Source organism: Sulfodiicoccus acidiphilus (assembly GCF_003967175.1).
GTDB classification, from domain to species: domain Archaea; phylum Thermoproteota; class Thermoprotei_A; order Sulfolobales; family Sulfolobaceae; genus Sulfodiicoccus; species Sulfodiicoccus acidiphilus.
Window position 1 is genome coordinate 457,879 of the sequence record NZ_AP018553.1, and the last position, 57,671, is coordinate 515,549.

Sequence of the window (57,671 nt, forward strand, 5' to 3'; positions counted from 1 at the left end):
CCGCCCTCACTGGAGGGAATCTCGAGGTCCGTCTCTCGGAGAGAAACTGATCCCTCTTAACCTTTGGAGGAGGTTCCGTCGAACCGTCCTGTGATGCCTCTATAGGAAGTTCCAGGGCTAGCCCTCCAGTGGCGCTAACTCTAGTCCAGAGAGTACGGCCATACACTGTCTGTGGAGGGTTAGGTTGCTCTCGTCTTCGGCTATGAAGGACTTTTCGCGAGTGATGTACCCCTCGCTGAAGGGAACTTTCGCCCCTCGACACCCCGTTAAGATAAAAGTCACATAAAATACTACAACCTCCCTTTAGCTATCTACCTAATGGGCCTCTCAAATGTTAGACGGTAACAAGGTCTACATGTTATTCTCATGACTCAGTTTCACGTGTCCCACGAGGATCCTTGAAGTGGAGAGTTACCGGAACTGATATCAGTCGTTGAGAGTGTGTCTTTTATCAAGACTCTCCAAATTCCCCTCCTAGTCAACGGCAGGATAAGGTGAATTTGGAGAAACGGCCCTAGTAAAGGGAAGCTCTCCTGCTAAAGGTGTAGGAGGTCTTCTCGCTGAAGACCTTCTATCTACCTTCCTTCCCGCCATAGAGGGTTCCCTTTCAAGGGATCGTCTTTCTTTCCTCGTTTGGGTTTACGTCTATTGGTGAGTGGTAGTGTGGCTCAGGAAATCACCTCCATTCGAATAGAGCGGGACGTTAGTCGTTGAGCTCTAGTCCCGGCAGAGAGGGAGAAGCTAGTTACTCCCCCCTCAGTCCCATTAACCCCTCAGTAGAGCTGGGGAGAGGGGTTCGGGCTTCATTGAATTTTCATGAAATTGTATCCAATTCTCAGCCCTTGGGCTTCACCGGAGTCGCGGGGCATTGCCCCGTTCATCCCTCTCCGTCCCTTTAGCGGGGTAACCCCAACCCACACCCGTTCATGGATGTGGGGAAACCCGCACATCTCGTGTAACATCTTGCTACCTTTCGGGAAAATTCATCCACATGTGGTAGCAAGCTTTCAAAATACTTTGGGCATAAGGTATATAAATTTCACGATTTATTGGTAACTGTTAGCGACGGCGTAGTCGGCGTCGCTGATAGATGTAAATCTAGTACAAGATAACCATCCGTCCTCACTCTCGACTCCCATCTTTCCTCTGTAACCCTCAAAGACCGATCTCGCCACTACATTAGCTCTCCAACTCGCCGTAGAGAGCCCTGACCCTTTTAGCGACGGCCTCCCACTTCCACTCCAACGCCTTCTTAGCGTTGTTCTCACCCATCTCAGCTACCAGCCTCTCGTTGTGAAGGAGTTTGCTAGCGGCTTCGGCAAGTTCAGTCGGGTCCGAGACCACGAAACCGTTCTCAGGGCCTACTAAGTAAGGCAGGGCGGCCTTGTTGCTAACTATGACTGGTTTTCCTCTGGCCATGGCCTCTTTTATCGCAAGGCCGTCTGCCTCCACCTCCGAGGTTAGGACAACCGCTAACGACGAATCTATTAGGGTGTACTTTGTTCTCTGATCCACGTCTATAACGAACTTCACCCTCTCCGCAAGACCTAGCTCACTGGCCCTCCTCTTCAAGGACTGCAGGTACTCCCGATCTTGCACCTGCCCCGCCACTACGAGCTCGACCTCTGGTAAGTGCTGGAGCGCCTCGATCGCCACGTCCTGTCTCTTGGCTCTGTATATTCTCGCCAAGAAGAGAAGGTACGGCCTAGAAGTGGATGTTCTCTCCCTGGGGAAGGTGAAGGCCTCGTCCTCTACGCCGTTGGGGATCACTCTTATCTTGTAGGAAGGGACACCTCGTCTCACCATTTCTTCCTTTTCCCAATCGCTCACAGCTATCACAACCTTAACGCCCCTCATCATGAGTCGAGCGGCCAGTGTAGCTCCCCTTCCGCGATCTATTGTCAGTGAATGGTGAGGTGTAAAGACCACCTTCCTCAGCCCGAGAGTAAGGACGAACGTAGTGTAGAGGTTCCAAGTACTTCTCAACTTCCCGAGGTTGTGAAGGTGAACTATTGGGTCGGAGGTCCGCCAGATCCTGTTCCTCCTTATCACCTTTATTCCCTCGATCTCGTCAACTCGAGGGAGGCTCCTCCTACTCTCGTAGGTGTCTCTCGTAGTGTGAACTGTGACTTGATCCCCCATCCTCACCAGCCATTTAGAGAGGTTGTAGACGTGAACCTCAGTTCCCCCCTCACGGGTATAAAGAGGGGAGTGACCATGCTCACTCTCATTGTATTCAGAGTAAGTGGTTGCCAGTTAAAGGGTTCAGCCGTTCGGCTAAACGAGGCTCCTCCTGAAGTCGAGGAATGCCTTTAACAGCCTCCATGCAGCTGGCAGTTCACCTTTCCCTAGCACACTCCCGAACTTGGAGAGCTCCTCCCTATTGGAGGAGTACACCTTGGCCACGTGAGTCCCGAGGACGGTGTAAGCGTATGTGGGTTTGAGTTCAACGGCGAGCCTATAGAACATCGGCTCGATGAATTTAGACTCCACCAGGTAGGAGTCGGAGTCGTTCTCCCTAACTACGTCCAGACCTTCCTCGGCTCGAGGACTCACCTTCCTATCGTACGAAGCGTGCACTGTTACTACTCCATCGTACACTACTAGAACTGAGAGTGGACCGTTGGAGGAGAGTTTCTTGAGAGTCTCCAAGTACTGTGCCTCCCCGTCAACTTCCACTGTGAGTGAGTAGACGTGAGAAGGCCTTCGGTAAAGCTTGAGTCTAGCTCTGGATATGGCACCGATCAGGCCCTTGGATCCAGCAAGTCCTCTCCACTTCACCAGCCCAATCCCCGTCACTCCTCTCACCCATATCAAGGACTGAGAAGGCCTACCGTACTTGGTGGAGAGCGGACCGGGTTCGTTAGAGGCCAACAGTCCCCCAAGGAGCCGTCATAAACTGAGGGAAAGAGCAAATCCTCCTGCGCCGCCACTTCTCTAATGTCGGGGACCAGGACCCCCGCCTCGGCCTCCACCTCGTCCCCCCTCACCTCGAAGGACTTCATAGCCCTTGTGGTTATGGCCACTTCCGCCTCCTTCAACTTGGAGTGGGCCCCTGTTCCGTAAACAGCAATCTTCCTACCGTAGCTAGACCTGAAGACTCGAACCAGCTCTTCTTCGTCGGTGGGGGACAGCACCTTCACGTTTTGGAACATTGTGCTGAAGAACTTATAAGGGAGGGGGCTCTGCGGCTCGACGACGAAGGAGTATCTAAGGTATGCACTTCACTTTCTCGATCGGGGGATCTCGACGAGCGACGACCTCCCATAGCACCACACTCTTTGTCCAGCCGTCCTTTTAAAGGAAAGCGCTGGAGACATCTTATGCTCTGGCTGGTCTTCACAACTGGGAAGTGCAACCTCACCTGCAATTACTGCGGCGGTTCCTTCGAGAAGGAGGTGGTTCCGTGGGAGGTCAAATACAACGTAGAGGCCCTAAGGTCGATCATAGAGAGGGACGAGAACGCCACCGTGGTGTTCTATGGGGGAGAGCCGCTTTCCAACCCCTCCTTCATAATGAGGACCATGGATGGTGTGAGAGCTAAGAGGTGGGGAGTGCAAACTAACGGCACGCTGGTTAGACTCCTGCCGGAGAGGTATTGGAGGAGAATGAACGTCGCCCTCCTCTCCATAGACGGTAGGAGGGAGTTGACGGACAAACACAGAGGAAAGAACGTCTACGACGTCGTGGTCAGGAATTTCAGATACCTAAAGTCCTTGGGCGTTCCCACCGTGGCTAGGATGACTGTGACTCAGGACACGGAAATATTCGAGGACGTGAAACACCTACTGGACCTCGGGTTCGACAAAGTTCACTGGCAGTTAAACGTAGTGTGGACAGATAGGTGGGATGTAAAGGAATGGGCCGAACGCTCCTACCTGCCTGGGGTGAGGGCCTTGGTGGACCTCTTCGTAGAGAGGCTGAGGGAAGGGAAAGTGCTCGGGATAGTTCCCATCTTGGGTGTGGTGAGTGCGCACTTCAATGGAGGGTACGTGGGATCACCGTGTGGAGCTGGGTACCGTTCGTTCTCCATCACCACCGACGGTAGGGTTCTCTCCTGTCCCATAGCTGTGAGGGAAAAGTGGGCAGAGCTGGGTACCGTAGGAGGGTTCAAGGTCCTTGAGGACCCCCTTCCTGCTGTCTGCAAGGAGTGTGAGTATAGGAGGTACTGTGGGGGTAGATGCCTTTACGCCTCTCAGGAGCGGTACTGGGGGGAGGAGGGCTTCAAGGTAGTAGACGAGGTGACCAAGGAGTATCTCAGGATCGTGCTCTCCAGAATGTGGGAGATCGAGGAGCTGATCAGGCGTGGGATAGTGTCGAGGGAGCAACTGAAGTACGACCCGACTGAGGACTCGACTGAAGTGATTCCCTAGCCCTCCTCAGTTCAGCGTAGCCAAGCAACTTCGATTGGACTTTCTTAGGTGCCATCAGGTGCCTAGTTTTTGGGTGGGACTTGAGCCACTCGATCACCTTTCTCGTCCCTACCCTCCTGAAGAAGTATCCCATGGAACCATCCACTTCCTCCGGCCCCCTGTACTTCACGTAGAACTCTATCAATGCGTCGCACACTTTCCACACCTCCCCCGCGGGGACTTGGTAGAGGTAGACCTCCCCCGTTTCGTAGTCGATGAGGGGCTCACCCTGGTGCCTTCCGTCCGTCGTTCCACCTAGCTTGAGCATGTAGAGCTCGTACCCAGAGCCTACCCAGCCAATGGCCCGGGTGGCTGGCCTGGAACATTGGGCCACACAACCCGACACTCCGATCGACTCTGCCAAGTCCCCCCACTTCTCCTCTAGGACGTCGATGAGTTTAGGCTCGAAGCGCTCGGAGTCTGTGAAGGACAGCTTGCAAGTTGGGAATCCCACACATGCTATGGAGTTAACCCTGAGCCTACTATACGGCCTCCCGCATCTGTATCCGTAGCCGAAGGTCCTCAGGTCCCCTCGAACTCAGCCATCCTATCCTTGGGTATGTTGCAGATTAGTAGGTGTTGTTGGGAAGTTATTAGCGCCTCAATGCCATCCTCCTCGTACTTGTCCATGATGTACCTTATCATGGTCTTGATCCTACCGTTTGGACCGTCTATAACCCTGCCGTTCTCTACGAATATACCGAAGCAAAACCTCCCGTTGCTCTCCTGCTTGGCCCAGCCCAGGTGGTTGACTCTCTCGCCCAACTCGATCTCTACGGGGCTAGTTAGCTCATGACCCATAACCTCGCCAACCCTCTGCCTCAACCATCGAATCCCCATTAAGTAGACCAAGTACTTGAGCCTAGCCCAGTGTCTGTTCTTCCTGTCCCCCCATTCGGACTGCACAGTCACCACAGCATCCAATACAGAGAAGAGCTCATCTCTAGAGCCTGCGTAAGCTAAGGGAACCGCCATGGCTGAGAACGTGGGAAATGCGTTGCTCTCTCCTTGCGATCCTCCCACGTAAACGTTGAAGCCCTTCACTTTCCCATCCTCAGTGACAGGCACCACTCCCACATCGTTGGTGAGCACTTCTACACAGTCGTCGCCTACCAATCTCTCCCCATCGTTTAGAAGGGCGCTCACTCCTATCTTGAACTTCCTAGGTAAGAGGTTGTCGGGGTAGGAGAAGCTCCCCTCAGGGGGCCTCTCCTCCAATCGAGAAGTCTGGGGGAGCTCGAATATCTGAACGAAGGCTGTGGTAGGTAGCTTGAAGTAGTTAGCTATGTCCCTGGCTAGGGAGTTAGCGTCGAACACCTTGGAATACCTAGAGAACGGGCATGCGGAGGTGTTCCTAACGTTGTCACCGCAACCGTTGAGAGGGAAAACCCCGGCTGAGGCCAGTTCCCTGACAAGCGGAACTAGATCCGTCTTCCTAACGTGGTGGAACTGAACGTCCTGCCTCGTGGTGAGTTTTATCGACGGCCTGGGTTCTCCCGTGTAGGCGTCACTAACGGTGTACCTGTCCGCCAGGGAATCTATAACTCTCCACTGGGTGGGCGTTATGGGACCTCCTCCAGGTATAGCGACCCTCACCATGTAGATGTAGTCCCTGTCTGCACCCCTCTTCACCTTGTCCCTGTTGAACTCCAGGTAGATCCCGCAGGACTTAAGCACGTCCACCGCCTCCGACTCTACGTCGTCCCTGCCTTGGTCTCTTAACTTTGAGTAGGCGTCAACCCCGTCGATCCTCATCCCACGGGTGGAGATCTTTACCCTCTCCACCTCGCTGTACTCCGAAGGATCTGTCTTGAATTTAGGATTTACACCTTCCATTACGTAAGTCTCGATAAATACAGAATATAAACTAGTGATCTTTCTGTTTCCATCGCCACTAGTATGAAGGTATCATGCGTAATAATCTTCCGTAATTTCCCGTTTGCTATGCCCACTAGTAAGAGGAGAGGGAAAAATAACTATAGCTAGTCCCACAAAGAATGTCTTCATTAAAAAGAACGCACTTTGTGGAAGAAACGCTTAAAACATTGATGCTGTTGAACAGGTCGTGGACTTCGAATCCATGAGCGCTGAACAACTAGTTAGATGGACGTTCCAGGAGTTCGGGGAGGAGGCGGCCATCGCCTCGAGCTTCGGTGCCGAAGACGTCGTGATAATTGACATGGCCTATAGACTGGGCGTTAAGTTCAGGGTGTTCACAATCGACACAGGAAGACTACCCCAGGAGACTTACGACGTTATGGAAGAGGTGAGGAACAAGTACGGGATCAACGTGGAGGTCTACTTCCCCGACAGAGAGAGGGTAGAGGAAATGGTGAGGAGATTCGGCCCTAACCTGTTTTACAGGGGAGTCGAGCTTAGGAGGTTCTGCTGCAGGGTAAGGAAGGTCGAGCCCCTTGGGAGGGCCCTCAAGGGACTTAAGGCGTGGATTACGGGATTAAGGAGGGATCAGTCGGAGACCAGGGAGTCCATAGGGAAGGTGGAAGTAGACAACACCCACGGTGGAATAACGAAGGTCAACCCCCTGGCAGACTGGACGTGGGACATGGTGTGGAGCTACATAAGGGCAAAGAGCGTTCCCTACAACAGACTCCACGACATAGGGTATCCTAGCATAGGCTGCGCTCCATGCACCCGCGCAGTGAAACCGGGAGAACCTCTGAGGGCAGGCAGGTGGTGGTGGGAGCAAGAGAAGAAGGAGTGCGGAATGCACTTCTAGGTGACGAAGTTGATCCCTCTACCTCACGGCGGGAAGTTAGTTAACAGGATACCGTTGGAGAAACGAAGGGAGAGACTCCTAGAGGAGGCAAAGGAGATGCCAAAAGTGGAGGTGGACGTTGGCAGAGCCCTAGATCTGGAGGCAATTGCGGACGGCGCCTTCAGTCCTTTGGAGGGGTTCATGACAAGGGAGGAGTTAGAGAGTGTCGTCAAAGAGAGGAGGACTCCCGACGGACTCCCCTGGACTATCCCAATTTTACTACCTGGGAAGTCCGAGGAAGGAGAGGAGGTGGCCTTGACCTATAGAGGAAGGATCTTAGGGCTTATTGAGGTCGAGGACACGTTCTCTTTCGATCTGCACGAGCTTAACAAAAGGGTCTTCGGTACTGACGATCCCTCCCACCCAGGCGTGGCCAGGGTCAGGGTTCTAGGGGACAAGTTCCTTGGGGGGAAAGTGGAACTATTGGACAGAACTAGGGACAAGTTCCTAGATCACTACCTCCCTCCCTTTCAAGTAAGGAAGGTTATAAGAGAGAGGGGATGGAAAACTATGGTCGGATTCCAGACTAGGAACGCCCCACACACTGGGCACGAGTACGTCCAGAAAGTGGCCCTTACCCTCTACGACGGGCTCTTCGTGAACCCGTTGGTAGGTTGGAAGAAAAAGGGAGATTTCAAGGACGAAGTGGTGGTGTCGGCCTACAGGGTGCTGATAGACAACTACTTCCCCCAGGGAAAGGTGTTGTTCGGAGTCCTCAGGACGGAAATGAGGTACGCTGGACCCCTGGAGGCAGTACACCACGCCATAGTGAGAAAGAACTTCGGGTGTTCCCACATAATCGTGGGCAGGGACCACGCCGGAGTAGGGAACTTCTACCATCCCTACGCTGCCCACGAAGTGTTCTCCCAGTTCCCAGATCTTGGGATAACTCCCATCCTCCTCCCAGAGGCTTGGTATTGTGTGAAGTGCGGTGGTGTGACAAACTCCAAAGTGTGTCCCCACGATGACGTAGTTAGGTTCAGCGGTACGAAAGTCAGGGAACTCCTGTCCAGCGGAAAAGCGCCACCTAGGGAGCTAGTGAGACCAGAGGTCGCGGAGGCTATAATGAGCCACGGAGATCCATTCATTTAACTCACCAGAGACCCCGCCCTTACGGGCGGGGAGTATAAGTGTAAATATCAAAACAGACATGAAAAGATCTGGGACGTTCCCTGAAAGCTGAAGTAAAGATAGCAATACGAGGAAAAATCCTGAACCCTAATGAAGAGAAGAGGCACGAACTAAACGTAGTCCTAGAACATCAAGAACTTGTCACAGACGCGGGCACGTTGCCCGCACGGACGGAAGGGAATACAGACGTAAGTGCGGTGTGGTACGTAACCGCGACTTGAACGCGTCGATCAACGTAGCCCGTGCCTCAACGAGAGGTACAGGTCGGGGGTAGGTAAACACCCCGAAGGGGGGATGAAGGTGCACCGCGAAGGGTACTGGAAACCCCGAAGCCCCGCCCGTGAGGACGGGGTGGTTTACTTAACTCCCCCGATCTTGTTCACCGCGAACTTCAACGCGCGAGAGTCGACACTCGACTTTTAATTTGATTGATAATAACATAAATTATGGAGTCTCACCTGTCGAACGGTTTTTAGTCGGAAATGTTGAGATGCCCCCATGATCCTGATCCTCGTGAGACACGGAAAAAGCGTGGCCAACGTGAATAAGGTTCTCTCTAACGACCCAGATAAGTACCCTCTCACAGAGGAGGGTCTTCAGCAGGCTAGCTTCACCGCAAGGGAGTTGAGAAAGTTGATGGTAAGCAAGCTCTACACAAGCCCCATATTGAGGGCGTACCAGACCGCTACTGTGATAGGGGAGGCGTTGGGGTTGATCCCGGTGGTTGATGGTAGACTGAGGGAGAGGGACTTAGGCGAACTTAACAACACTTACATGGAGGCAGATCACTGGAAGTTGAGGTTGATGAGGAAGGAGATAGAGGCGAGAGGTCTGGAGAACTGGGACTCCCTGAAGAGAAGGATAGCGAACTTCGTCGAAGCCGTAGCCGGGGAAGAAGTGGTGGTGGCGGTGAGCCACTACGACCCCATCAGGGCCTTCGTGTCCATCGCAACTGGCGTGGAGGAGGACGTGTCACTCTGGGGAGTGTCTATTCCAAACGCCAGTATGACCATCGCCCTATATGGAGAAGGAAGGGTGAAGCTCCTGACGATAGGAGCTCCCGTCCTACTTCCAAGCGTGCTGTCTCAGCTTAACCCTCAACCCGAGCTCAGAGGCGAGTGAACTCACCCTTCTCTTAGTCGCGAAGTTCAAGTCGTCTAGTACGACCTCATCGAGCGGTTCAGCGCTCTTAGTCATGGCCTCCCTCAATATGACGTCTGAAACCTCGGGAAGTTGGTGCCTAGATATTATGTGACCGAAGCAGTGGGTCTCCATCCTCGTGAATGAGGGGGCGTAGTGGCCACCCCCTATTCCAGCAGCCTTCGTGCACTGGATCTCGGTGTACGAGTCCACCGCACTCTCTACGGCGTCCACCAAGAACTTGACGTATTTAGCGTTCCGCCAAACCTCCTCCCTACTCCCTAGCTCGACGAACACCAGTGGAGAGTCTAGGGTGGGCCCGTGATGGGTTGCCTCGTAACTCGCGGGCAGATCTGCTCCCCTCAGGTTTGCGAGGACGGTGAAGGCCAGTCTCGGATAAGCTACTCCCAGCTTGAGCGGCTCACCCCCGCTACTAACGGCAGTGGGGTTGCCTGGATGATGGACTGTAAAAGTCGGTATACCGGATTTACTGTAGTGTCTACAGATCATTACTGCCGGGTCAGTGCCTCGATAAGTGAAGTCCACTACTTCCGTTTCGACGTCCTCGAACCCATACCCTAGTTGCTTAATCGTCTGTCCGACCGGATCCTTGGACGAGTAGAGTATTCTGACTACCACCATAGTGGGGCAGGTGAAGGAGAGATAAATGAGTTACCCCTCTGACCACATTAACTGCGGGGCATCTAGAGTGGGGCTAGTCCCACATTCAGGGTTCGGATCCCTCCTCACAGCTCAGTACTGTTCGTTCTCATCACCTGGGACAGGCCCTTATGCAGACGAACGAGCCTGCATCTCCCTCCACGGCAGGCTCCACCTCCTCAGTCAGCTCTCCCTTTGTGAGGGTCGAGTATGTCAGCTCCACGCGAAAGTCCCGAAGAAGCGAGTACACCTCCGCCCTAGTTAGAAACCTGGCTCTAGAATAGTACTTGTGTCCCCCTTTACCCATTCTAAAGTATCGCTCTCCCAAGGGCGAGTCCAAGGGAATGAAGCAAAGTCCTATGGCCTCGCGGCTCACTCTCCTCATCTCCCGCAGTAGGCCCTCAACGTCCTCCACGAAACACAAGGTCGAGGCCACGAAGGAAGTCCTGAAGGATCTGTCACGAAATGGGAGGGCGAGTGCGTCCCCCAACACCCTCTCTCCCTTGGCTTCCTGAAGCATGTAGGGTGAGATGTCTAGGGAAACTACCAAGCCCTCTATGACCTCGTGGAAGGCACCAGTTCCAGCTCCTACGTCCAGACAGTCTCTGAGCCTCAACTTCGCCACCGCAGAGGCCTCGCTCCTGTAGACTGCCTCATGCTTCCTGTACCAGGAAGCGTACGCTGCCCCCTCTGTGAAGGGATCTTCTATTTCTAGAGACGGCTCCTCTCCCGAATTCTCCTTCGTCATGAAGAGTTCCCTTCTGGGTAGTTAATCCGTACAAACTTCGGTTCGGAGATACTTGATTCGCTCCGCGGGGGAGGGCGTTGGGGACAACCCCAACTTAAAAGTAGATCCGTCGTCGAACGGTTTCGTACCTTATAGAGAAGGGAGCGATGTTCATGCCCTCCCTTAGGTATCGCAGAACCTTCAATTGAGCTAGTAAGGAAAATCTTCCACTTCACTAGAGGAACTTCGACGAGTAGGTATTTAAACTCTGTAAGGGGTGTGGATAGTTTTCCTTCAGGCGGAGATCTTGTTTCCTGTAGCAAATCTGGTTATTCACCTCCTTCCCACGAAGGAGGAGGCCACGGCGAATATGAGTCCCGTTAAGAACACGCCAACGTCCCAAGGAAGTGCCAACAATGAACCGTGAAGGGAGTAGTAGAGGGACTGGGAGACATAGGTCGTTGGTTCGAGGTAAGTGAGGTACCTGAAGGGAATGGGCACGATCGAGGGAGGGAAGTAGACTGGCGCAAAGAAGGAGAGCACAAAGGCTATCACATTGGAGTATTGGTTAACGGCCCTCTGACTCCTTATTCCGAGTCCCAGAAGCATCCCGAGCATCGAGCTTGAGAACAAGGAAAGTACTGCCGACACCGTCAAAAGGGGAACGGCCTCCAGTGGGACTACGACTCCCAGTAAGAGCTCCCCTAACACTATAACGACGGGAAGGACCACTAGAGTCGATATGCCGTTAGAGACTGCTATGGTGAAGGAGTAAAGTTCCCTCGGCACCCCCGCCGCCAGCATGAGGGAGAACCTTCCCCTGTTCCTCTCCCCTGCCAATATCTGTGCCACGCCACTCACCACGCTGACGAAGACGTAGAAGGTGGCGGTGCCCGATATGACGTAGAAGGACGCGGAAGCGGCGGAGACGAACTTGAAGAGCAAGAGGAGTCCCAGAGGGAAGAAGAGGGAAAAGAACACCACCGAGGGGAGGTAGCTCTTAACCATCTTCAGCTGCATCTTGAGGAGCTGTCCGAACTGCTCTATATGGGACTCAACTTCCCTCCTCACTGGCCACCACCTCCATATATATCTCCTCTAGAGATGGGAGTCTCACTTCGAACTTGCCGTCCAGTGCAGCTATGACCTCCTTCACCTTGTCCCCCTTACCCTAATACTCTTACCAGTCGAGTAGTCCACTACCTCGTACCAGTCGGAGAACTTCTCCTTTATTTCGGCGGGAGTGCCGGCGTATATCACCTTCCTGTTGAGAAAGTAGATCCTGTCGGAGAGTTTCTCGGCCTCATCCAAGTAGTGGGTGGTGAGAAGTATACCCTTCCCCTCCTTCCGGAGCTCCTGAAGTAGGTCCCACACCTCCCTCCTAGAGGAGGGGTCGAGGCCGACCGTGGGTTCGTCAAGCACTACGAAGTCGGGCTGATTGATCAGTGCCATGCCTATGAGGAGCTTCCTCCTCATGCCGCCAGAAAGCTCGTCTGCGAGCGAGTTCCGCTTCTCCCAGAGACCGAGCCTCTGCAGGAGCGTCTCAGCAGTGGTCCTCAGGACGTGCCCCTTCACACCCTTGAGCCTCCCAGCGTAGTAGACGTTGTCCCACACCGAGAGGTCACTGTACGGGGAACATTCCTGTGGTATCACCCCCATCCTCCGTTTGACCAGCGAATCGGTGGGCGACTTTCCTAGGAGACTTATCTTCCCCTTGTCTGGCTTGAGTTCACCGTATATTTGCATGACCAACGTAGTCTTCCCAGCGCCGTTGGGACCTAGGAGGGAAACTATCTCTCCACTTCTCACTTCCATACTCACCCCCTCATTGGCCACCACGTTTCCGAAGGACTTCCACACGTCGCTGATCTTTAACAGGAGTCCCATCACGGAACTTACGAAATATGGGTAAAAAATTCCCCTGAGAGTCAAGTTTTCGGCCTCCTATCCTTAAAGTTATATCCGTCGACTCCTACTACAATACGAATGTTACTAACATATTACAGAGGACTGGTGTGCTCAGACGTCAACGCCCCCGGACTGAGATGGGATGAGAGGCTGAGGAAGTTCGTGGCCCTGGCCTACAAATACAGGGACGTCAAGGAGTACTTCAAAGGCTCTAGGCTTGAGGTGAGTGACTCAGTGATGGATCCGCTTCCCTTCCCTCGAGTGGTCGACACCATCGAACTCAGGGAATACCAGAGGAAGGCCCTGGAAGTTTGGAACAAGGAGAGGAGAGGTGTAGTGGTCCTTCCTACTGGGGCAGGGAAGACGGTGCTGGCACTTAAGGCCGTGGCGACTCTTCGAGTCTCTACCGTAGTTCTAGTTCCCACCATAGACCTAATGAACCAGTGGCACGGGGAGATAAGGACGAGGTTAGGCGTGGAGGCCGGTAGACTAGGTGGAGGATACGACGACATCAAGGGAATAACGGTGAGTACGTATGACTCGGCCTACATAAGGGCAGAGGAGATAGGGAACAGGTTCCTATTCGTGGTCTTCGACGAGGTTCACCACCTTCCGTCCGAGGGCTACATGAACGTTGCCCAGATGTCGGCCGCCCCTTACAGGCTGGGGCTGACCGCCACGCCTGAGAGGCAGGACGGTAGGCACGTCCTCTTGGACGAGCTAGTAGGTCCTGTGGTCTTCAGGGCCTCTCCTTCACAGCTCTCCGGGAAGTACCTTTCGGAGTTCGAGGTCGAGAAGATCTACGTGAACCTCACACAGGAGGAGGATAAGAGGTATGGGGCTCTGAGGGAGAAGTTCAGGAAGTTCCTAGCATCTAGGGGAATCAGGCTCACCTCGCCTCAGGACTTCAGTAAGCTGGTGAGAATGGCCTCAAGGTCCAGGGAGGCCAGGGAGGCCCTCTTGGCGTGGCACGAGTCGATGGAGGTGGCGGTAAACTCGAGGGCCAAGCTGGACAAGCTAAGGGAGATCTTGGCCACCCACGACGGGGAGAAGGCCATAGTCTTCACAAGGAACGTTGAGTTGGCCTACGAGATATCTAGACTCTTCCTTATACCCGTCATAACCTATCGTACTCCTAAGGACGAAAGGGAGGAAATACTAAGGTTCTTTAAAGAGGGAAGGTACAAGGTAGTGGTTACCTCTAACGTACTCGATGAGGGAATAGACGTCCCTGACGCCTCGCTGGCGGTTGTGCTCGGAGGGTACGGGAGCAGGAGGCAGCTGGTGCAAAGACTAGGTAGGATCCTCAGGAAGAAGGACGGGAAGAGGGCCAAGTTGATAGAGATCGTCGCTAGGGGTACGGTGGACTACAGCCTGAGCAGGAGGAGGGGAAGTGCTTCCATCTGAACTGATGAGGTATAGGACCTTTGGAGAGAAGGTGGTGCCGAAGTTCCTCGCAGAGGAGAGCGTGGAGTTGGTGGACGAGGTACTGTCGTACTTCACTCCAGGGAGGAAGTTAGGTGAGGTGATCGAGGAGGTCTCTCACCTAGAGAAGGTGTACGATTACAAGCTGGTCAGGGGACTAGTGAAGCTAATGGTCAGGGCCTGTGAACTTCAGAGGGAGTCCCAAGTGAACCCGAGGCAAGTGAGGAGGGAACTGTTCATGAGGGGGCCACAGCTGACACAAGAGGGTAGAGCGAGGGCAGTGGCCCAAGTGAGGGAGGCACTGGGGGTGGATCCCGAGAGCGCCATGTTCAGCGACTTAGACGAAGAGAAGGTCATAGTGAGGACACCGAAGATCACTCCCTCGCAGCTTATGAGGTGGTACAACCTCTCATTGCTACAGTCCATGCTGTTGAGAAGCGTTAGGATGAGCGTGTGGGTCGAGAGCGGTTGGAAGACCCTGATATGGAGGGCGAAGAGGGTGGGCTTGATGTATACGGCATACAACGATCCCCTAAGGGTGGAATTCGAGGGTCCCATGAGTTTGCTCAAGTTCACCGACAGGTATGGGAGGGGAATGGCCTTGGTAGTACCTTACGTAATCTCCAGCCCCAAGTGGAAGATAGAGGCTGACGTGTCGTTGGGGAGGGTAAACAGGAGGGTGTACAGGCTAGAGCTGGCGAACTACCCCAACCTGCTCACTTACGGAGTAGACGAGGAGAAGTTCGATTCGAGCGTGGAGGAGAGGTTCTTCAAGGAGTTTTCCTCGGCAGTGAAGGATTGGAAGATAACTAGGGAACCAGAACCTCTAAGCGTGAGTGGGAGATTGTACGTTCCAGACTTCTTGCTAACGAAGGGGGAGCTTAAAGTTTACGTGGAGATAGTAGGGTTTTGGACTAGGGAGTACCTCAGGAGGAAACTGGAGAAGTTGAGGGGAGTAAAAGAGAAGTTCCTGGTCCTGGTGGACAGGGAGCTCTCCTACGAGGACTTCTCCGACATAAACGTGATTCAGTTCAAGAAGAAAGTAGACGTAGGGATCGTCTACAAGTGGTTGAGGGAGGTGGAAGCGTCCTCTCCTGTGAGGGAGGTGGAGTTCACCTTGACTGGAGACGTCGTGCCGCTTGAGGACATAGCCAAGAGGGTCGGATCGACTGTTGAGGCGTTGAGGAGGTCATCTAGGCAAGTCGAAGGCTACTTCAAGGCCGGGGACTACTACGTTAGTGAGAGGGTCCTCGACAGGTTAAAGGGGAGTGAACTGGAAGGAAGAAAGCTGAGCGAGCTTAGTAAGCTTTATGAAGAGATAGCTCCGATCCTTCCGTTCCTCCTCGAGAGACTGGGCTACAGACTAAGATGGTTAAACGTCACAGACGCTGTAGTTCTGAGGGAAGGATCTAAGGGGAGCTAAGCCCAGTTTCACTTGAGCCACCCCGCTCGTCCAGCCATAGGCGCGCCCTAACCCGTTACCCCTCACGGGGAGTAGCCCTCCTCTCCCCTCAGCAAGTTCTTGTAGCTACTTCGCTAATTCACGTAATTCTCATCTCTCGATCAACCTATTTAACTAGCGATGAGGTGACATTTCACAATCCAACTCCTGAGGTGTTCAGCCGACATATATTTGGAGGAAGCTGAGGCCCTACTCTCTAGAGGGGACGTACTGCAGGCGAGCGAGAAGTACTACAAAGCGGCCGAGGAGGCCATCAAGATCCTCTCTTTCGGAAACTCCGTGAAGGCGATTTCCACGGTGGACTATATCGTGGACTGGAAACTCTAAACTCTATTTCGACGCCATAGAGGAATTGGAGGACATCTATCCAGGCGTTAGGGCAAAGTGGATGTCCGCTTGGGTATTACACATGGAGGGCTTTCACGAGATCAGACTTACCCCGGAGGAGGTCGGAGTTCTGAAAAAGGATGTGGAGAACTTAGTCAAGACGCTGTAAAGGATCGAAGACTACAGATAGTATTTGAAGTCGTTTCGTTAGGAATTCGATGAACTACCGGTGTTCTAGCCGGAACAGGGACACGACTGGAGTTAGGAACGAACCAGCGTCTTCCGCGTGGCCAGTGCGTCCACTACTACGGTTCATCCTACATTGAGGAGCTTGCTCTCCCTACTTCCTGTTGTGGAGTCCGAAACCGAAGTGGGGACCCTTCACGAGTTTAACGTGTTGTGTGTATAGGGAACCTTAAACTGGAGACTATTGAGGCTATCCGCAGGCAACTCAAAGGGTAGGTCGTCGTTTTGAGTACGTTTCGCCACGTCTTCTTGATACCAACCAGTCCTCTAAGAGAGTTCCATAAGTGTTTCCACCCGAACTTGATCTAAGGGAGTTCGGATTAGTGGAGATGAGGGTCGATACGAGGAGCCATCCCATCGAGAACTACGACATCTAGGACGAGAGCTTCATCGGGGCCAGGGAGGAGACAATCTCAGGGAACTATCAACGTCCTAAGTACTCTACCCTCTAGTAGGGCTGAAACAGCCTCGTTTATCTCCTCCAGTCTATACTCTCCCGTGATTAATGCCTCTGGACTGTACTTTCCCGTCCTACTCATCTCTATGAGTCTTGGGAGGTCCGTTCTGGGCCTCCCCCCGTGGTTTGTCAAGATCGTCACACCTCGTCGGACTAACGACGCTGGTCTGACGCTTACGGAGGAGTTGGCGGGTGGTATCCCAACTAGGACAACTCTTCCTCCCACCCTTACCAACTCCAGCGCCAATTCCACCGTCTCAGGCCTCCCCGCACACTCCACTACGACGTCGACCCCTCCCTTACTAGCCACGTAATCCTTAACATTGATCTTTAAACTATTTAGTATAACCGTAGCTCCCATTTCCTTACCTTTTTCCAGTTTCCAATCTATAACGTCGACTAGAATTACCTCTCCTGCTCCTATAGATCTAAGTAATTGAATAATTGATAAACCGACTCCACCTGCCCCTATCACTACCACGTTCTCTCCGGGTTCCACGTGTCCACTCAGCACCACCGCCCCGTAAGCGGTGAGGCCAGCGCAACCCAGTACAGCCGCCTTCTTCAAATCGAGGTTATCTGGAACCTTGGCCAGTGAGGTCTCAGGTAGAATTGCGTACTCCGCGAATCCTCCCCCCATGTAGGCCCTGAGCGGTGTTCCGTCTTTCGACCTCAACCTGTACGAGCCGTCTAAGGCTGTTCCCTTGAGCCTGTTGGCTATAAAAGTCTCACAGAGGTTCTCCCTTCCTGCGACACAGTTCCTGCACTTTCCACAGGGTTGTATAAAGGACGCCACTACCTTGTCCCCCACTTGGAAGTTGCTCACCCCTTCCCCTACCTGCTCCACTACCCCAGCGATCTCGTGTCCAGCAACTACTGGGAGTTCTGCTGGGGTGTGACCCTGAAATACGTTAACGTCTGAGTGGCAGAGTCCAGTGGCAGAAACTCTAATCAACACCTCTCCCCGCTTAGGCTCTTCAATGTCCACTTCCTGTATATCCAATGGTGTACCGTAGTTTCTTAACAATGCGGCACGCATGACTATGTTAACTCTTTTGAGGAAAAAATCTTTGCTACTCAGTTTCCTAAGGCAAAGGGACCTCCTCCTTCACAGAAACGGTTTCGGGATTTAAAGTGAAGTTTCTACTACTTCGTATCTCGTTATACAATCCCATCAATTAGAGCGGAAAATAGAGATTGTACATAGGAAGATTCTCATGATCGAGTAATACTGTCCTCTTCTTTAACTTCAACTTACCATCCACCTCCTTCAGGACGTCTCTCCTAGTTGCGGAGACGATGTAAGTCTGTGCCTCATCCTTCTCTGTCCTGACTAGGAGGAGGTTGCTCGACACTTCCATCTCTTTCCCCGACTTGAGTATCACGACGTTAGTGACGAACCTCCTCGTCTTGCTCCTCTGCTTCGATGCCCAACCATATTCGTCCCTGAGCCTGCTTACCGTGGCCTTAAAGTAAGCCTTGTCTGCGTTGACTAGGAACGCCTGTCCAGAGAACTGCTCTCCCGAAGCGTGGCCCACCCTAACAGGGATCACATACTCTAAGTCTTCACTCAACAGGTCGAGCCACTCCTCCAGCCTTCCCTCGTCTAGGAGAGAGGCCTCGGCGTAGAGGAAGTTTGACGCCTTGAAGTGGGCTTCTACTTCACTCATCCTTGGTCATCTCCAGGGCCCACCTCGTCCAGAATGTCCTCTGGCTCTCTTCCTGGAACTGGGTCGGCCTGCAAAGGCCTGGACCCTCCCACTCTTGACAAGTACCCAAGTCCTTTACTCCCCTCAATCCTCCCTTAAGCGCGGTATTTGCCCTTTCAGCGAACACTCCCTTCGCCGCCCTAGTTACCCTCCTCCATATTGGGAGATCATCCATTTCAGCGTTCCCTGCGGCTCCAAAGGTGGCCCTAGTTACCTCTGCTACCCTTTTCTTGAACTCTGGGGAAGAGTCACTAGGTACCAGAGTCCACATCCAGACCTCAGTCACCCCAGGGCCTACAGGGTTCCAGACCCTGAATGTGTGGAACGGGACTCTAGGCTTCTCGGAGAACGGTGAGTCTGTGGAGTCGGCCGAGACTAGTCCGGAGAAGTTGGGAAAGAGAGTGAACACCGCATTTATGGCCCTCCTGAGTACCTCCCACTGTCCCCTCGAGACAGAGCCCTCCTTGAAGGACTTCCACTCCTCCCTCGGATAACCCAAGAATGACGAGGTCTCCCTCTCGCTCCTCCTTATACCAATGCACCCCACTGGGAGGCCGTCCTTACCCCTCACGTAATTCACAGTGACGTCGTCGGGGGTCTCTATACCACTGCCGAACCTGGACTTCCCCACGAATCCGTAACTCTGAAGCGTCCTGTGTACCACAGCTATGTGGAGCCTGTCCTCCGCGAAGTTCTCTGCTCCTAACTTCCAGTCGAAGTCCGCTGTCCACCTTTGAGGTGGACCCACGGGCTCCATCTGGCCAGGGGCCCTGAATAGCAGGTCCAAGTACCACTTGAAATCTCCCAGATAGTCCTGCAGGTCTGGTGCGTTCTCATCCATGTTCCCGAATACGAGGCCATCGTAGGAGTCTACCCTTATTTGGAGAAGTCCCCATTCCCTCACGTCCAGTCTTTCGAAGACCTTCTCCTTGAACGGTACTCCAACCAACTCCCCCTTGTTGTTATAAGTCCAACCATGATATGGGCACATGAAGGTTGAAGCGTTTCCCCTATCGTTTATGCATAGCATAGTTCCTCTGTGTCTGCAGCTATTGAAAAGGGCTCTAAGCTTCCCATCCGATCCCCTGATCACTATGAACGGGTCGTTTCCTATGTACCTTACAACGTAATCTCCAGGCTCTGGGATCTCGCTCTCCAGCCCTAGAAACACCCAATTCTTAGAGAATATTTTTCTTAATTCCATCTCATATATCTCCTCGCTGTTGAATACCTTCAACGGGATCTCTCCGTTCTCCTCCTCCAGGAATTTCTTTCTCATTCTTGTGAGAATTTGACGAGCACCATATCGTCCCTCGCCCACTTTATCACCTGCAACTATTAATACTAACTAATAGTTATAAACTTTGACATCGAAGCTACGAGGTTCCCTTGAAGATAGTCCCCTTATCTCGCGGTCTATAGTGAATAATGGGTTTCTACCTTATTTGCGTAATTTACGTAAATCTGTCCGTCTACCTAAGATCCGTCAACCTGCAGTCTTCCCTCGTCAGTCCTGGTTCCTTTCAATAACGTTTTGATCTTTCACACAAGGAGATATCAAGGCTTTTTCTGAGGGACAATTTCCATCCATGCGATTAGGGACTCGCTCGAGACAATAGAGTCACTATGGTTGTGAACTGCTACATCCTCACGGACGAAGTTTTCTGTCTCCTAGCCTTGCCCTATCGGCAGAGGGCTGAGATTAAATGGGGAAAAGGGTTATTCCCGTCTCGACTGTGGGTCTCCATTATCATTTGCTAAGGCCGTCGATCCACAGAGAGGCGTACTTCACAGACTCTCCCTTCAACGGATGTCTCTTGACGGTGCTTGTTTCGTCCACAAACATAAATTAGGTCCTAGTCAAGTTAGTATTTGAACTATGAGAAGAGGTTGTTCATCCCCCAAAGAAGGACTTTCTCCCATTCCCGTCGTAAAGTTAACGGACTTCGCGGCCAGCTTATGCGACGATATAGAAGGCTTGAGACATGTCGGCTAACGATAAACATTGATCTGGGGGACATGCTGAGGCAATAAGTCTCCACTTCATTAATTTCACTCTTACAGACGTTCGCCTAGTTGTTCTCTCAGTCTTCGCCGATCCAGCTTCATGAGGGGCGTCCTCGGGATCTCCTCCACCTGCCTGAACAGTTTAGGTACCTTGTATTCTCCCAACTCCCTCCTGACCATCTCCCTTAGTTCAGACTCTAGCTCGGCGTTCATGGTGTATCCTGGCCTGAGTGCCAAGAACGCCGCCGGCACTGTGAGCCCGTCCGCGTCCTTCGCCTGGACCACTGCAGCCTCTAACACGGCCGGATGCCTTAAGAGCACCTCTTCGATTTCCAATGGAGAAACCCACATCCCCTTCACCTTGAAGAGGTCATCATTTCTTCCCACGTGAACGTAATAACCGTCGTCATCAAAATACATCACGTCCCCTGTTCTAATCCACTCACCTACCATCGTCCTTCTAGTTTTTTCTAAGTCCCTAAGGTAATAGTAAGCGTTCGTGTCGCTCTTCACCCACACTTCTCCCAGTTTGTTGGGTTCTCTTATTTCCGTGCCCGTGACTAAGTCCACCAACTTCACCTCGACGCCGAAAATGGGCCTTCCACAAGTCCCAGGCTTATTATCTCCAGGTCTGTTAGATATCCACTCGTAAGTGACTTCGGAGCTTCCTATGGAGTCCAGCACTTCGATCCCGTAGAGCTCTCTAAACTTCTCAAGCAAAGGGATTGGAAGCTTCTCCGAGGCCGATACCACCATTCTTACGCTGCTCAAATCCGGCCTTTCTTCTAGGTTAACCAGCCACTTCAATACGGTGGGAACAGTGATGAAAACAGTGGGTTTGTGGTTACGTAAGATATCCGCGACGACTTGAGGAGTGAGTTTCTTAGTTGTGAGGATGGCAGAGGCCCCGTTGGCTATTGGTATAAGGACTCCGGGCCACATGCCGTGGGTGAAGTACTTCTGTGATGTGGCGTAATGCACGTCGCTTTCCCTCCAGCCCATGAACTTCGAGTGCCTGTGAGGGACGTGAACGAAGTCCCTCGCAGTGTGCACAACTGCTTTAGGTCTACCCGTAGTTCCACCCGAGAAGAGTAAGTAAGTTGGATCGTCCCTATGAACCTTTATAGGTTCAAATTGGTCTGGGACTTCAGCAGATAACGAAGCGTAATCCTGAAGTCCTTCGACACGTCCGCCAAGCGTCACCACCCTCTGTCCGTTGAGGCCGAGCCTATCTAGTAACGAGACGTCGGAGAAGATCACTTTAGGCTCAAGGAGCTCCAAGAAATAAGATATCGTTTCCTTATTGTAAAGCGGCGATACCCAGGCGGGAATGGCACCAGCCCTTAACGTTCCCAACCACACGCTTAGGGCTTGCATGGAGTCAAAGGAAAGAATCATAACTATGTTCCTTTTCTCGACTCCCAGCTTAGATACGACGTTAGCCGCCCTAGAAACTTCCTTAAGAACTTCTTCATATGTGAAGCTCTTCTCGTCGAACACCAGGGCGATCTTTTCCCGATGACTTTGAACCGACTGGTCGAGGATGAAAGTGGGGTTGAACTTCAAGGGCACTTCCGGTGCCTTGTAGTCGTGCCAGTCACGAGAGTAAGGCATCTCGATTCTAGGATAGTGATAACTAACGAATATTAAAATCTAGGGGCTGTATGCACATTCCTAGACTGAAGTGACTACTGTTCCTTTGGTCTCCCTTAGCCCCAGAATCCCAATCAGTTGAAGCACTGTTCCTATAAGCATAGCCACGGACATGGCCAATCCGTAGGCAGGGATCCCTCCAAGGGCCCCCGCAACAGCGGGAACGAAGAGCACGGCCGTGGCCCCTGCAACTCCCCTACCAACCATGTAACCGAAGTTCGTGGCCGTCGATCTCATCCTTGTTGGGAAGTGTTCCCCGTACCACACTCCGTACTCCCCAGAGACGCCCTGCATCATCGATACGAAGGTGTAGGAGTAGAAGACGGGAAAAAGGTAGGGAGCGATGAATTTTGGGGCTTCGAGGAGGGTCCCTAAGAAGACTAGGGCTGCTAAAAAGTATCCTACGCCGTATCCTACTGCCGTGATCTTCCTTCCGTACCTGTCAGCTAGTAGTCCGTCTATCCAATAGAATGGAATTGCTACGGCCTGTCCCACTATCAAGATGGTGGTATAGTCTGGTATGGGGATCTTGAACGTGGCCCCAAGGAGTGTGGGCATATAGGTAGCATACGAGAAGTAAATGAATAGGTTAGCGGATCCGATAAGGAGAGAGAAAAGGGTCCACCTCCTTACCTCTTTGGAGAATATTTGAACTAACGGAGTCCTCACGTACTCTCGTTGAAGCTCCCCGCCCCTCCTTAAATCATTGTACTGTATCCAGTACTTGGACTCTGGCATGAACACCCTTATTAAACCTCCGACAATAGCCGCCGTTCCAGCTATGTAGAAGGCGTACCTCCAGCCTACGAGGATACCGTAAGTTGGGAGGACGAACCCTGCGGTGATCGCGCCGACTAACGAGCCCGCTATGAATACGCTCTGGAGTACACCTCCGCCCGTGGCCCTCCACTTGGGAGACCATATTTCTGTAAGTAACGAGAAGCCTATTCCCCACTCGCCCCCACCCCCAGTCCTACGAGAGCCCTGAGAACGTAGAGCTGCCACAGGGCAGTGACCGCCCCGGAGAGCAACGTGAACACTCCAAAGATCACAACGGACAGAACTAGGGCGTTTCTCCTTCCGTACCTGTCGGCTAACCAACCCAACATAACCCCACCAAGTGCTGAAAAAATTAGGGAGAGGGTTGCAGCCAAGGAAATGTTGCCTATTCCAGTGTGAAAGTATCTAGCCATGGGGACCAGTAGATAACTGATCAACACTAGGTTGTATCCGTCCAGGAAGTGACCTATCATTATTCCTCCGAAGGCTCCCACTTTTTCCCCCAGAGAGTACTCGACGTCACCCAAAGAACTGTCAATAGTGTTGCAACAATAGTGCCTAATAAGTACAGCGGCTTATGTTCCCTTCTAAGCTTGTGGGGGAGTCTCTGTCTTTCGAGGACACCTTGCTGTATTAGCCCTAACTTACTGCGGCGGTGGTATGGGCTTCGAGAGCAGATGGGATTGTTCCCTATATAGTTTAACCTTACGGAGGTTAAGGGGGCGAAAGTCCCCTTCCGTGGGGACGGACAGCCCCCTTATGTAAACCTCTTTACGGTCATCAAAATACTATTTCTACGACCTCTACTGTGAGAGCTGGGTCGCACCCTCGGGACTGGGGGAACTCACGCCCGTGGAGAGGAAACCCTCCGTGATCCCCCTTCCGTACTATTCACAGAAAGGTTCCACGGAACCTCCGCTACGTAAGGAGATCGAGGTCCCTCCGAGGTGCGGGACTCACCGCTAGGACGCCCCGTCCGTGAGGGCAGGGTAGTTCACTGAACCTTTGAGGTACGTTTCATCTCAAACAAGTCTGGTAACGGCTATCTCTCCTTCGCAGAATAACGTTGTCCTGCTATTGAGGATTGCGTACGCAGTACCTCACCCCTTAACGTGTCGCACTGAGTCTGGGATCAATCCTAGACGCCAATCTTGGTGTCAGTAGAGTTTATCTGTTTTGAAAAGTTCAATTATATATTTTGAACTAAACTATTGTGAGCTGTTTAGGGCATCGTAGGGAGAATATAATTAACGTGCTCTGTGGTTGAACGAAGTCGTTAGCGATCCCATAGCACATTGTGGTTAAGAGGACAACAGCTATGCAATCGATGTAACTAACTTAAGTGACCTCTTCAGTTAATCAGAAAATGTAGAAGTTGTTAGAAAACAACGCAGGTTAGAACCGCATCCTTCTCTGGCGGTTCTATCCACCACAGCACGTTAGGTCCCTTCTTCCCTCCTAGACCTTAACACTATTGTCAGATCCTCAATCTGGTCCTCTTCCTTTCGAGTTCCTTCCCCACATCGTAATGTCTTCCCTCTACGATCATCTTAGCTATCCTCTCAAGATCCTCGTTCCAGTAGCCTAGATTATAGCCGTACCAAGGTGACTTCAACTTCAATTCAGGTAGGCCCAGGGATTTCCACAGTTCTAGGGCTCTTTCCATGTACTCCCTCTTCGGGAGGGCCACGGGAGGATAGTCCCACTTCCTAGTCGCGTCTATAAGCATGGCGGAAGATTCCCTGAAACCAGTCTCCACCCCCTCCTCTCCAGGTGGTACTACGGACGGATCAAGATGAGCGGCCTTGCCCCTGATCACTGTCACGTCCCTAGCCGGCTGCATTCTGAAGCTCATTGCCCATATTACCGACTCTGGGTCATCTGGGTCTATGTCCTCGTCCACTGCGACGAAGATCTTGCCCACGTCCGCTGCGTAACTGGCAGCGGCCATGAGGGCCTGCTGTGCGTCAGTTGGCTTCACCTTCCGCAGTTGGATGATGCAGAACTGCCAACTGCCACTAGTCTCGTAAAAGGTCACCCTTAACACGTTAGGTAGGTTGCAGTTGTCCCTGAGGTGCCTAGTGAAGGCGCTCTCGAAGGCCACTTGTCTGAGCTTACTGCTCTCGCTGGGAGGCATTTGGCTTATTATCGTTTGGAAAACAGGCTTGTTCCTGTGTGTGATCGCCGTGACCTCCATTATTGGGCAGTACTGACTTTCTATCCCTACGGCCATATACCCAGTGTACTCTCCAAATGGAGGTTGGGGCTCCGCCTCCTCGAACGAGATCTTTCCTTCTATTACATACTCTGCCGTGGCTGGGACGAGTAGGTCTACAGTCTTTCCCTTCACCACCTCTATGGGCTCCCCATTTATTGCACCAGCCACCGCTAACTCATCGAGGCCGTAGGGGACTTTGGCTGCAGCGGCGTACTGGACGGCGGGGGGACCTCCCACCACTATTGCTGCGTCGAGTTTGACTCCCTTTCTCGCCGCGTTCCTGAGGTGAGTGTAGCCATCGCTCCCTCTGTGTATCTCCCATAGAATCTTTCTAGGTCCAAAAATCTGTCCCGAGTATGTTCCCGCGTTCTGGACACCCGTGTCAGGATCCTTAGTCAAGAACGCTGTAGTCGTCCTCACCTGTCCGCTGTAGCCTGGGAGTTCTACTGGGATCGGTATATCCGAGAGGCCTCGTCTCTCCAGTTCATCTCCAGTTATGACGTTCTCCTGAACTGGGCCGTAGGAGACTTGTTTCGGAGGAATCGGATTCCTTATCGCATGGATGAACTTCTCAGAGATCTCGTTTGGCTTGCACTCCATCCCCGTGGCGTATATATCCCTGGATGCAGCTAACGAGCCCACTGTAACCGACCCTTCGTAGCTCCTTCCATTCACATTAACGACATGAGTGAAGAGGAACGCCTTTCTCTGACTTTCTGGAAGGCCCCTGAACTGGAGTCTCACGAGAGGGAACAACTCAGTCTCCTTTACCACAGGTTTATCTATCTCCCAGAGGAGTCCCCTCTGCTTAAGTACACTAAGGTATTCCCTCAAATCCTTATAAGCCATGTGAAAAGCTGGGGAACGTAGACTTTAAGCTTACATTATCCTAGGAAAACCGAATCGGTAATGTTATAGACTTGCTTAATTTTCATTCACTCCCACCTTAGGGGCTATCTAGTACTCGTGTTAGGTGATAGAGAAACTTCAAACATATGATAAAAATTCCATTAATACACTACTTCTGGACGACATCAACGTCTTCTAAGTAAAGCTCGTCTGAAGTGTGTTTATGAGTGCGACGGGGCAGATGAATTCGTTTAGGATGTAATGTATCTTTCCCTTGTAAGCTTTTTAGTACGTGGATTTTAGTACGTGGAACCGGAACCCGTCGATTTCTCTCACAGTTTTTCACTCTCCGTCAATTCGTTCTATAAGTTCTATAGTGAGGGAGAAGCTGAACTTCCCCAGAGCTGACGACCCCGAAAGGCGCTCCTTCGATTGGCCTTATACAAGGCAGACTGACACTCACTACCATGCTGCAGGATTAGAGTACTGGAGCGTTTTCTCCATAATTTTATCGAAGGGAGACGTCCCTCGAGGCAAGAATCGCAGTAACCTCAATTGGTTCGGTCCTTCAAGAGGAGTAAAGCAGACTCTCACAAATTTGGTAACGATAGTAACACCTAATGACGATATTCTCGGTAGTAGATTAATTTTAACGTTAACTCAAATCATTACTAGGGTTCTCAGTTCAAAGGTAGCGAAGACAGTGAGAGTCCTTCGCTTGTTGCGTGGTAGACATTCTCCAATTCTACAGATTGGAGGTTCTTATTTATATGGAAAAATTTATATAGTCATAACAAGAGATTAACATAATATGAAGGATTTACCGTCTGGAAGCTCTTCCAAGGATCTAGTGAGATACGCTGTAGCTTCCATAAGTGGAAGCACAATAGAGTACTACGATTTCATTCTAGCGGGTTTGGCCGCAGCCCTCATATGGCCCTCTGTTTACTACCCTGAAGTCAGTCCTGCCTTAGGTCTACTCTTCTCTATCCTGACTTTCGCCCTAGGGATAGCAGTTAGGCCGATAGGAGGGTACGTGTTCGGGGCCATTGGGGACAGGCTGGGCAGGAAGACCGCTACTGTCTGGTCCTTAATAATTATGGGCCTTGGTTCCATCGCTGTTGCACTCACTCCAGGCTATTCCTCAGTAGGTCTAGTGGGTGGAGGACTTCTGTTCGTGTGGAGGATAGCCCAAGGAGTCGCGATAGGTGGAACCTGGGGAGGATTCGCGGTCTGGGTCATAGAACACGCCAAGGATTCCAGGTGGAGGGCATTCTGGACCAACTTTACTAGTCTGGGCGTCGGGGTAGGCCTCTTGGGCTCCGCCGGCTCCTTCCTTTTAGCCATTACACTCCTCTCGCACGCAGAGCTCCTCAGCTGGGGATGGAGACTCCTCTTCGGCATAGGTGCGTTGGTTGCACTAGTGGGTATCCTAGTTCGTCTGACGCTAGCGGAGAGTCCCGTGTTCAACGAGCTTTTAACTAAGGGCCAAGTGGCAAAACAGCCAGGAGTAACTGTGCTGAAAGAGCAGTGGCCTAGGGTCCTGAGGTTAGCACTTCTCTTCAATTACCAGATATCACTCTTCTACATAGCAGCTGCCTTTAACATTGGATACATGTTAAGTGTAGGAATATCACCTTATCTCGCTTTTCTATCCACTACACTAGCTGCCCTCGCCATAATAGTGTTCCAAACTCTGGGGGCGATATTAGGTGACCGTATAGGAAGGAAAAAAGTCCTACTCATAGGTGCGGTCTTGAGCGCCGTTATGGCGTTCCCTTACTACCTCTTGATCAACTATGCCGCGGCGTGGAGCGTCATTCTAGCCCAGAGCGTCTTTTTAGCTGTTGTCATGTTCGGTTTCGGTGTGATCGGGGCCCTCATGCCTGAGAACTTCCCTCCTAAGTACAGGAACTCTGGAGCCAGCCTAAGTTACCAGCTCGCTACTCCTATGTCTGCGGTAGCCAGCGTAGTCCCTCCAGTGTTTCTCACCTTATATGGAAAGGAAGCTTGGCTCTACATCTCCGCCCTAATAGTCGGCATCTGTGTAGCATCGTTGATAGCACTAGCCTTCACCGAGGAGACGATAAAAGTGAGAGTGGGGTAACCCTCTAAGTAGACCTTATAATAGAGGCGTTTTCTTTCGTGGTTAGTAAGGTATGAGGCCTATAGGGACTAGGATTCCTTGAACTAACGTTAATATGGTATTTATTTATAAGATAACGAAAATTTATCTCTTTGATACATTAACTCCTCACGGATTAAAATGTGCTGAAAGGGTTCCTCGTTCTCACCGTTGGTTCAAATTCACATCTCTCAGTCAGTAAGTGGTGGGGCCCTGGAACTCCTCCGTCCGACAGTGACGTACCCTCAATTGATTATCTGGTTCCTCAAAGGGAAACGAGAAAGTGGATCTTCCTAAATACTCACTTATATTATATTCTCGATCGAGCTAGGAAAGGGCTTCGTTAGTGTCACCAACAGTAAGTTACGGAAGTAGTGTAAATTTGAAGACGTTTATGCCAAAGAGTCTTCCTACACCTTAACCCCCTTCCTTGCAACTAAGATACGTTACGAACTCTGGAGTTATAAATATATAGGAGTAAAAGAAGGCCATAATGACCTAGAATGAGGGAGAATAAGGAGTTCTTCGATACAAGTACGCTTGAATGGAGGAAGGTCACAGAAAAGGTATATGAGAAGATATTAAGTAAGGACGAAGAAACCGGCTCTTACACGAGACTCCTTAGAATAGAACCTGGAGGGAAAATAGAACAGGCACAAGAGCATCCTTTCTATGAGGAAGTATACATAATTAAGGGTTCGCTCACTGATCTCTCGTTGAACAAGACTTTCATGGAGGGAATGTACGCCTTCAGAAATCCAGGGATGAGGCACGGCCCCTACGTTAGCGAGTCGGGGTGTCTCACAATAGAGTTCAGATACTACCCACAGAGGAAGTCTTGAGATTCACACTTTCCACTATCCTGCCATATGTTTTAATGTTTCCAATTAGATGAAAGATGAAATCGGATAGATATCTGTTCGTTCGCTGAGATTCGTCGTATGCCTTATTTTCCGATTACAGTGTTTTGTGGATCTCTTGAATTTCTGTAGATCCTGAGAAATTATAAGTAGAGATTGTTCCAACAATTTGTTGAGAATTCTCGTTAATTTCGACACTTGATTCCTTATCGTCGCGCATACGTCCCTCCTAGATACCTTTCCTCCGGTAGATGATCCAGCCACGCACTTAGACCTTTAACTTAGCCTCGATTACTTGTTCAGCGTAGTTTGTCCCCTCCTCCAAGGTCTTCTTCGTTCGACGAGAGCACAGACTCCACCGCCACAACCCCCCAAACCTTTAAAAAACACTAAATGTTGCACCTCAAGGAGAACACATGTCCTACTACAAGGACGTGAGGGAATATCTCAAGAAATTAGAGGAAGTGGGCAAGCTAACTGTGGTGGACTTTCCAGTTGACAAGAACACCGAGCTCACACCGCTAGTGAGGCTCCAATACCGTGGTCTTTCAGAAGAGGCAAGGAGGGGTTTCCTCTTCACTAGTGTCACGAACAACGGCGAGGAAATGAAGGAGATCTCCAAGGTCGCCACCGGCATATACGCCTCCTCAACGCAGATCTATGCCCTAGGTCTAGCCACGGAACCCACTAACGAGTCCATACGTAAGAAGTGGGAGGAAGCGCTCCTCCACCCCCTCAAGACTAAGACAGTGTCGAGCGCACCGGTGCAGGAGGTAGTGATCACAAAGGAGGAGATGGAGAAAGGGAGGGGACTTAACATACTCCCAGTGCCTCTAGAGGTCCCAGGGTTCAGTGGTCAGTTGAGGACGACCACCCACATAATCACGAAGGACCCTAAAAGCGACTGGGTTAACATGGGCAACTACTCCATGCACCTGATGGGGAAGACTTGGGCGCTCTGGGAGATAAATAGGGGTAACCACGGGTGGGTTCACCTCCTGAACGCGAGGGAGATGGGGATGGATTACTTGGAGTTCGCCGTAGTTATCGGTGGTCCCCCCGTTCTCTTCTATGTTGCCTCGGCCAAAGTGCCCCACGGAGTCAACGAGCTGGAGGTCGCGGGCGGTCTCGCTGGTGAGCCTCTGGAGGTGGTTAAGGCAAAGACTGTGAACCTTGAGGTTCCCGCCCACGCCGAGATAATAGTAGAGGGAAGGGTCTCCACCAAGGAGTTCCTAGTGGGAAACGCGTTCGGGGAGTACACCGGCTACATGGCCACCGACGTCTTCATGAGGCCCAGGATGGAGATCACCGCGATAACGATGAGGAGAGATCCCATCTTCGTTCACATAATGAGTCAGATGCCCCCCAGCGAGAGTTCCAAGGTTAGGCAGATCTCCTCGGAGAACATTTACTACAAGTTCCTCAAGTACGACTGCAAGGTTCCAGGCATAATAGACGTGGCGTGGCACGAGTTAAGTCAGGCTCAACTCTGTGTCATAAGGATGAAGAAGATCAACAATTCTCACCCGTGGCAGGTGCTTCACCTGGCAGCTGGATACGAGCCTAGGTGGGGCAAGATCTTCATCACCGTCGACGACGACATAGACGCGCGTGACTTGGACTCTGTGATGTGGGCTCTGGGATGGAGGATGCAACCAGACAGGGACGTGGAGATAATAAAGGGAAGGTTTGCGGGACTAGACGTATCGGCGTACAGGCCAGATGCACCGCACAGCGAGAAGGAGTCCCCCAACGTCATAGGTTCCTCAGCGATATTAATAGATGCCACAAGGAAATGGCCATACCCTCCTGTTTCCCTACCCAAGAGGGAATACATGGAGAGGGCCCTACAGTTATGGAAGAAACTCAACTTGCCCGAACTGAAGCTAAAGGAACCTTGGTACGGTTACGAATTAGGTTACTGGCCCAAGGAGTACAGGGAAGACGCCGAGTTCGTGTTGAGGGGCGACTTCGAGTCCATAGGGAGGAGACTGATTGAGAGGACCAAGAACACCAAAGGAATCTAAACGTATCAACTAAGGAGTTTTTCCATCTACCATATAGAACCTGTAGAGGCTGAATACTCCCTTGGTGCCTTCTTCAAAGTTGTGGTCGCTAATCTATGCTGTGAGCTTGACTCCCCTCGACCCTGGCCACGGATAGAGTTGGCCAGCAAGATTAGGTAACTATCTTCGACATGTTTGTCGAGGAGAACTTCCCACCATCGGCCCTCCACGATCTCAGTTAGGCGTCTAAGGGTTTGGGAGTCATCGGATGTTAGGTTCCCTTTCTTAGCCGTTGTTAGCGTATACACGTGATTGAACTTAAGTGACGGGGTAGAGGATCGTCAACTTCATTGCTAGCTGTTCTTACAAGTGCATGAGGACATTACCCTTACGGAACAAGGCAACAACACTATTCCTCCTTCCATTTTGAGACGTCTATGGAAGTGAGGAGCTAGCGGACACACGTTCTCTTCTAACCCCACTACGTCGTTCTATAGAGGATTCGGAGAAAGTTGTGAAGGTGAAACGTACGAGGGGTAGGCCATAGATAGGATCTCCGAAAATCCTTGAATTACCTCATTGAAAAAGGGCAAAAGCCCGTCCTTAGTTCTTCCCTAACCTCAGTCTGAGTAAACAGCTGTCTCTCACCTACTAGTGAAAAAGGTTATTAACATAAGGATCCATTAGTCTACGAGATTAAGTATGAGCAAACCCCCAGAAGGTGAGAAGTTCACAAGTTCTCACGGGAAGATGCTCTACATTTCTTTCCTCACCTACACGTTCGACATCCTCTTCTTCATTGCTCCAAGCTTCGTTATACCGTACCTCTCTAGGGAGATATACCCATCAGTGAACGTTGGTATCTCACTTCTGGTCACGTGGGGCGGATTCGCTGCAGGTGCCCTCTTCAGGCCCGTGGGAGCAGCCATCATTGGACCTAGGGTAGATACCATTGGAAGGAAGAGAACCCTCTACATTGCTCTAACGGGAGCCGCGATCGCGACAGCCCTATTAGCTGCCACGCCCACGTACAAACAGGTAGGCGTCCTAGCCCCAGTTGTCTACACCGTCCTCGTCATGATATCTGGGTTCTTCATAGGTGCGGTTGTGTCAGTGGGGTTAGTCTACGGCCCTGAAAACTTCCCAGAGAGACTCAGGGGTTTCCTCACAGGAGTATCTGAGTCTGGTGGTAGTCTAGCCCACACCATAGGTTCGCTCTGGCTGTTGTTGACAGCTGTATTAGTCGCGGGCAGCGCGTACTTCCTCTTCGGCTGGAGACTCATGTTCTTGGTGAGTATCATCCCTTTGGTGATGGTCCTCCCGGTGCTCTACTTCACGCCGGAGTCGGAGATATTCGCCCTCTCTAAGAAGTCCTCTAAGAAGTCGTCCAGTTCTCCCATAAGAGACATATTCAGGCAGCCATCGACCAGGACAGCGTTCCTCCTTCTCACGTTCATGGCCATAGGAATGCTAGGTGCAGACAACTTGCTCATAAACCAGTTGCCCACCTTCCTAAGGGTCGTCAACAAGTTCCCTCCGTCTCTCATAGCCCAGGTGGCCCTCGTGGCCTCGATAGGAGGCGTGCTAGGCTCTTGGGTAGGGGGAGCCGTCTCCCAGGGAACCGGAAGGAAACCAGTCGCGTTAGTAGCCACGGCAATTATGGCTGTAATGAGCTACCTCTTCATAATCATGGGAAGGCAGACGGCGGCCCTAGCACCGATTGTCATGGCCATAGTGTTCCCCATGTACTTCGTGGACTCTAACGCTAAGGCTTCGCTCAGTCTATACCTCAACGAGACCTTCCCCACAGTCATGAGGGGAACGGCTCTAGGGCTCATATGGAACATAGGGTACGGTATAGCATCGGTCTGGCCAGTCCTGATCAGCGCGTTCATCGCGACGTCTGGGGTGAGGGTGTATCCGTTGGTGGAGACGGTGATGGTGGCGTCCCTAAGCGTATTGGGACTTCTATGCGCAATATTCACCAGGGAACCGCGGGGAAACATATACAGGGAAAGACAGACCCTAACCGCTGGCACAGCGTAGCTTAGGAGTAGACTTTTTAACTGTTTTATAACGACTGTTTTTATGATATTGGCTTATCTCTTTATTGATAGTTTTTATCTAATAGACCTCTAACAATCAAATTCACAAGTATTAGCTCGGATTAGTGCGGAGAAGATCAAAGTAAGCGGTCCACATTATAACCTCGCTACCTGTAGCTCGTAACTACGTCAACTAGGGCTGGAGAATTGTGTTTTTTGACGTATTCGAGCGCCTCCTCTATTGAGGATCTCAACTGGCCTGGAGACTCAACTGGTCCAACACCGTGAACCCCCATGGATTTTGCCATCGTTGAGAAGTCCACCACGGGATCTGATATGGAACCCCCCACTCTGAAGGCCCTCTCTGGGTCCCTTCCTCTCTGTTTGGCGATCAAGTAGTTGTGGTCGGCGTCGTTGAAGTACGCCCTATTGTTCATCATTATGATCAACAACTTCACGCTCCTGTTCCTCGCTGTCCATAGTGCACTAGGAGTGAAGAGGAGGTCGCCGTCCGGCTGGAAGTCCAGCACGAGCTTATCCCTAAGTGCGAGGGCAGCACCTATCGAGATTGGTAGTCCGTACCCCAATCCCCCCGCTCTAACCTTCCCCAGGTAACACCTCTCCCTCTCTAAAACCCAAGTCTTTCTCAGCCACCCACCTAGGTCTCCGTTGGCGATTACCCAGTCTTCGTTTTTCAGGACTTCCCACGCCTCCTGGGCCAGTCTAGGTACTGAGACAGGAACGTCGTTGAACCTTCTCTCCAATTCTTCTCTCCACCTCCTCCTCTCCTCATCCCTCAACTTCGCTACCCTATGGGCCCACTCCTCCTTTGGTCTTACGTCCTCCGTGAGTGAGAGTAATCTCCTCACCGCAGCACTTCCCTCCCCCACGATGTAGACGTCCTCTAATGCGATGGACTCCTCGTTGACCCAAGAGCTCAAACTAGGTACCCCGATCCTCACTACCTTAGCCTTAGTGAGTACCTGCGACTTCCTTTCCAGTTTATCCGTCCTGGACAATACGTTGTGGAGGTTACTCACATCTAAGGCTAGGACTAGATCGGCTTCCCTCAATACCTGTTCTACGCCTGTGGCATCAAGAGGATGGGAGTTTGGGAAACTGAAATACTCCCCTGCATCTATCACCCCGGCCCCTATCCTCTCGGCCAGTCTGACCAGATCTGCCACTCCTCCCTGTCTCCTACCAGTGTTTCCAGCTACGATCACGGGCCTCTCCGCCCTCCTTAGCTCATCTCTCACTTCTCGGAGTTTATCGTCATCGATTCCCACATTCATGGGCGGTTTGACCTTTGGCATCTCGACGTTGGTGGCGTCTCTCTCTAAGTAGCCGGCGTCTAAGCAGACGTAGACCGGACCCTGGGGAGGAGTTAGTGAGAGTCTATATCCTTGGATAAGCGAGCGAAGGGCACTCTCCAGCGATGCGGGGAAGTCGTCCCACTTTACGTATCCCCTAACTACCTCGTTCGGGATGGTGGCGGTGTGTAAGTAGTCTATCCAGGCCCTCCTCCTCTCGTAATCCATCGGTCCCTCTGCACCTATTAACAATATCGGAACGTGATCGAAGAAGGCGTTATATATGGCCATAGACCCGTGAAGTAGGCCTACCACGTCATGGAGCAAGACGACCATGGGTTTCCCCGAGGCCTTGGCGTAACCGTGGGCTATACCGACCGCGATCTCCTCGTGTGGCACTGGAACTAGCTCGACATCTCCATAGTTAACTAACGACTCCCAAAGAGCCCTAAACGTCGAGCCTATGTTCGCGGAAACGTATTCTATCCCCATTCCCTTTAATGCGTCAACAAGGAGGTCTGAGGAGTACTTAGAGTTATTAACCATGGATCGACCTCATGTGTGCAATTAGTTAAGTCTTTCGTCAGTATCCCCAGGAATCGTCCTCAGATATCGGAGAGACTCTTCAAAAGAGTTAAGCTATAGATTAAGCGATCCCACGAGGTGCCATAAGGCGCTAAGTTAATGGTGCTCTTAATAGAGACTAGCAAAGTCCTAACCTGTGGCTAAAACTGCAATTAGGTTTCTGGCTGTAACTTGCGCGTAAATTTAGAAGCCTCTTCCTCTATGAGTCACCTTGTACCGGAGGCGGACTTCGGATAGGCAGAAGTGGTAATTTAGTAGCTAGTGAACGTTACCTTGAAATTTTTATTCCTTGGAAAGTCTGTTCGATAAACAAGAAGCTCGCCTATAACGACCAATGCTTTTTCAAATCCACATCTCGAGACATTTTATCGCAACGAACTCTGTTAAAGCGTTCCCCAGAACCCCTTTTCATAGAAAACTATATTAGAGAAAAGATATAATTTTTAATTGGTTAGATATGGCAGGAGGGAGGGAGAAGACTGGCCCAGTCTCAAGAAAGGTAGTTCTTCCAGTTGCTGTAGCGGCCTCCTTAGGGTCCCTCGTAGACTACTACGACTTCTTTCTGGCTGGATTTGTAGCTGGGGCGATATGGCCTACTCTGTTCTTTCCCTCCAAAGTGGCCGCCGTGGCCGTTGCGTCTTCCATAGCCGCCTATGGGGTGTCGTATTTGACTAGACCGATCGGGGCGTTCCTGTTCGGTAACTATGGGGACAGGAGCGGTAGGAAATCCACGCTCATTTGGACCCTCCTGACTGCTGGAGTTGCAATGGTGGGGATTGCCTTAGTTCCCCCTTACGCATCCATAGGACTCTTGGCACCAACGTTAGTGGTGTTATTCAGGTTGCTGTTCGGCCTGGGGATCGGGGGGGAGTGGGGAGGGGCCTCTTCTTGGGTAATAGAACACGCGTACGACTCGAAATGGAGGGCGTTCTGGGCGAGCTGGGTACAGGGAGGAGCACCTGCTGGGAGGTTAGTTGCCGGACTGGCCTTCGCTTACACGTCAACGCTTCTCCCCCGGCCAGAGCTTGAGTCCATTGGATGGAGAGTCCTGTTCGTTGTAGGAGCAATAGTTCTTGTGGTGGCGATTGTGATGAGGTACCTCCTGTCCGAGAGTCCACTCTTTAATGAACTAAGGAAGGAGAGGGGAGTAGAAAGGTTCCCGGCCTCTAAGGTACTTAAGGACAGTTGGGGAAAGGTCCTCAAACTGGCCCTTGCCGTAAACTATAACGTCAGTATAAGTACCATAGCTGTACTTCCATTCACGATCACCCTTGTAGAAGCTCTAGGCAGACAGCACCACCTCACGACCCTAGAGCTCTACAGACTTTCCACTTTTACGAGTCTAGCCATAAGCTTAGGTGCTCTTTCAGATTTGATATTCCAGGCCGTGGGGGGCGTAGTCAGCAGTGTGATAGGAAGGAAAAGTACTCTCCTCGTTTCCATAGCGCTGAGCGTTGTAGCGATCTACCCATATTTCCTCATGGTGATCACCCTGAATCCTGCCCTTATTTTGGTGGCGTCCGTATTGTTGCAGAGTGCCTTCGGGTTGGGGTACGGAGGAGTCCCTGCCTTCCTCACCGAGTCCTTTCAAACAAAGTACAGGTACTCCGGTTCAGGACTGAGTTACCAGCTGGGATCGCTCATAAGTGGAGTGGCTGGGGGATTCGTTGTACCTGCAATAGTACTCCTCAGTCCCACAGTTACCACTAGGTGGGTATACGTCGGAGCCTTAGCTATGATCTTAACGGTGTTCTCGCTTGTGGCCGTGCTTATGACAACTGAGACTAAGGATGTAAAACTTTAGGTGATGGTTCTACGCTTATCGTACTGTCTCAAAGAGGAACTCAACTCTCACCACTGAAACAAAACGGCCATCGAGCTGTCCATTGTAAGACGCATAAAGTCCGTAGTGAGAATTATAAAATAAAAATCTCTTAAATCTTTTTTATTAAAAATACTAGTTTGGCGAGCGCTATCAATGACAAGAAGTCCATAACGTAAAGGTGGGAGTTCCCGACTACGGTTATAGTATGAATTTGGGAGTTCCGCAAGCAGTAGAAACGTTTGCCAGAACAGAGAAGGCCCCTGGGACGTCATTCACTGCACTTGACAGGTCGTGGAGTCAACTTCGAACATGCGCAGCAATCGGATGGCCCGATTGTCAGTGTGCACTTAACGCCCTAGTTCTGGGCTATTCACCGACGGGGAGACACGATAGGCCACCTTGAACTCAGGAGCGTGTTGAAAACGGCGAGGTGGCCTCAACGTCACAAAGTAAACGGGCTTATCAAGAAGGACGATCGGACGCACCGCTTAATCGTAGACGCGATACGTCTTATCAATCGACATCGGTCCTCCACGTCAGAGGGGAAGCTCTAGGAAATGGCGTGCGTGGCCCAGATGGCTTCCTCTTTAGGGACCCCACCTCTCTCGCTGGTCTCTGCTTGTTCCCCGCTCGCGGCTTAGGGAGTGGGGAGCTCAAGTCACCACGGAAGTGACTCGGAGCTTAAAAGTGCCTACTCCTTAAAACTTGTAAAGTTGTAGCGAAGAACAGTAACGAAATCCCTCCCAGGTGTGACAGGACCTAACGCAAATTCGGGAGGCGAAGACGCCATCTATACATCGATAGTGCCCTCTGAGCGAAGAGCAATTTAATTGTTCTTCACCTTCGTTGGTAACTCTGACGACTCCTTTCCCTTAGCTCCGTCGAGGAACTCAACCGAACTGAAGGAAGGACAACCCTAAATACTTTCCTGAAGGGAACTCTAGCAGAACGGGGAGGAAGTCTGTTCATAATGGAGCAAGAAAAGGATGTTAGATCACCAATTGACCGTCTGGGTTTATTCGTTTGACACGAGTTTCATGGAATTCGCTTCGATAACCCTTTTAAACAAAAGAATAAATAAAGTTATCATGGATCAGGCGAAGGAGAGAGAAGGTTTATTTCCATCATCGGCGGCAGACCTATTGATTTACTCTCTTCTGGACTATGGAATCGAGCACGTATTGATGAATACTGGCACGGACTACCCCTCCATAATAGAAGCGATAGCCAAGGTGGAACACACTAACCCCGGAAAGTTGAAGGCCCTAGTTGTACCCCACGAGATGACTGCTGTTTCCATGGCTTATGGTTACTATCTCTCGTCCTCACGAGTCTCTCCGGTTATGGTCCATACGATCCCCGGTACCGCTAACTCGATATGTGGACTCCTCAATGCGCAGTCCATGAGGATCCCAATTCTACTCATAGCTGGAAGGACACCGGTGACCGAGAGCGGCCTGAGAGGAAGCAGGGATCAACAGATACATTGGTACCAGGAACTCAGAGACCAAGGGGAACTGGTAAGACAATTCACGAAGTGGGACTTCGAGTGCCGTCTACCGAGCCAAGTTCCACACGTGTTGGAGAGAGCGTTTGAGTTAGCACTCAGTGATCCTAAGGGACCAGTTTACATTACCTTCCCTAGGGAAGTCCTAATGCAGGAGGTGCCGTCGCGAGAGGTGAGATCCGTGAGGCCGGTTCCCGCGGCCCCCACCATCCCGCCCATTTCAGAACTCGAGAAACTAGTGGACCAGCTGATAGGAGCGGAGAACCCCCTTATAGTCACCAGCTATCTGGGAAGGGACGCAGGAGCAGTTGGTGAGCTGGTCAAATTTGCCGAGGCATTGTCCATTCCAGTAGTGCAGGACTTCTACTTCCTCAATTTCCCCACTAATAATCCCCTCTACGTCGGATCCTTGGAGTCCCAGTATGGGAAGGAGTATATGAGGAGATCTGACGTAATTCTCTTACTGGATACCGACGTGCCGTACATTCCGAGTGAGGTGAAAGTCAGGGAAGACGCAAAGGTTCTCCAACTGGACGTAGATCCTCTCAAGGAATCCATACCTATGTGGGGATTCAAGGTCGACGTTGCCCTCAGGGGCAACTGCTCGGTAGCTCTACCACCGCTCCACAGTTTAGCGCTGAGACGCATCGATGAAGGACGCGTCAGTAAGGATGTGTTAAGGGATAGATACGCTAGGGCCAAGGAGGCCCACGTAAGGATGAAGGAGAAGTTCAAGGAAGAGGCCTTAAGTCACCGCAGCGACAGGCCGATAGACCCCAGGTGGCTCTCCTACTCTTTCGGAAAGGTGAAGGACGATTCCACGATAGTCTTCGGCGAAGCCGTCACCTCCCCAGTTGTCGAATACATGGAGTTCTCCAAGCCAGGTACAGTATTCAACAAGACCGGCTTCGGCTGCTTGGGTTGGGCAATGGGTGCTGCCTTGGGTGCTAAACTCGCCTCTCCAGATAAGACGGTAGTGGCTCTAGTGGGGGACGGTACTTACATTTACTCGGCTCCAACAGCATGTCACTTCGTTTCTAGGAAATATAGCTTACCCTTCCTTACCATAGTTTACAACAACCAGTCGTGGTACGCCTCCAAGAGGCCGGTTCAGAAGTTCTACCCTGAGGGCTACGCCGTGAGGACTTCTAACTTCCCTGGGGTGGATTTATCTCCCCCTCCGAAGTTCGAGCTCACAGCAATGGCTAGCGACGCCTTCGCGGAGGCCGTCGAGGATCCTGAGCTCTTACCAGAGGCTCTGGAGAAGGCGTTCGGAATCGTGAAGAGAGGCGAGAATCAGGCTCTGCTTAACGTCATACTCAAGAAGCCGTAACGGTTTAGAGTCCACGACTGCACTCACATTCGATTCACTCACCCTTCCGATCCTCACGGCTAATTTTACTCTGATGAGTTCCTAGCATTCCAAACTTAGAAGTACTCAGATCTACGAAGTTGGGGGCTCCAGCTCAACCCTACGTTAACTTAGCTAACGACACCGCACAATTTGATTGGTGCGTAAAAGACTGACTTGAGCTCCCACTATTGACGCTAGACGTCCTGTTACTGACCGTCGTCTTTAAAGGGATCCGCCGTAACCAATTTACATGGCGTTGAGCTTCGACCTAAGAACTTGGGTAGATAACGTAAGGGAGAGAGGACTCCTCCGCGAAGTAAGGGGGGCTGACTGGAACCTGGAGGTAGGCTGCCTAACTGACATGAACGCGAAGGCCAAGAGGTACACGCTCCTGTTCGACGAGATAAGGGGGTATCCTCCTGGTTACAGGATACTTACAGGAGCTCTCCTGGATGCCTCCAGGGTGGGCCTTTCCCTAGGCTTTAAGCAGGTGGGGAGGGACATGGAACTCGTCAAGGTTCTCAAGGAGAGAATCGAGTTCGCCTCTAGACACGCTGATCAATACTCCCCACTGGTAAAGGAAAGCGGCCCCCTGTTCGAGAACGTGAGAAGGGGGGAGGACGTCGACGTGCTGTCGTTCCCAGTTCCCAAGTGGTTCGACCTAGACGGTGGGAGGTACATAGGTACAGCGGACGCGGTCATAACTAGGGACCCCGACACGGATTGGGTGAACGTAGGCACTTACAGGGTGATGGTGCACGACGAGCGTACCCTCGGCATCCTCATAGAGGGGCCAAGACATGGCAGGCTCCACCTCCAGAAATGGTTCGAAAGGGGGAAGGAATGCCCTATAGCCATATCCTTCGGCCACCATCCCTCCCTTTCAATCTTCGCCGGCATCGAGGTGCCTCAGGGAGTGTCGGAGTACAACTTCTTGGGGGCGGTGGTGGGAGAGAGGTTCCCTGTGGTTGAGGGACCCATAACTGGACTGCCTCTTCCCGCTACGGGTGAGATAGTAGTGGAAGGCCACGTAGTCAACGAGTTGAGGCGGGAGGGACCTTTCGGGGAGTACATGGGTTACTACTCTGGGGGCGCGACAATGAGCCCCATAATAAGGGTCGAGGCGGTCTACTTCAGGGATCAACCCATTATGCTTGGGACCACTGCGGGCAGGCCCCCTTACGACTACTCCTACTTCAGGTGCCCGGTCAGGGCGGCCCTTGTGTGGGATGCGCTGGAGAAGGCCGGGATACCCAACGTCAGGGGAGTCTGGTGTCACGAGGCAGGCTACTCTAGGGCCTTCACTGTCGTCTCCTTGAAGCAATCCTACGGAGGTCATGCAAGGCAGGCAGGGTACGTGGCCGCACAGGCGAGGCCGGGGGCGCTGGGAGGCAGGTACGTGGTGGTGGTTGACGACGACATAGACCCAAGCAACCTGAACGAGGTGATCTGGGCCATGTGTTCTAGGAGTGACCCAGCCACAACCTTAGATATCATAAGGGACACTGTGGGAACCCACATAGATCCAATGGTCCAACACGAGGAAGGAAAGGACATCAGGGAGTACACGAGCTCCAGGGCGATCGTGGTGGCGGTGAGGCCCTATGGGAGGATGTTGAGAGGGGACTTTCCCCCAGTGGTTGAGCCGAAGGAGGAGACCAAGAGGGAAGTGATGAGGAAGTGGGGGGACGTCTTAGGGGCTTGAGGAGTTACGAGACGTTGTCCCGATCCCTTCCCACGGAGATGAGTGGCGTCCATGATGGTACTACCTGAGGAGGTTCTTTCTTTGTTGAGGGCTGCGGCGCCGAGGAGGAACTCGATCATCGTCCTCCTCACCGTGGATCAGGATCAGTACCCTCACTCGGCCCTCCTGTCTCCATATCAAGTTCTCGCTCTTTCCCGAGAGAAAATGGCCTTTCACGTTCACAGGGGTACAAGGACCGCCGGCAACCTCTCTCGCACGGGGAAGGCCTCCCTGCTCCTCTTCTTACCCCCCAGCGCCTACACGGTAAAGGTGGACGTATTGAGTGTTAGCGCTATGGAAAGTGAGGAGGAGGACATTTACTACTGTAAGGTACGGGACGTTAGACGTGACTACTCAGAGCTCTCACCTATAACCTCAGAGCCCACCTTCGATCCCACGCGGGTTAGCGAGGACTACTCTAGGCGTTACCTCAAAATGTTGACCCAGGTGAGCCTTAATTAGCTAGGGTATCTCCAACACCCAGGGGGTATCGTTTCTTCTCTCCGATAGGGGCGTTGTTCCTTGCTTTAAACGTTAGAGACGAACATCTAGGTAGTCCCACTGACCCGAAAATCTTAAACACTCTTCAGTATAAACTCGGCTTCACGTCGTCTACCGCCTGACGGTGCTGGATTTGTAACTCAGCAACTCCTTTACTGAATTAAGGGAAAAATGTTAGACCAGTGGATTTTGCCTTCATTCGCCCACGTCCTTATCCCCGGCTTGCGGACCTGACCATTTCCTGTACAGGTTGTGCTCCACCCCAAACATATCTAGGACCCTACCCACAACCTGGTCGACCAATTGTTGCATTGTTGTGGGCCTGTGATAGAACGCTGGAGATGCGGGCATTATTATGGCACCCGCTCTGGCAGCTATGTACATGTTCCTAATGTGTATGAGGTTGTAGGGAGTCTCCCTCACCACAAGCACCAGCGGCCTCCTTTCCTTCAGTGTAACGTCGGCTGCTCTGAGGACTAGGTTGTCAGAGTACCCAGACGCCACCCCGGCCAACGTCTTCATACTGCAGGGTATAATCACCATGCCGTCCGTCCTGAACGAGCCGCTAGAGATGGCGGCCGACACGTCCCTGAAGTTGTACTTCCGGGAGGCCAACGACTCCACGTAGTCGACTGTGTAATCAGTCTCTAACTTTATGGTGAGGGCCGCCGACGGTGAAAGGATTAGGTGCGTTTCTACGTCCCTCTTCTTGAGTTCCTCCAGGAGCCTAACTGCGTAAATAGGCCCGCTGCCCCCAGTAACTCCGACCACCAGCCTCCTTGTCATGGAGAGTGTTGACGAGACTGGCTCTATAAGTTCTTTCATCAACGTTTTGTGAGTTGACGTGCGCCCTCTCCAACTCAGAAACAGCTTCACTATACTTTTCTACGGCCATTGATGTTGAAGGATGATTGATTTTCCACAAAAGTTAAATAGGTAACTACGGCAAATCCATCTATAAAAGAACCTAAGATTTCGTTTGAAAAACAAGGGGAGTTTACGTTATCATGCCAACCCCTGCCCTAGAAGGAAGCGATAGTCCGAATGCTAGATTCACTGTGGACCTAGAGGAGAGCATGAGGGCAGCTAGGGCCTTGGTCAGCAACGGCGTTGACTGTGAAGGAAAGGAAGTTGTTAGGGACCTTTAAAAGGTTTAGCTATGAAGCTAGTTTTTATTCTTTCTCCGGCGTTACTAGCTGCGGTAAAGGTTCTTTTCCTTATCACGTCGGAAGGGGAGAGGATGGAGATGGGGATCAAGACGGCCTATAGAAGCGTCGTGAATGGAACCTACGAGGACCCCAAGGTAATCTTCTACGGACTAAGTCAACTTTACTTGACCAAAATCGAGGGAGAACTTCTCCAAACGCTCAAGGAGCTGATCTCGAAGAACGCTGTGGACTTCGCGTGCGTTGGAGTCGCAAGGAGGAACGGAATTGAGTCAAAACTTACTTCGCTGGGGCTTAGGCTGGAGCCATTTAGTGTTAGGTTAGCCTATTACGTCAATCAGGGATATGTGGTGGTCTCCTTTTAATTTAAGGGAGTCACCGCTTCATCTCGTGACACAGTGGAGTGACATAGTGGGAGGAAGTAGTTGTAATTTGAGCCTCTTATCTTGACTAAGAGTCTCCTAAGGAGGCTCCAGGGGCAAGAAAGTAAAGACTGTCTCACCACTGACAGGGATACCAACAGTTGGAGGAACTATTCCTAACACCGTTCATTATTAAGGGCCGAGAGAATGTTGCTACGCGTTCACCTTCTTCTTAGTCGCCGTTTACCGCTTCCTTTATAACGAAGCTAAGCGTAGAGTTTACCATGGAAGCAAGGGCCCTCGTAGAACTTGAGAAGGAAGTTCAGTTGCCCTTCATTGGGGTCGCAGTTAGAAGAGTAGAAGACCTCAGGTTGGTCACGGGACAGGGTAAGTTCGTAGACGACCTCCCCACTCCCCCTAACCTTCACTACGCAGCGATAGTCAGAAGTCCCTATCCACATGCGAGAATAAAGTCAATAGACGTCTCTAGGGCTACCAGGTTACCTGGCGTGAGGACCGTGGTCACAGGAAAGGATGTCAAGTACATCACCGACCCATTCCCTATGGCGATACACTCTCCAGTTAAGTATTATTCCCTGGCCATAGACAGGGTGAGATATGTTGGGGAGCCCGTTGCGGTGGTGGTGGCCAGGGACAGATTCACAGCAGAGGACGGGGCGGACCTGGTAGACGTAGAGTACGAGCCCCTACCCCCGGTGCTGGACCCCGCGAAGGCCTTAGATTCACCACCCATTCACGAGGAAGTCGGCTCCAATGTCGTCTGGTCCAGGGAGTACGTATTTGGAGACCCGAAGGAGATAGACTCGGCGTACAAGGTGGTGAGTGTGCACGTCAGGGTCCCCAGGTTCACAACGCCTCCCATGGAACCCTACGGAATTACTGCAGCCTACGACTCGGCTTCAGGGATACTCACTGAGTGGACCAACTTCCAGGGTCCATTCACTTTCTACTATATCGCCATGAGGGCGTTGAGGCTAACCGAGGAGAGGTTCAGGCTGATCGTGTCCCCAGATATAGGGGGAGGGTTCGGCGACAAGACAGCACTTTTCCACTACATGACCCTCCTAGGGGCCACGTCAATTGTTGCCGGGGTTCCCGTGAAGTGGATCGAGACTAGGACAGAGCACTTCATAGGTAGCACCAGGGCAGCCTCTAGGGTGGCCACCTTCAGGCTCGGTCTCACTAGCGACGGCCTCATTACTTCCCTCCATGCTGACCTGCTGGACGACGTCGGGGCCTACCCTAGGTCTCCTGAACCTGGGCACGTCTTGAGACAGCTGGGGAACTTCGTTGGTCCCTACAAGATAAGGAACGTCAGAATAAACGCCAGAGTCGTCGTCACTAACACTGTCCCAACTAGCCCCATCAGGGGGTTCGGAGGACAACACCTCTACTTCGCCCTAGAGAAGGGCGTAACTAAGGCGGCAAAGGAACTGGGGATAGACCCCGTGGCCCTCCGAATGCACAACTTCATAGGGAAGGAGGAGTTCCCCTACACTACTCCCACGGGAGGAGTCTACGACAGTGGTGACTACATTGCTGCAGTGAGGAGATTGATGGAATTAATAGACTACCCCAAGGTGAGGGAGAGACTGGAGGAGGAGAGGAAGAGGGGTAGGCTAGTGGGCTTAGGGATAGCTGTGGGAATAGACCCTTCGGTTTCCAACATGGGCTACTTGGACAGCACAACTCCTCCCGGCGAGAGGGGAAAGGACTTCCTCCCTAAGAGCGGTGGGCAACACACCGCCACGGTCAAGTTGGAGCCGTCGGGGAAGGTGATATGTCAGCTCGACAGCGCTCCACAGGGACAGGGACACGAGACCGTCGCTGCACAGGTCGTGGCGAGCGTCTTGGGTGTGAGACCCGAGGATGTCAGGGTAGTAGCTGCCATAGATACCCATCAGACAGTCTGGTCTGTCTCCTCCGGAACCTACTCCTCCAGGTTCGCCTCGGTCGGGGTGAGCGCCGTCTACTCGGCGGCGATGAAGTTGAGGACGAAGTTGCTGAGGATCGCCTCAAAGTTACTGGGCGTATCTGAAGATAACTTGGTCCTAGAGAACGGAGAGGTGAAGGTAAGGGGAGAGGGGAGGGGTGTGAGCCTTAGGCGCCTCGCTGGGACTTACCACTGGAACCCCGCCTCCGTGATCGAAGACGACGTTGGCCTATATGCATCGAGCACATACCACGTGAAGACCCTCGTCTCTCCCGACTCGCTTGACAGGACTAACTCCTCCGGAACCTACGGCTTCTTGGCTGACGCCGCCCTGGTCGAGGTGGACAGGGAGACCTTCGACGTGAAAGTATTGAGGTACGTCACAGTTCACGACGCTGGGACAGTGATAAACCCGGGGATAGTCCTGCAGCAGACCATCGGCGCGGTGAACCAGGGGCTCGAGGAGGCCCTCTACCAAGAATTGATCTACGACGAGGAAGGACAACCTCTCACCACTAACTTCGGCGATTATTACGTGAACTCCATCAGGGAGGCTGTGGACGTCGAGATGGAGCATGCGCCGACAAGGTCCCCATTCACGCTACTGGGTTCTAAGGGGATAGGGGAGTCCAACACTGAGACAGCCCCGGTGGCCCTCACCTTGGCAGTGGAGGACGCGCTTTCAGCTTACGGCGTGGAGTTCAACGAACTTCCAGTTAGCCCTGAAAAGATATGGAGAGCATTGTTATTTAAAAAATACAGTTAAAAATATTTATTTTAATATTATATCTTTTGTCTCCCTCGTTGGTATGATACATATGACCCCTATTAGGGCGTAGACTACTAACTCTAAGCCCACATAGAGTCCTGCCGAAGTCCCATACAATGCTAGAAAGGACGATGCTATTATGGGGCCTAGACCCCCAGCGAACGGAGTGGCAAGCTGGTAACTCAGGCCACCCCCTGAGAACCTGTATTTTGTATCGAACTGCTCCGCTAGGAACGCCCCGAAAGGCCCGAATCCCAATCCTTCAATGGAGGTCAAGAGAATTATCGCGAGCCTGGTGAGAATAGGAGATCCTACCTCTATGAGGAAGAACAAAGGCACTCCCAAGGCCACAACTAGGATCTGTGACAAGATGATTAGTTTCTTTCTCCCTATAACGTCACTTAAATACATGCCAACTACGCTGAAGATGATCCCCCTAGTCCTGCGAAGATAACCGAAGTAATTGTATATGGAGGAGGAATCTTTCGGGCAGCTAGGAACCCTATTGTGAAGACTTGGCTCAGGTAGCCCACGGCAGTTATATAGAGGACAGTCCCTGTGAGAAGTAGTACCTTCTTCCATTCTCTTTTTAGTAAGGTTGTAGCCGGACTTCTTTCGATCATACCCCCTTCTAAGATCTTCCTGAATAATGGACTATCCATCAAGCTGTACCTAATGGCGGCGCCTATTAGCACTACTATGGCTCCAACAATGAACGCGATCCTCCAGCCTATTGAAAGGAACGAGGATGAGGGGAAAGCTCTCTCTAGAACTAGGAAAGTGACATTTCCCAAGATGAGCCCCATGAACACCGACGTGGATACGAAGCCTGTCCAGAATCCGCGTCTTTTCCTAGCAGCAACTTCTGTGACCCACGCTGTAGCACCTCCCCACTCTCCACCTAATCCCAATCCCTGTCCAAACCTCAGAGTTGTGAGAATAGCGGGAGCGGCTAATCCAATGGAGTAGTAGGAAGGCACTAATCCCATTCCTAACGTGCATAGACCTGAGGCTACTAGAGTCCAGACTAACGTGTCTTTCCTTCCCTTTTTGTCCCCCACTTGACCGAAGATGAAAGATCCAATGGGTCTAGAGAAGAATCCTATGCCGTAGACACTGAGAGAGAGGAGAAGTCCTATGGCTGCGGACGATACGGGGAAGAACACTTTGGGCCATACGGCCGACGCTGCCGTCCCACTTATAAAAAAATCGTAGTAGTCAATTAGGGTCCCAAAAAGGGCAGCAACGCTGATCTTTGCTACTACCGAGTTGGGGTATTCTCGTTCAGGATCCACGAAAGCACCTTCACTTCTACTCTCGAGTCGGCATAAAAGCTTTCTGCAATAGATTAAGTTTATATCGGCACCATTGCAGAACTTGACTGATTACATAGAGAGTTTTAGGCTTAGTAGTAGCTAAATCAGCACTTATTTATTCGTCGTAGAGTGTAATGCTATTTACGCAAGGACGACCTGAACTAACGCTAGGCCTCAGCATCGCTTTGTCTGCGAGAACCTTTTAGGATGAATGTACCTTTAAGACTCCTATGTCATATTAGTCTCGTTTTAAAGGGTATAAGGAGTACTCTTTATACCGTAGGCCACCCAGCTGTTAGTCTGCTACGTGTTAGGATAAATTGAGGGTAGGTCATACATTACGTTGGAACTCCCATCTTCAACGCCATAATCTAGATTTATTTAGTTATAGTAAATCGTTGAAGGTCCTAAGAACTTGGCGAGAATCTTGGAGTGTTTAATGGTCGATCTCAGAAACTGAATGTAGATGCCTGTTCTACTCCCGTCTCTGCCTGGGTCTTAAGCACCCTCCTCATTACCTTTCCCGTGACAGTCTTAGGGAGTGAATCAATAAACGCAATTTCTTTAGGTGCCTTAAAAGGGGCAATCTTACGTACGGTGAATTCCCTTATTTCCCTAGCCAGTTCCTCTGATGGCGAGTAGCCTTCCTTAAGTACCACGTAGGCCTTAACCTTTTCCCTGAGTTCGGGGTCCTTTACTCCTACTACTGCGCTCTCCAAGACTGCTGGATGTTCCTGGAGAACGTCCTCAACTTCCTTAGGGCTGATGAGGTATCCTCTGCTTTTTATAAGGTCGTCTACCCTAGAGACGTACCATAGGAAGCCATCTTCATCTAGGTAAGCGTAGTCCCCCGTAAGGTACCACTTCTCCTTGAACTTCGAGGCCCATTCCTCGGGCAAGTTGACGTACCCTTTTGTAAGACCCTTGAAGTCCCCTCTCACTGCCAAGTAACCCACCTCTCCTTCATCGCATGGCGTTCCGTCTTCCCTAACTACCTCAACTGGGATCGATGGAAGTGGTTTGCCCATGGAGCCCAACTTCACTGACCCCGGTCTCGTGGCACAGAACACATGCATCTCCGTCTGTCCCATGCAGTCATAGATCTCGCAACCGAACCTCCTCTTCCACTCTCTGAACACTTCTGGAGCTAACGTCTCTCCAGAACTGAAGGCCGCCTCCAGTCTTAACTTGAACTTCTCCTCGGCCTTGTCCACTGCAAGCATTCGTCTATAGATAGTTGGATTTCCAACGAAGTGAGTAACCTCATACTTCTCTAGATGAGAGAAGGTCCTCTGAGGGTCGAACCTACCTTCGTATATCACAATGGTGGCACCTCTGTAGAGGGGAAACCAGAGGCAGTAGCCCCACGGCCACATCCATGTCATTTCACTGGGCGTGGTAACCCTGTGCCCTCTTCTCAAGTTCATGACGAACTCCGTGTTAGGGTCACCTAGGGCCACGAGCCATCTGTGAGCGTGCTCTACCCCCTTAGGAAAGGCGGTAGTACCAGAGGTGTACAAGATGAACGCTGTGTCCTCGGCATTGCTAGGGTATGCATCAAGCACCTCCCCTTCGTCCTTGGATAGGTCTTCAATGGAGGGTAGATCGTCATATGTCCCAGTTACAGGATAAAAAGAAGGGGAGTTTCCAACCTTTTGGCAGCAGTGATCAGTTGCTCCAATTGATCAGGAGGTGCTATTACCAGAGAAGGTTGGGCATCCCTAAGTACGTGTTCTACTTCTCTTTCCCTGAACAAAGTACTTATGGGAACACTAACGGCCCCGATTTTGATAACAGCTAAATTCAATACTATATACATGTAGTGGTTACCCTGCTTTATGAGCACTCTCTGCCCAGGGGTTACACCAAGTCTCTTCATAGCGTTCCCCACCCTGTTAACGTAGGAACTCAGCTCCTTGTAAGTGAACGTCCTTTCTCCGTGAATTAGAGCCGGTGTTGTAGATGAACTCTCTTTACTGTTCCACCTGTCAAGTGCTATCTCTGTCATGTTTAGAGTACTTGGTATTCTAACTGTGTATTCGAACCTTCTCGTCTTTATCAATCCTCCTCATCTATTCGTGTGGTTTGGTAGTAAATAATGTTAATGTAAGCCACGTGAGTGTATTGGCTTTACCTTCCTGTCTTTCTTATCTGCTAAAGCTCGTTCGACGTTCTGCGCGTACCTCAGTTTTTAAACGTTATGAGGCTAATGGAGGTAATTACCTGAGAGTTTCTCGAACTAGTTCGGTGAAACTATTGCTACGGCGTTGTCGTGGAGTATCTTCCTCACAGCGGCCCTCTCTAGTCCTATAGAGTAGAGATCCTCTGCGTTTTTCCTTATGCTCTCAACTCCTAATGTATACCAGTCTGAACCAAACATCACCCTCTCAGTAATTTCGTTTAGCCTAGGAAATAGTGTGAGGAGGGACTTTGGTGGAATTCCAGATATATCTAGGTATGTGTTTCTGTGCCTCCTTAGTAAGAAGAAGCACGTGTTCGCCCAACTGTTAATTGGCCTTCCCCCGTGCGCGATCACTAGCTTCAGCCTCGGGAAGTCTGTGGCTACGTCATCCAAGTAGAGTGGGTCACCGTACTTTATTCTAGCCCGTGGAAAAATGCTGGTTCCAGTGTGCAGTGTAACGGGAATCCTGTTTCCCTCAGCCCATTCGTAGATCCTCGCCAACGGCGTGAGCTCCCCCTCCTCCTTAAGGTATGCGTTAGGTTTGAAGAGTTGGTGGACTGGGTGAAGTTTGATCCAACTGCAGCCGTACTTAGATCTGAAGGTTTCCAGTTTCTCAACCGCCTGTTGATCTCGTGGGTCGGCTGACATCATAGGTCTTAGCTTATCTGGATACTCCTTGGCGTAATTCCCAACGAACTCGACGAACTCGTAACCGAAGCCCATCACTTCCTTGGCAACATACGATATAAGGTTGATCCATTCTACGTTCCACTCGTCTAGCAATTCCACCAGCTTCCTTGGGTTCTTCACCAGAGATGTATAGAGTTCATCGTTGTAGTATTTGTCGGACATCCATACCTTTCTCACATCTTCACGAACCATATCTAAAGGAGTTATGTGGACGTGCACGTCTATTATCTTGTGATCTATTTCCATACGGCATTAGGGTCATGCTAAGTTAAAAGCGGATCACTCTGCCTTACTTACGACACCCATTATGATTAACATGAGAAAACGTCTTTGCTATCTTTATTGATAGGGAAGTTTCATCTGAAACGATAGCCTCTTCACTGTAGCTAAACTGTTCGTATCCTCTACACACAATGGAAGGTCTCTAATACTGGACATCTCTAAACGGCATCAAACTATAGGTACAGGTTTTAAAGTTCCCCGCCATTTGACGTTAGAGCTTTCCCTATAAGACCGAACACACGCTTTATCAAATTGTCATGGCAATGAGATTTTAGCTTTCTTTTTGAGCGACTTTAAAATGGACAGTATTAACGTGATTTTACTGTCTTATTTAGTGTAGAACGCGCTAACCCCTAGTCCCTTAACGAAGTCGAGGAGTTCCTCGTCGTGTCCCATGGGGGCTATGAACTGAGCCCCGACGAACTTCCCTATAGGAACCGAGATAGCGGGTGTCGAGAAGACGTTGAAGGGGACTGTGTTCCTAGTTAGGGGTAACCTGAACTCGCCTTCCCTTCCTAACACGTCAGATATCTTAGGAGGCCTTATTGTGACCGTAGGACATGTGAGGATGTCCACCTCCGAAAACACCTTTAAGAACTCCTGAGTGATCCTCGTTCTGTACCTGAGGGCGTTGACGTATGCGTGAGCTGGGACGTTGAAACCTATCTTTATGGCGTTCAGAACGTCTGGAAAGTAGTCCCCTTCCCTTCCAGGGAGGTACCTTGAGTGATACGCCGCAGTCTCGGCCCTGAACACGTCCACTATCCCGACCGCTTCCATTACCGTTGGAACCTCGAGCTTCTCCACCTTGTATCTTCTGGAGAGCTTATCCATGAATCGCTCGAACTCCTCCTCAACCTCAGTTCCCTCGGTGAGCTCCTTAATAACCCCTATACTCTCAACTTCCTTCTTGTACTCTCCTAGTCCCACGTTCACTGAAGTTGAGGGATCTGCTGAGTCGAATCCCTTCAGGGTCCTGTACACCTTTCTTATGGTCTCCACGTCTCTCCCCAATACGCCCACGTGATCCATACTCCACGCCAAGGGAATCACTCCGAACCTACTTATCCTACCGAACGTTGGTTTGAACCCGAATACGCCACACAGAGCAGCCGGTATCCTTACAGACCCCCTGGTGTCTGTACCTAGGGCAACTTCTACGTCACCCGAAGCGACTGCAGCTGCCGATCCTCCGCTTGATCCTCCCGTGATCCTCTCCACGTCGTGTGGGTTCCTAGTGGGGCCGAAGATGCTGGAGGTGTTTGTTCCCCCTACGGCGAACTCGTGCATGTTCGTCTTCGCCACTATCTTCGCCCCAGCTGCCCTGAGTTTCCTCACAACTGTCGCATCGTAGGTCGGAACGAAACCCCTTAGGATCCTCGAGGCGGCGGTGGTTTCTACCCCCTTTATGTAGATGTTATCCTTCACTGCAACTGTGACATCCTTCAGAGGTCCGTCTCCTTCCTGCTCCCCTTCAAGGAACTTTACGTAGGCGTTAAATTCGTTCCTCTTCTCTACCAAACGCCACCACCGACGAACTCTCGAATGGAACCTCCTCCTCCAACTTCGAGGACAAGTACTCAAGCAGAACCTTGAGCTCCATGTTGAGAGAGGTCTCGAAATTAGAATAAATTATTATTGGGCCGATCCCCAGTTATCAAACCTTCCTATCCTGGCAGTTGCGCAAATCGTCCGAGTTCCACATCCATAACTCGGTCTTTCCTTGGTGTCAAACCTTTCCTGTTCCTCCACGACATTGATAGCAAGACCTAAAAGAGATGGGGCAGTCTCTTTACAGTGTCTTCGACAAACTCGACACGTGGGGTTGACACCCCTTGAGTCGCAACACTGCAGCACTCACACTTACGTCGGTTTCACACTTCATAAACGACGGTAATACCATAGTGCTCCCTGTCCTCTACACCTTCCTCGTGAAGGAACTAGGTTTCAGCAACTTCATGGTGGGGGTGACGGCAGGGGTTTTCTCCGCCGTATCTGCGGTAGCAGCACCTGGAGTGGCTGCCATGTCCTCCAGGGACGTAAGTAGGTTCATGGGCCTAGGCATACTGTGTTGGGGAGTGGGGCTGATCGCGTTAGGTTACTCTGTGAGCTCACACGTAACGTCGTTAGTCTTGGCGTCGGTCGCAATAGCGGGGTTCTCGTCGGCCTTCTACCACCCGCTGGGTGCGGCGATCCTCTCGTTGACTTTCGAGGGGAGGGCTGGGACCGCCATGGGAGTAAACGGATCCATGGGTAGTGTAGGGAGGGCCCTCTACCCTACAATTACGCTTCTCCTCTTCTCCCTGACCAAGGCCATGCCCACTGTCCTGTACCTGTTGGGAGCGGTCTCGATAGCGTCATCAATACCCTCGTTGACGTCTACCCTCGGAGCTATGGTCGGACAGGGATCCAACTCCATTAAGGAAAGGACCCCGATGGGCGTCGTCTCCCTCCTCACCGCGATCTCCCTCCTCAGGAGCTCCTTTCAGCAGGGGGTCACCCAGTTTCTTCCTACCTTGCTGGTCACTTACTTTGGCTTCAAGTACGACGTAGGACTAGGGGGTGTACTCTCGGCCACTCTCGCAGCCGCAATCGTAGGACAACCGCTCTTTGGACTCATGTCGGACAGGTTCGGAAGGAGGCTTCTCTTCGCCCTAGCTGGAGCGGGCTCCCTCGCGTCGTTCTTCGCCTTTGTTGCCTATCCGTCGTTAATATGGCTCGTCCTCTTCGGAGTCTTCACCTACAGCGGCTTTCCCATCACCCTATCCTTAGTCGGAGACCTAGTCCCGCGCAATTCAACAGGACTTTCCAACTCCCTCGTCTGGGGAGTGGGGGTGTCTGGGGGAGGAGCGTTGGGTCCGGTGTTAGTTGGGTTGATGTCTTCCTCTCTCGGCCTACTGAATTCAACTATGGTCTTGGCCGTGCTAGGTGCTGCGGCCTCACTTCTAGTCTTGAAGGTACCTAAACCCCCGAAAAGGAGCAAGGTCCCTCTTTTCGGGTAGACCTACCCGTCCAGTCCACCCTCTGTGAAATCCCCATGACTTAGAACAGAAAACGTAAGTAACTTCGTTCTAACCCACTGGGTGATAAGGACTATTATGGTGGTTAGGAATAAAGCTAAACCTAGAGTGAACCCCTAAATTCTAGGTCAGTGCGTCACTCTGACTTCGTAGACATGGGAGAGTTCCCTACGTAGGACAGGATCGCTCAGCTTCATGTTGAAACTTTCCGCGAAGAGTGTATTCCCCAGGAGTGGGATCGTGCCGGAAAAAATACACGTTCCCCGCTCTCCCTCCCCTAGGGAACTGACCAGTTCCTCTGGGGTCAGTAACTCCCTCAACTTTCCGCGTTGGTATTCCACAGTAGTTCCTCTCATCCCTACCTTGGATGTCAGTTCGAGTTCGTCCCAGTGGTCTCTGATGTCCCCGTAGGGCCATAGGGAGGTGGAGACGACTTTGGGACACGAAGACTTCGCTCGCTCAACGTCCACCTTCTCTAGCTCCCTGTCTGTGTGATCGCTCCCTACCCCCACGTACCATTCATCGTCTATTATTAGGACGTACTCCACCTCGCCGCTAGTGGTGGAGGATCTTACGTTGACTTTAGTAGCTGTGGTCAAGTTGGTGGTTGGAACGACGTACTTGGTGGGTACTGAGGGAGGTGGAGGTACCCCAATCTCCTGAAGTTCCCTCACGTGTCTCATCACGGCCTCCCTGTTCCTCCCAGCGTATCCTGCGCACACCACCTTCCCAATGTCGAACAACCTTCCCTCTACTATACCGTTTCTCCTAATCACGTTGAACCATATTTTTCCCAAGAGTTACACCCTCGATTTTGCGTGGAGGGCGAGTTTTTAATTTTAGGGGTGGAGGGGTGGCTGTGTATTACCGCACTGTTCGAATCCTAGCCTAGGTGGAGAGCGAAAGCCGTTACCCCCTCCAAGATCGGCTTAGTTCACCCGAAGAAAGGTCTCACCTTCTTTCACAGGATTTACTGGTGCCTAAACCTCTAATCGCCGACGTTTGTGAGGACGTTAGTGTTAAACTGAGGAAGGACGTATAAGATAAACCCCAGGCTATAGTTCTAGGCGTCTCTACCCAGTTATCTTGTCTGGTGTCGGTAGGACTCCATACGCTACCCCCACGGCATACCACAGCCACACCGAAGTTTTCTGAGACGGGATCGATTCTCCACCTGTTGGGGGAGGTCAGAAGGGATTGGAAGGCCCTACCAGTTGATGGGTGGAGGGGATGTGATGAAGGGACGGACTCGCCTACCTACGAGTCGCTTGGTGGGACCGAGCTTACGCGAGTCACTCACTTTACGTTGTAGATTTCAGAGGCGTTGTCAAAGAGTATCCTCCGCTTCACGTTCTCTGACACATTCAGCGAGTTGACAAGTTTCACTGCTTCCCAGTCCCCCATGTTGAAGGGGTAATCCGTCCCTAGAACGACCCTTTCCGCCCCCACAGCTTCGATGAGGAATTTGAGGGAGGAGGCCTCGAAAAGCACGGTGTCGAAGTAGAGCCTCTTGACATCACCAACGTCCACCCCCTTGAGCTCCTGTCTCACTTCAGTTGCCCTCCTCAGTCTGCCGAGTTGGTAGGGGATCGCTCCTCCCCCGTGGCAGAAGACTAACTTCAGTCTCGGAAACTGTCTGAGGACTCCACCGAAGAGGACGCTGGACACGGCCACCATGGTTTCAGCGAGCGTGCCCACCACTATCTCCATGTAGTACTTCTTGAGTCTCTCCTGTGCCATTATGTCCCCGGATGAACGAAGATCGGGAGGTTCAGTTCCTGCGCCTTAGCGTAGAAATCGAAGAGCGACTGATCGTCGAGGTTCCTTCCCCCAACGTTTGTGCCTATCTCCACACCCCTAAGTCCTAGCTCGTAAGCGTGCTCTAGTTCTTCAGCTGCTTTTTTCCCATCCTGTAGTGGAACTGTGGCGTTGCAGACGAAGTCGGCGTGCTCTGCACATACCCTAGACATCAGCTCGTTGTACCTCTTAGCCACCTTTGTCGCGGTCTCCACCTTTTCGTTGTACATGAAGAGGTGGTGGGTCATTGAGACGACCTGCGTTCCCACCCCCAGTCTCTCGTTCTCCTTCATCCTGGCCTCTACGTCGAAGAACCCCCTAGTCACTGGGCCTATCGTCTTCCCAGCTACCTTTATTGTGAAATCTCCCTCACCTGAGATGCTTGCCCCCAGCTCAGTCAATAGCTCCTTTGGGACCAGGTGAGAGTGGACATCTATCGGGCCTTTTACCTGAGTCATGAGGCTCTATATAAAAGGGCCCTTAACGGAATAAAAAGGTGTAGGAACCGAGAGCTCGACGAAAGGCTGCCCGCACTCGAGTAAGCGACGGGTACAGCTCTACGTGCTATATGGTGTTGTACGTGACTTGCGGAGTTTTTAGGCCGTAAGGAGATAGAGAATTGGCGCAGGATGTGACAGCGGTGGCGAAGTTCTCGAGGTAGTACATATCGCACCGTCTGAACTCCAACTGCTTTCTTGGACTCACCGACATTGCCCTACGTCGAGGTGAGGACGTTTTGGGACTAGTAGTAACTATCCTCCGTCGGACTTCTAAAGGTGTACTCTAGGCCGGACTGAACCCTCGTTGAGATAAAGCGTCAGACGTGGGGAGAGAGCTTCTCGGTATACAAATGCCCTGGGCTCCCGGCCTTCGGGAAGAGAAAGACGGAATAGTTAAAACACATTTTGTTTTCTTTTTAGTCGCCTAATTATATCAGTTTCAGACTTGAACCTCTGGTGCTCGATGAGACCACGGAAGGTACATCGGAACACCTTTACCCTCTGGGACTCGCAAATATAAGGATCCTTATTATCGGATGTGGAGAAGTTCAGGTCCCTCCCACTGTTCTCCGAGTAAGGCTTCCTCCTGACTTATGGAGGAGCACATCCAATAGAAGAACCTTCACCCTTTAGGTCGGTGGTGACGTCTAACAGTGTAGGCAAGTCCTGGGACCACTGAGCCTTTCGTCCCAAAAGAGATAAAAAGTGGAGAAGTACAGAACGTTGCCATGGAGACCCCTAAGTTCAGGTACATAGGGAAGCCCTTGAGGAGAGTCGAGGACCAGTACGCGGTGAGGGGAGGATGGGCTATGCCGACGACATGGAGTTTCCAGATCAGCATTACGCAGCAATACTTCACAGTCCTTACGCTCACGCCCTCGTGAAGGGCATCGATTACTCTAAGGCGTTAAAGCTACCTGGTGTCAAGTACGTGTTAACTGGAGAGGAAGTCGCCAAGCGAACCAAACCAATAACTGCCAGGGCAGCCCCTGTGTCCCCTAATACCCAATACGTCATGGCGTACAAGAAGGTGAGATACATGGGGGAGCCAGTTGCCGCGGTGGTGGCCGACAACAAGTACGTCGCGAGGGATGCCTTGGACCTCATTGAGGTCACTTATGAACCGCTCCCAGTAGTGCGCGATCTCGACGACGCCCTTCGAGAGGGAGCACCCCTCATATATGAGGAGCTAGGTACCAACGTTGTCATCCACGACAAGTTCGAGTTTGGTGACGTAGACGAGGCCTTTGCTAAGGCTGACGTCACAGCCAAACAGAGGATTGGAATTCACAGGTACTCTTCAACTCCCCTAGAGGGGTATGTGGTGAACGCCAGTTACGACAACACTAGGGACGTGTTAAACGTGATAGCGACAGATCAGCAGCCTGGCCGTACAGTTCAAGCGGTCTCTGGGCTTCTCGGACTACCGTCGTCTAGAGTCAGGTTGCTAGTTCCACCAATGGGTGGAGGTTTCGGATACAAGCTGGCCGTTTGGCAGTACGTTGTTATTGTGTCCCTCCTCGCCATGTCGACAGGCAAGCCGGTTAAGTGGGTCCAGACTAGGAGCGAGAGCCTTTACGGTCCTCACAGACCCAAAGGGTACATGGACGTGGAGCTGGCCCTCTCTTCTGGGGGAGGATCTTAGGGATGAAGCTCACAGACTGGGAGCTGGACGGTAACTGGCCGTATGTAGCAGGACTTTACTCTCTCATAAAGTTCGCCAACATGAGCGGACCCTACGAGATCCCAGCCTACAGCTTCGAGTACTACTCTGTCGCCACCAACCAACCCCCAGTAGTGCAGGACAGGGGAGTGGGTAAACCTTTCATGACCTTCGTCCTTGAAAGGGCCATGGACCTAGCATCAAAGAAGTTAGGCGTC

Annotated in this window: 43 protein-coding genes and 7 pseudogenes (1 of these 50 running past the window's edge); 22 read left to right on the forward strand and 28 right to left on the reverse strand. The window is 51.7% G+C overall.

Annotation, left to right across the window (positions count from 1 at the left end):
* Positions 1–803 precede the first annotated feature (803 nt).
* The 4 genes and pseudogenes from HS1genome_RS12460 to HS1genome_RS02560 all read right to left on the reverse strand — a co-directional run.
* Positions 804–953 (reverse strand): annotated as a pseudogene (locus tag HS1genome_RS12460) (RNA-guided endonuclease TnpB family protein); the annotation flags it as partial.
* Between the two features lie 226 nt (positions 954–1,179).
* Positions 1,180–2,256 carry a glycosyltransferase family 4 protein gene (locus HS1genome_RS02550; protein ID WP_269470939.1) on the reverse strand — a complete coding sequence of 359 codons (1,077 nt, stop codon included), beginning with the start codon at positions 2,254–2,256 and terminating at the stop codon, positions 1,180–1,182.
* A gap of 21 nt (positions 2,257–2,277) precedes the next feature.
* On the reverse strand, positions 2,278–2,874 hold the full coding sequence (locus tag HS1genome_RS02555) for an FAD-binding oxidoreductase (RefSeq protein ID WP_158613687.1): 597 nt from the start codon (positions 2,872–2,874) through the stop codon (positions 2,278–2,280).
* A complete protein-coding gene (locus tag HS1genome_RS02560; RefSeq protein ID WP_158613689.1) occupies positions 2,814–3,143 on the reverse strand; it encodes an FAD-binding protein in 330 nt (109 codons plus the stop codon). The genes HS1genome_RS02555 and HS1genome_RS02560 overlap by 61 nt, the downstream gene beginning before the upstream one ends.
* A 180-nt stretch (positions 3,144–3,323) precedes the next feature.
* Here HS1genome_RS02560 and HS1genome_RS02565 point away from each other — a divergent pair, with 180 nt between their 5' ends.
* Positions 3,324–4,373, forward strand: coding sequence for a TIGR04084 family radical SAM/SPASM domain-containing protein (locus HS1genome_RS02565; protein WP_126449413.1), 1,050 nt, complete (start codon positions 3,324–3,326; stop codon positions 4,371–4,373).
* Here HS1genome_RS02565 and HS1genome_RS12465 read toward each other — a convergent pair.
* Positions 4,300–4,866 (reverse strand): hypothetical protein, encoded by a 567-nt coding sequence (locus HS1genome_RS12465; RefSeq protein WP_232018777.1) that lies wholly within the window; start codon positions 4,864–4,866, stop codon positions 4,300–4,302. The genes HS1genome_RS02565 and HS1genome_RS12465 overlap by 74 nt on opposite strands.
* Before the next feature lie 68 nt (positions 4,867–4,934).
* Entirely contained in the window at positions 4,935–6,248 is a 1,314-nt protein-coding gene (locus tag HS1genome_RS02570; protein ID WP_232018778.1) for an assimilatory sulfite reductase (NADPH) hemoprotein subunit, read from the reverse strand.
* Positions 6,249–6,477: 229 nt separating this feature from the next.
* Here HS1genome_RS02570 and HS1genome_RS02575 point away from each other — a divergent pair, with 229 nt between their 5' ends.
* The 4 genes and pseudogenes from HS1genome_RS02575 (at position 6,478) to HS1genome_RS02590 (ending at position 9,441) form a co-directional block, all read left to right on the forward strand.
* Positions 6,478–7,149, forward strand: coding sequence for a phosphoadenylyl-sulfate reductase (locus HS1genome_RS02575; protein WP_268243608.1), 672 nt, complete (start codon positions 6,478–6,480; stop codon positions 7,147–7,149).
* Positions 7,150–7,158: 9 nt separating this feature from the next.
* Positions 7,159–8,280, forward strand: a complete 1,122-nt coding sequence (sat, locus tag HS1genome_RS02580) for a sulfate adenylyltransferase (protein ID WP_126449415.1) — start codon at positions 7,159–7,161, stop codon at positions 8,278–8,280.
* Between the two features lie 214 nt (positions 8,281–8,494).
* Positions 8,495–8,593, forward strand: a pseudogene (locus tag HS1genome_RS12470) (hypothetical protein); the annotation flags it as partial.
* Positions 8,594–8,817: 224 nt separating this feature from the next.
* Entirely contained in the window at positions 8,818–9,441 is a 624-nt protein-coding gene (locus HS1genome_RS02590; RefSeq protein ID WP_126449416.1) for a 2,3-diphosphoglycerate-dependent phosphoglycerate mutase, read from the forward strand.
* On the opposite strand, the gene HS1genome_RS02595 is transcribed toward HS1genome_RS02590, so the two are convergent.
* From HS1genome_RS02595 to HS1genome_RS02610, 4 genes and pseudogenes are all read right to left on the reverse strand, one after another.
* The gene (locus HS1genome_RS02595) at positions 9,385–10,101 is read right to left on the reverse strand and encodes a D-aminoacyl-tRNA deacylase (protein ID WP_126449418.1); all 717 of its coding nucleotides are present in this window, start codon (positions 10,099–10,101) and stop codon (positions 9,385–9,387) included. The genes HS1genome_RS02590 and HS1genome_RS02595 overlap by 57 nt on opposite strands.
* A gap of 130 nt (positions 10,102–10,231) precedes the next feature.
* Complete coding sequence (locus HS1genome_RS02600; RefSeq protein ID WP_126449420.1) at positions 10,232–10,867, reverse strand: class I SAM-dependent methyltransferase; 636 nt, start codon at positions 10,865–10,867, stop codon at positions 10,232–10,234.
* Positions 10,868–11,179: 312 nt separating this feature from the next.
* On the reverse strand, positions 11,180–11,917 hold the full coding sequence (locus tag HS1genome_RS02605) for an ABC transporter permease (protein WP_229768176.1): 738 nt from the start codon (positions 11,915–11,917) through the stop codon (positions 11,180–11,182).
* Positions 11,901–12,733: pseudogene (locus tag HS1genome_RS02610) on the reverse strand (ABC transporter ATP-binding protein). The gene HS1genome_RS02605 and the pseudogene HS1genome_RS02610 overlap by 17 nt, the downstream one beginning before the upstream one ends.
* A gap of 99 nt (positions 12,734–12,832) precedes the next feature.
* Between HS1genome_RS02610 and HS1genome_RS02615 the strand changes: the two are divergent.
* From HS1genome_RS02615 to HS1genome_RS12475, 3 genes and pseudogenes are all read left to right on the forward strand, one after another.
* Entirely contained in the window at positions 12,833–14,161 is a 1,329-nt protein-coding gene (locus HS1genome_RS02615; protein ID WP_126449422.1) for a DEAD/DEAH box helicase family protein, read from the forward strand.
* The gene (gene bax1, locus HS1genome_RS02620; RefSeq protein ID WP_126449423.1) at positions 14,148–15,602 is read left to right on the forward strand and encodes an endonuclease Bax1; all 1,455 of its coding nucleotides are present in this window, start codon (positions 14,148–14,150) and stop codon (positions 15,600–15,602) included. The genes HS1genome_RS02615 and bax1 overlap by 14 nt, the downstream gene beginning before the upstream one ends.
* Positions 15,603–15,779: 177 nt before the next feature.
* Positions 15,780–16,137 (forward strand): annotated as a pseudogene (locus HS1genome_RS12475) (PaREP1 family protein).
* Between the two features lie 490 nt (positions 16,138–16,627).
* Here the strand turns inward: HS1genome_RS12475 and HS1genome_RS02635 are convergent.
* The 6 genes and pseudogenes from HS1genome_RS02635 to HS1genome_RS02660 form a co-directional block, all read right to left on the reverse strand.
* Positions 16,628–17,710: an alcohol dehydrogenase catalytic domain-containing protein gene (locus HS1genome_RS02635; RefSeq protein ID WP_126449429.1), complete on the reverse strand. Its 1,083-nt coding sequence runs from the start codon at positions 17,708–17,710 to the stop codon at positions 16,628–16,630.
* 139 nt (positions 17,711–17,849) lie between these two features.
* Entirely contained in the window at positions 17,850–18,341 is a 492-nt protein-coding gene (locus tag HS1genome_RS02640) for an aromatic-ring-hydroxylating dioxygenase subunit beta (protein WP_126449430.1), read from the reverse strand.
* A complete protein-coding gene (locus HS1genome_RS02645; RefSeq protein WP_126449432.1) occupies positions 18,334–19,659 on the reverse strand; it encodes an aromatic ring-hydroxylating oxygenase subunit alpha in 1,326 nt (441 codons plus the stop codon). Before HS1genome_RS02645 ends, HS1genome_RS02640 begins: the two co-directional genes overlap by 8 nt.
* A gap of 779 nt (positions 19,660–20,438) precedes the next feature.
* On the reverse strand, positions 20,439–22,001 hold the full coding sequence (locus tag HS1genome_RS02650; protein WP_126449433.1) for an acetate--CoA ligase: 1,563 nt from the start codon (positions 21,999–22,001) through the stop codon (positions 20,439–20,441).
* 60 nt (positions 22,002–22,061) lie between these two features.
* A pseudogene (locus HS1genome_RS02655) lies at positions 22,062–23,293 on the reverse strand (MFS transporter).
* A 1,004-nt stretch (positions 23,294–24,297) separates the two neighbouring features.
* On the reverse strand, positions 24,298–25,887 hold the full coding sequence (locus tag HS1genome_RS02660; RefSeq protein WP_126449437.1) for a UbiD family decarboxylase: 1,590 nt from the start codon (positions 25,885–25,887) through the stop codon (positions 24,298–24,300).
* 811 nt (positions 25,888–26,698) lie between these two features.
* Here HS1genome_RS02660 and HS1genome_RS02665 point away from each other — a divergent pair.
* The 4 genes from HS1genome_RS02665 to HS1genome_RS02680 all read left to right on the forward strand — a co-directional run bounded on the left by HS1genome_RS02665 (position 26,699) and on the right by HS1genome_RS02680 (position 32,924).
* Positions 26,699–27,994 carry an MFS transporter gene (locus tag HS1genome_RS02665; protein ID WP_126449439.1) on the forward strand — a complete coding sequence of 432 codons (1,296 nt, stop codon included), beginning with the start codon at positions 26,699–26,701 and terminating at the stop codon, positions 27,992–27,994.
* A gap of 521 nt (positions 27,995–28,515) precedes the next feature.
* Positions 28,516–28,854: a cupin domain-containing protein gene (locus HS1genome_RS02670; protein WP_126449441.1), complete on the forward strand. Its 339-nt coding sequence runs from the start codon at positions 28,516–28,518 to the stop codon at positions 28,852–28,854.
* A gap of 434 nt (positions 28,855–29,288) precedes the next feature.
* Positions 29,289–30,899, forward strand: coding sequence for a UbiD family decarboxylase (locus HS1genome_RS02675; protein WP_126449443.1), 1,611 nt, complete (start codon positions 29,289–29,291; stop codon positions 30,897–30,899).
* A 729-nt stretch (positions 30,900–31,628) separates the two neighbouring features.
* The gene (locus HS1genome_RS02680; RefSeq protein WP_158613695.1) at positions 31,629–32,924 is read left to right on the forward strand and encodes an MFS transporter; all 1,296 of its coding nucleotides are present in this window, start codon (positions 31,629–31,631) and stop codon (positions 32,922–32,924) included.
* 166 nt (positions 32,925–33,090) lie between these two features.
* Here HS1genome_RS02680 and HS1genome_RS02685 read toward each other — a convergent pair whose 3' ends face one another.
* Positions 33,091–34,782 (reverse strand): thiamine pyrophosphate-binding protein, encoded by a 1,692-nt coding sequence (locus tag HS1genome_RS02685; protein ID WP_126449447.1) that lies wholly within the window; start codon positions 34,780–34,782, stop codon positions 33,091–33,093.
* Positions 34,783–35,278: 496 nt separating this feature from the next.
* Here HS1genome_RS02685 and HS1genome_RS02690 point away from each other — a divergent pair, with 496 nt between their 5' ends.
* From HS1genome_RS02690 to HS1genome_RS02705, 4 genes are all read left to right on the forward strand, one after another.
* Positions 35,279–36,625 (forward strand): MFS transporter, encoded by a 1,347-nt coding sequence (locus HS1genome_RS02690; RefSeq protein ID WP_126449449.1) that lies wholly within the window; start codon positions 35,279–35,281, stop codon positions 36,623–36,625.
* Between the two features lie 1,109 nt (positions 36,626–37,734).
* On the forward strand, positions 37,735–39,486 hold the full coding sequence (locus tag HS1genome_RS02695) for a thiamine pyrophosphate-requiring protein (RefSeq protein WP_158613696.1): 1,752 nt from the start codon (positions 37,735–37,737) through the stop codon (positions 39,484–39,486).
* Positions 39,487–39,757: 271 nt separating this feature from the next.
* Positions 39,758–41,212, forward strand: coding sequence for a UbiD family decarboxylase (locus HS1genome_RS02700; RefSeq protein WP_126449452.1), 1,455 nt, complete (start codon positions 39,758–39,760; stop codon positions 41,210–41,212).
* 51 nt (positions 41,213–41,263) lie between these two features.
* The gene (locus HS1genome_RS02705; protein WP_126449454.1) at positions 41,264–41,713 is read left to right on the forward strand and encodes a pyridoxamine 5'-phosphate oxidase family protein; all 450 of its coding nucleotides are present in this window, start codon (positions 41,264–41,266) and stop codon (positions 41,711–41,713) included.
* Between the two features lie 234 nt (positions 41,714–41,947).
* Here HS1genome_RS02705 and HS1genome_RS02710 read toward each other — a convergent pair whose 3' ends face one another.
* Positions 41,948–42,538 carry a UbiX family flavin prenyltransferase gene (locus HS1genome_RS02710; protein WP_126449456.1) on the reverse strand — a complete coding sequence of 197 codons (591 nt, stop codon included), beginning with the start codon at positions 42,536–42,538 and terminating at the stop codon, positions 41,948–41,950.
* Between the two features lie 221 nt (positions 42,539–42,759).
* On the opposite strand from HS1genome_RS02710, the gene HS1genome_RS11945 reads away from it, so the two are divergent.
* From HS1genome_RS11945 to HS1genome_RS02720, 3 genes are all read left to right on the forward strand, one after another.
* On the forward strand, positions 42,760–42,900 hold the full coding sequence (locus tag HS1genome_RS11945) for a hypothetical protein (protein WP_158613697.1): 141 nt from the start codon (positions 42,760–42,762) through the stop codon (positions 42,898–42,900).
* An 11-nt stretch (positions 42,901–42,911) separates the two neighbouring features.
* Positions 42,912–43,283, forward strand: coding sequence for a hypothetical protein (locus HS1genome_RS02715; RefSeq protein WP_126449458.1), 372 nt, complete (start codon positions 42,912–42,914; stop codon positions 43,281–43,283).
* 281 nt (positions 43,284–43,564) lie between these two features.
* Positions 43,565–46,000, forward strand: a complete 2,436-nt coding sequence (locus tag HS1genome_RS02720) for a xanthine dehydrogenase family protein molybdopterin-binding subunit (RefSeq protein WP_126449460.1) — start codon at positions 43,565–43,567, stop codon at positions 45,998–46,000.
* A gap of 6 nt (positions 46,001–46,006) precedes the next feature.
* Here HS1genome_RS02720 and HS1genome_RS02725 read toward each other — a convergent pair whose 3' ends face one another.
* From HS1genome_RS02725 to HS1genome_RS02750, 6 genes are all read right to left on the reverse strand, one after another.
* A complete protein-coding gene (locus tag HS1genome_RS02725) occupies positions 46,007–46,372 on the reverse strand; it encodes an MFS transporter (protein WP_126449462.1) in 366 nt (121 codons plus the stop codon).
* A gap of 47 nt (positions 46,373–46,419) precedes the next feature.
* Positions 46,420–47,298 carry an MFS transporter gene (locus tag HS1genome_RS02730; RefSeq protein WP_158613698.1) on the reverse strand — a complete coding sequence of 293 codons (879 nt, stop codon included), beginning with the start codon at positions 47,296–47,298 and terminating at the stop codon, positions 46,420–46,422.
* A 470-nt stretch (positions 47,299–47,768) separates the two neighbouring features.
* Positions 47,769–48,884 carry an acetate--CoA ligase gene (locus HS1genome_RS12960; protein WP_126449466.1) on the reverse strand — a complete coding sequence of 372 codons (1,116 nt, stop codon included), beginning with the start codon at positions 48,882–48,884 and terminating at the stop codon, positions 47,769–47,771.
* A gap of 56 nt (positions 48,885–48,940) precedes the next feature.
* On the reverse strand, positions 48,941–49,381 hold the full coding sequence (locus HS1genome_RS12965; protein WP_126449468.1) for an AMP-binding protein: 441 nt from the start codon (positions 49,379–49,381) through the stop codon (positions 48,941–48,943).
* A gap of 177 nt (positions 49,382–49,558) precedes the next feature.
* Positions 49,559–50,437, reverse strand: a complete 879-nt coding sequence (locus tag HS1genome_RS02745) for an amidohydrolase family protein (protein ID WP_126449470.1) — start codon at positions 50,435–50,437, stop codon at positions 49,559–49,561.
* A 363-nt stretch (positions 50,438–50,800) separates the two neighbouring features.
* Entirely contained in the window at positions 50,801–51,994 is a 1,194-nt protein-coding gene (locus tag HS1genome_RS02750; protein WP_158613699.1) for an amidase, read from the reverse strand.
* 314 nt (positions 51,995–52,308) lie between these two features.
* Between HS1genome_RS02750 and HS1genome_RS02755 the strand changes: the two genes are divergently transcribed.
* The gene (locus tag HS1genome_RS02755; RefSeq protein WP_126449473.1) at positions 52,309–53,475 is read left to right on the forward strand and encodes an MFS transporter; all 1,167 of its coding nucleotides are present in this window, start codon (positions 52,309–52,311) and stop codon (positions 53,473–53,475) included.
* A gap of 146 nt (positions 53,476–53,621) precedes the next feature.
* Here the strand turns inward: HS1genome_RS02755 and HS1genome_RS02760 are convergent, their stop codons facing one another.
* The 4 genes from HS1genome_RS02760 to HS1genome_RS11950 form a co-directional block, all read right to left on the reverse strand.
* Complete coding sequence (locus HS1genome_RS02760) at positions 53,622–54,290, reverse strand: DUF2848 family protein (protein ID WP_126449475.1); 669 nt, start codon at positions 54,288–54,290, stop codon at positions 53,622–53,624.
* Between the two features lie 499 nt (positions 54,291–54,789).
* Positions 54,790–55,233: an amidohydrolase family protein gene (locus tag HS1genome_RS12970; RefSeq protein ID WP_126449477.1), complete on the reverse strand. Its 444-nt coding sequence runs from the start codon at positions 55,231–55,233 to the stop codon at positions 54,790–54,792.
* Positions 55,233–55,748 carry an amidohydrolase family protein gene (locus HS1genome_RS12975; protein WP_126449479.1) on the reverse strand — a complete coding sequence of 172 codons (516 nt, stop codon included), beginning with the start codon at positions 55,746–55,748 and terminating at the stop codon, positions 55,233–55,235. Before HS1genome_RS12975 ends, HS1genome_RS12970 begins: the two co-directional genes overlap by 1 nt.
* 106 nt (positions 55,749–55,854) lie before the next feature.
* Positions 55,855–56,001 carry a hypothetical protein gene (locus HS1genome_RS11950; RefSeq protein WP_158613700.1) on the reverse strand — a complete coding sequence of 49 codons (147 nt, stop codon included), beginning with the start codon at positions 55,999–56,001 and terminating at the stop codon, positions 55,855–55,857.
* 591 nt (positions 56,002–56,592) lie between these two features.
* On the opposite strand from HS1genome_RS11950, the pseudogene HS1genome_RS13145 reads away from it, so the two are divergent.
* Both HS1genome_RS13145 and HS1genome_RS12495 read left to right on the forward strand, forming a co-directional pair.
* Positions 56,593–56,910: pseudogene (locus tag HS1genome_RS13145) on the forward strand (xanthine dehydrogenase family protein molybdopterin-binding subunit); the annotation flags it as partial.
* Positions 56,911–56,925: 15 nt separating this feature from the next.
* Positions 56,926–57,671 (forward strand): annotated as a pseudogene (locus HS1genome_RS12495) (xanthine dehydrogenase family protein molybdopterin-binding subunit); it runs 1,224 nt beyond the window's last position.

Excerpts from the sequence above, each read along its gene's own strand:
- HS1genome_RS11945 (WP_158613697.1), top strand. The coding sequence starts at position 42,760 with ATGCCAACCCCTGCCCTAGAAGGAAGCGATAGTCCGAATGCTAGATTC.
- HS1genome_RS02635 (WP_126449429.1), bottom strand. The coding sequence starts at position 17,710 with ATGCGTGCCGCATTGTTAAGAAACTACGGTACACCATTGGATATACAG.
- HS1genome_RS02600 (WP_126449420.1), bottom strand. The coding sequence starts at position 10,867 with ATGACGAAGGAGAATTCGGGAGAGGAGCCGTCTCTAGAAATAGAAGAT.
- HS1genome_RS02720 (WP_126449460.1), top strand. The coding sequence starts at position 43,565 with ATGGAAGCAAGGGCCCTCGTAGAACTTGAGAAGGAAGTTCAGTTGCCC.
- HS1genome_RS02710 (WP_126449456.1), bottom strand. The coding sequence starts at position 42,538 with ATGACAAGGAGGCTGGTGGTCGGAGTTACTGGGGGCAGCGGGCCTATT.
- HS1genome_RS02705 (WP_126449454.1), top strand. The coding sequence starts at position 41,264 with ATGATGGTACTACCTGAGGAGGTTCTTTCTTTGTTGAGGGCTGCGGCG.
- HS1genome_RS02565 (WP_126449413.1), top strand. The coding sequence starts at position 3,324 with ATGCTCTGGCTGGTCTTCACAACTGGGAAGTGCAACCTCACCTGCAAT.
- HS1genome_RS02570 (WP_232018778.1), bottom strand. The coding sequence starts at position 6,248 with ATGGAAGGTGTAAATCCTAAATTCAAGACAGATCCTTCGGAGTACAGC.
- HS1genome_RS02715 (WP_126449458.1), top strand. The coding sequence starts at position 42,912 with ATGAAGCTAGTTTTTATTCTTTCTCCGGCGTTACTAGCTGCGGTAAAG.
- HS1genome_RS02695 (WP_158613696.1), top strand. The coding sequence starts at position 37,735 with ATGGATCAGGCGAAGGAGAGAGAAGGTTTATTTCCATCATCGGCGGCA.
- HS1genome_RS02645 (WP_126449432.1), bottom strand. The coding sequence starts at position 19,659 with ATGAGAAAGAAATTCCTGGAGGAGGAGAACGGAGAGATCCCGTTGAAG.
- HS1genome_RS02590 (WP_126449416.1), top strand. The coding sequence starts at position 8,818 with ATGATCCTGATCCTCGTGAGACACGGAAAAAGCGTGGCCAACGTGAAT.
- HS1genome_RS02690 (WP_126449449.1), top strand. The coding sequence starts at position 35,279 with ATGGCAGGAGGGAGGGAGAAGACTGGCCCAGTCTCAAGAAAGGTAGTT.
- HS1genome_RS02680 (WP_158613695.1), top strand. The coding sequence starts at position 31,629 with ATGCTCTACATTTCTTTCCTCACCTACACGTTCGACATCCTCTTCTTC.
- HS1genome_RS02650 (WP_126449433.1), bottom strand. The coding sequence starts at position 22,001 with ATGCCTTACTCTCGTGACTGGCACGACTACAAGGCACCGGAAGTGCCC.
- HS1genome_RS02665 (WP_126449439.1), top strand. The coding sequence starts at position 26,699 with ATGAAGGATTTACCGTCTGGAAGCTCTTCCAAGGATCTAGTGAGATAC.
- HS1genome_RS02670 (WP_126449441.1), top strand. The coding sequence starts at position 28,516 with ATGAGGGAGAATAAGGAGTTCTTCGATACAAGTACGCTTGAATGGAGG.
- HS1genome_RS02660 (WP_126449437.1), bottom strand. The coding sequence starts at position 25,887 with ATGGCTTATAAGGATTTGAGGGAATACCTTAGTGTACTTAAGCAGAGG.
- HS1genome_RS02615 (WP_126449422.1), top strand. The coding sequence starts at position 12,833 with ATGTTACTAACATATTACAGAGGACTGGTGTGCTCAGACGTCAACGCC.
- HS1genome_RS12970 (WP_126449477.1), bottom strand. The coding sequence starts at position 55,233 with ATGGCACAGGAGAGACTCAAGAAGTACTACATGGAGATAGTGGTGGGC.
- HS1genome_RS12975 (WP_126449479.1), bottom strand. The coding sequence starts at position 55,748 with ATGACTCAGGTAAAAGGCCCGATAGATGTCCACTCTCACCTGGTCCCA.
- HS1genome_RS02640 (WP_126449430.1), bottom strand. The coding sequence starts at position 18,341 with ATGAGTGAAGTAGAAGCCCACTTCAAGGCGTCAAACTTCCTCTACGCC.
- HS1genome_RS02685 (WP_126449447.1), bottom strand. The coding sequence starts at position 34,782 with ATGGTTAATAACTCTAAGTACTCCTCAGACCTCCTTGTTGACGCATTA.
- HS1genome_RS11950 (WP_158613700.1), bottom strand. The coding sequence starts at position 56,001 with ATGTCGGTGAGTCCAAGAAAGCAGTTGGAGTTCAGACGGTGCGATATG.
- HS1genome_RS02700 (WP_126449452.1), top strand. The coding sequence starts at position 39,758 with ATGGCGTTGAGCTTCGACCTAAGAACTTGGGTAGATAACGTAAGGGAG.
- HS1genome_RS02745 (WP_126449470.1), bottom strand. The coding sequence starts at position 50,437 with ATGGAAATAGATCACAAGATAATAGACGTGCACGTCCACATAACTCCT.
- HS1genome_RS02675 (WP_126449443.1), top strand. The coding sequence starts at position 29,289 with ATGTCCTACTACAAGGACGTGAGGGAATATCTCAAGAAATTAGAGGAA.
- HS1genome_RS02595 (WP_126449418.1), bottom strand. The coding sequence starts at position 10,101 with ATGGTGGTAGTCAGAATACTCTACTCGTCCAAGGATCCGGTCGGACAG.